Source organism: gamma proteobacterium SS-5 (genome assembly GCA_009497875.2).
GTDB classification, from domain to species: Bacteria; Pseudomonadota; Gammaproteobacteria; order Chromatiales; family Chromatiaceae; genus Magnetovirga; species Magnetovirga frankeli.
The window spans coordinates 2,416,604-2,473,968 of record CP032508.2; the positions used below are offsets into that span (position 1 = coordinate 2,416,604).

The 57,365-nt window shown below is 62.0% G+C and carries 55 protein-coding genes and 2 tRNA genes (1 of these 57 cut by a window edge); 25 read left to right on the forward strand and 32 right to left on the reverse strand.

The genetic code is table 11. From position 1 onward, the window contains the following. The 14 genes from ispF to hrpB form a co-directional block, all read right to left on the reverse strand. Positions 1–277: the 5' portion of a 2-C-methyl-D-erythritol 2,4-cyclodiphosphate synthase gene (gene ispF / locus D5125_16220; protein ID QFY90877.1), read on the reverse strand. It extends 215 nt beyond the left edge of the window; only the first 277 of its 492 coding nucleotides appear in the window; it begins with the start codon at positions 275–277; its stop codon lies beyond the left edge, outside the window. Next, a complete protein-coding gene (gene ispD, locus D5125_16225) occupies positions 268–978 on the reverse strand; it encodes a 2-C-methyl-D-erythritol 4-phosphate cytidylyltransferase (protein QFY91205.1) in 711 nt (236 codons plus the stop codon). The genes ispF and ispD overlap by 10 nt, the downstream gene beginning before the upstream one ends. Before the next feature lie 103 nt (positions 979–1,081). Next, positions 1,082–1,369, reverse strand: coding sequence for a cell division protein FtsB (ftsB, locus tag D5125_16230; GenBank protein QFY90878.1), 288 nt, complete (start codon positions 1,367–1,369; stop codon positions 1,082–1,084). Between the two features lie 328 nt (positions 1,370–1,697). Beyond that, on the reverse strand, positions 1,698–2,972 hold the full coding sequence (gene eno, locus D5125_16235) for a phosphopyruvate hydratase (GenBank protein ID QFY90879.1): 1,275 nt from the start codon (positions 2,970–2,972) through the stop codon (positions 1,698–1,700). A 338-nt stretch (positions 2,973–3,310) separates the two neighbouring features. After that, positions 3,311–4,147: a 3-deoxy-8-phosphooctulonate synthase gene (gene kdsA / locus D5125_16240; GenBank protein QFY90880.1), complete on the reverse strand. Its 837-nt coding sequence runs from the start codon at positions 4,145–4,147 to the stop codon at positions 3,311–3,313. A gap of 3 nt (positions 4,148–4,150) precedes the next feature. Continuing rightward, positions 4,151–5,785, reverse strand: coding sequence for a CTP synthase (locus tag D5125_16245; protein ID QFY90881.1), 1,635 nt, complete (start codon positions 5,783–5,785; stop codon positions 4,151–4,153). 412 nt (positions 5,786–6,197) lie between these two features. Further along, positions 6,198–7,682: a RimK family protein gene (locus tag D5125_16250; protein ID QFY90882.1), complete on the reverse strand. Its 1,485-nt coding sequence runs from the start codon at positions 7,680–7,682 to the stop codon at positions 6,198–6,200. Then, positions 7,675–8,823: a peptidase C39 family protein gene (locus tag D5125_16255; protein ID QFY90883.1), complete on the reverse strand. Its 1,149-nt coding sequence runs from the start codon at positions 8,821–8,823 to the stop codon at positions 7,675–7,677. Before D5125_16255 ends, D5125_16250 begins: the two co-directional genes overlap by 8 nt. A gap of 190 nt (positions 8,824–9,013) precedes the next feature. Then, a tRNA-Leu gene (locus D5125_16260) sits at positions 9,014–9,099 on the reverse strand. Between the two features lie 16 nt (positions 9,100–9,115). Continuing rightward, entirely contained in the window at positions 9,116–9,595 is a 480-nt protein-coding gene (gene secG, locus D5125_16265) for a preprotein translocase subunit SecG (GenBank protein QFY90884.1), read from the reverse strand. Between the two features lie 7 nt (positions 9,596–9,602). Further along, on the reverse strand, positions 9,603–10,352 hold the full coding sequence (locus D5125_16270) for a triose-phosphate isomerase (GenBank protein ID QFY90885.1): 750 nt from the start codon (positions 10,350–10,352) through the stop codon (positions 9,603–9,605). A 196-nt stretch (positions 10,353–10,548) separates the two neighbouring features. Then, positions 10,549–10,845, reverse strand: a complete 297-nt coding sequence (locus D5125_16275) for a hypothetical protein (GenBank protein QFY90886.1) — start codon at positions 10,843–10,845, stop codon at positions 10,549–10,551. Further along, a complete protein-coding gene (locus D5125_16280; GenBank protein QFY90887.1) occupies positions 10,845–11,453 on the reverse strand; it encodes a radical SAM protein in 609 nt (202 codons plus the stop codon). The genes D5125_16275 and D5125_16280 overlap by 1 nt, the downstream gene beginning before the upstream one ends. Positions 11,454–11,699: 246 nt before the next feature. Then, positions 11,700–14,240 (reverse strand): ATP-dependent helicase HrpB, encoded by a 2,541-nt coding sequence (hrpB, locus tag D5125_16285; protein QFY90888.1) that lies wholly within the window; start codon positions 14,238–14,240, stop codon positions 11,700–11,702. 376 nt (positions 14,241–14,616) lie between these two features. Between hrpB and D5125_16290 the strand changes: the two genes are divergently transcribed. Then, complete coding sequence (locus D5125_16290; GenBank protein ID QFY90889.1) at positions 14,617–15,891, forward strand: bifunctional O-acetylhomoserine aminocarboxypropyltransferase/cysteine synthase; 1,275 nt, start codon at positions 14,617–14,619, stop codon at positions 15,889–15,891. Positions 15,892–15,925: 34 nt separating this feature from the next. Beyond that, on the forward strand, positions 15,926–17,056 hold the full coding sequence (gene dapE / locus D5125_16295; protein ID QFY90890.1) for a succinyl-diaminopimelate desuccinylase: 1,131 nt from the start codon (positions 15,926–15,928) through the stop codon (positions 17,054–17,056). Between the two features lie 76 nt (positions 17,057–17,132). On the opposite strand, the gene D5125_16300 is transcribed toward dapE, so the two are convergent. Then, complete coding sequence (locus tag D5125_16300) at positions 17,133–17,327, reverse strand: hypothetical protein (GenBank protein QFY90891.1); 195 nt, start codon at positions 17,325–17,327, stop codon at positions 17,133–17,135. Between the two features lie 504 nt (positions 17,328–17,831). Between D5125_16300 and D5125_16305 the strand changes: the two genes are divergently transcribed. From D5125_16305 to soxX, 7 genes are all read left to right on the forward strand, one after another. After that, positions 17,832–18,872, forward strand: coding sequence for an AAA family ATPase (locus tag D5125_16305; GenBank protein ID QFY90892.1), 1,041 nt, complete (start codon positions 17,832–17,834; stop codon positions 18,870–18,872). A gap of 189 nt (positions 18,873–19,061) precedes the next feature. Further along, positions 19,062–20,375: a hypothetical protein gene (locus D5125_16310; GenBank protein QFY90893.1), complete on the forward strand. Its 1,314-nt coding sequence runs from the start codon at positions 19,062–19,064 to the stop codon at positions 20,373–20,375. Positions 20,376–20,538: 163 nt separating this feature from the next. Then, entirely contained in the window at positions 20,539–22,002 is a 1,464-nt protein-coding gene (locus D5125_16315) for a M48 family metallopeptidase (protein ID QFY90894.1), read from the forward strand. A 336-nt stretch (positions 22,003–22,338) separates the two neighbouring features. Next, positions 22,339–22,812 carry a thiosulfate oxidation carrier protein SoxY gene (gene soxY / locus D5125_16320; protein ID QFY90895.1) on the forward strand — a complete coding sequence of 158 codons (474 nt, stop codon included), beginning with the start codon at positions 22,339–22,341 and terminating at the stop codon, positions 22,810–22,812. A gap of 47 nt (positions 22,813–22,859) precedes the next feature. Then, positions 22,860–23,171: a thiosulfate oxidation carrier complex protein SoxZ gene (soxZ, locus tag D5125_16325; GenBank protein ID QFY90896.1), complete on the forward strand. Its 312-nt coding sequence runs from the start codon at positions 22,860–22,862 to the stop codon at positions 23,169–23,171. Positions 23,172–24,001: 830 nt separating this feature from the next. After that, the gene (gene soxA / locus D5125_16330; protein QFY90897.1) at positions 24,002–24,844 is read left to right on the forward strand and encodes a sulfur oxidation c-type cytochrome SoxA; all 843 of its coding nucleotides are present in this window, start codon (positions 24,002–24,004) and stop codon (positions 24,842–24,844) included. 27 nt (positions 24,845–24,871) lie between these two features. After that, positions 24,872–25,549: a sulfur oxidation c-type cytochrome SoxX gene (gene soxX, locus D5125_16335; protein ID QFY90898.1), complete on the forward strand. Its 678-nt coding sequence runs from the start codon at positions 24,872–24,874 to the stop codon at positions 25,547–25,549. A gap of 246 nt (positions 25,550–25,795) precedes the next feature. On the opposite strand, the gene D5125_16340 is transcribed toward soxX, so the two are convergent. The 3 genes from D5125_16340 to kaiC are packed head-to-tail and all read right to left on the reverse strand — an operon-like array spanning position 25,796 to position 30,089. Continuing rightward, entirely contained in the window at positions 25,796–28,174 is a 2,379-nt protein-coding gene (locus D5125_16340; GenBank protein ID QFY90899.1) for an EAL domain-containing protein, read from the reverse strand. Continuing rightward, entirely contained in the window at positions 28,162–28,446 is a 285-nt protein-coding gene (locus D5125_16345) for a circadian clock protein KaiB (protein ID QFY90900.1), read from the reverse strand. The genes D5125_16340 and D5125_16345 overlap by 13 nt, the downstream gene beginning before the upstream one ends. Further along, positions 28,443–30,089, reverse strand: coding sequence for a circadian clock protein KaiC (gene kaiC, locus D5125_16350; GenBank protein ID QFY90901.1), 1,647 nt, complete (start codon positions 30,087–30,089; stop codon positions 28,443–28,445). Before kaiC ends, D5125_16345 begins: the two co-directional genes overlap by 4 nt. Positions 30,090–30,523: 434 nt before the next feature. On the opposite strand from kaiC, the gene D5125_16355 reads away from it, so the two are divergent. Further along, positions 30,524–30,925, forward strand: a complete 402-nt coding sequence (locus D5125_16355) for a thermonuclease family protein (protein QFY90902.2) — start codon at positions 30,524–30,526, stop codon at positions 30,923–30,925. On the opposite strand, the gene D5125_16360 is transcribed toward D5125_16355, so the two are convergent. Further along, positions 30,908–31,150 (reverse strand): hypothetical protein, encoded by a 243-nt coding sequence (locus D5125_16360; protein ID QFY90903.1) that lies wholly within the window; start codon positions 31,148–31,150, stop codon positions 30,908–30,910. The genes D5125_16355 and D5125_16360 overlap by 18 nt on opposite strands. A 169-nt stretch (positions 31,151–31,319) precedes the next feature. On the opposite strand from D5125_16360, the gene D5125_16365 reads away from it, so the two are divergent. From D5125_16365 to D5125_16375, 3 genes are all read left to right on the forward strand, one after another. After that, positions 31,320–34,172 (forward strand): 2-oxoglutarate dehydrogenase E1 component, encoded by a 2,853-nt coding sequence (locus D5125_16365; GenBank protein QFY90904.1) that lies wholly within the window; start codon positions 31,320–31,322, stop codon positions 34,170–34,172. Continuing rightward, positions 34,169–35,431, forward strand: a complete 1,263-nt coding sequence (gene odhB, locus D5125_16370; GenBank protein ID QFY90905.1) for a 2-oxoglutarate dehydrogenase complex dihydrolipoyllysine-residue succinyltransferase — start codon at positions 34,169–34,171, stop codon at positions 35,429–35,431. The genes D5125_16365 and odhB overlap by 4 nt, the downstream gene beginning before the upstream one ends. A 256-nt stretch (positions 35,432–35,687) precedes the next feature. Continuing rightward, the gene (locus D5125_16375; GenBank protein ID QFY90906.1) at positions 35,688–37,199 is read left to right on the forward strand and encodes a fumarate hydratase; all 1,512 of its coding nucleotides are present in this window, start codon (positions 35,688–35,690) and stop codon (positions 37,197–37,199) included. On the opposite strand, the gene fur is transcribed toward D5125_16375, so the two are convergent. Continuing rightward, positions 37,196–37,621, reverse strand: coding sequence for a ferric iron uptake transcriptional regulator (gene fur, locus D5125_16380; protein ID QFY90907.1), 426 nt, complete (start codon positions 37,619–37,621; stop codon positions 37,196–37,198). The two genes, D5125_16375 and fur, sit on opposite strands and share 4 nt — an antisense overlap. A gap of 92 nt (positions 37,622–37,713) precedes the next feature. On the opposite strand from fur, the gene D5125_16385 reads away from it, so the two are divergent. The 3 genes from D5125_16385 to D5125_16395 all read left to right on the forward strand — a co-directional run bounded on the left by D5125_16385 (position 37,714) and on the right by D5125_16395 (position 39,477). Then, positions 37,714–38,289, forward strand: a complete 576-nt coding sequence (locus D5125_16385) for an outer membrane protein assembly factor BamE (protein QFY90908.1) — start codon at positions 37,714–37,716, stop codon at positions 38,287–38,289. A 357-nt stretch (positions 38,290–38,646) separates the two neighbouring features. Continuing rightward, entirely contained in the window at positions 38,647–39,078 is a 432-nt protein-coding gene (locus D5125_16390) for an Hsp20/alpha crystallin family protein (protein QFY90909.1), read from the forward strand. Between the two features lie 12 nt (positions 39,079–39,090). Beyond that, the gene (locus D5125_16395) at positions 39,091–39,477 is read left to right on the forward strand and encodes an Hsp20/alpha crystallin family protein (protein ID QFY90910.1); all 387 of its coding nucleotides are present in this window, start codon (positions 39,091–39,093) and stop codon (positions 39,475–39,477) included. 91 nt (positions 39,478–39,568) lie between these two features. Here the strand turns inward: D5125_16395 and D5125_16400 are convergent, their stop codons facing one another. The 9 genes from D5125_16400 to D5125_16440 all read right to left on the reverse strand — a co-directional run bounded on the left by D5125_16400 (position 39,569) and on the right by D5125_16440 (position 47,627). Further along, on the reverse strand, positions 39,569–40,303 hold the full coding sequence (locus tag D5125_16400) for a lytic transglycosylase domain-containing protein (GenBank protein ID QFY90911.1): 735 nt from the start codon (positions 40,301–40,303) through the stop codon (positions 39,569–39,571). A gap of 138 nt (positions 40,304–40,441) precedes the next feature. Continuing rightward, the gene (locus D5125_16405; protein ID QFY90912.1) at positions 40,442–40,927 is read right to left on the reverse strand and encodes a YchJ family protein; all 486 of its coding nucleotides are present in this window, start codon (positions 40,925–40,927) and stop codon (positions 40,442–40,444) included. A 393-nt stretch (positions 40,928–41,320) separates the two neighbouring features. Next, entirely contained in the window at positions 41,321–42,916 is a 1,596-nt protein-coding gene (locus tag D5125_16410; protein ID QFY90913.2) for an SEL1-like repeat protein, read from the reverse strand. Between the two features lie 149 nt (positions 42,917–43,065). Continuing rightward, a complete protein-coding gene (locus tag D5125_16415) occupies positions 43,066–43,419 on the reverse strand; it encodes a helix-turn-helix domain-containing protein (protein QFY90914.2) in 354 nt (117 codons plus the stop codon). A gap of 190 nt (positions 43,420–43,609) precedes the next feature. Then, on the reverse strand, positions 43,610–44,413 hold the full coding sequence (fetB, locus tag D5125_16420) for an iron export ABC transporter permease subunit FetB (protein QFY90915.1): 804 nt from the start codon (positions 44,411–44,413) through the stop codon (positions 43,610–43,612). 4 nt (positions 44,414–44,417) lie between these two features. After that, entirely contained in the window at positions 44,418–45,077 is a 660-nt protein-coding gene (locus D5125_16425) for an ATP-binding cassette domain-containing protein (protein ID QFY90916.1), read from the reverse strand. Then, on the reverse strand, positions 45,043–45,741 hold the full coding sequence (gene trmB / locus D5125_16430) for a tRNA (guanosine(46)-N7)-methyltransferase TrmB (protein ID QFY90917.1): 699 nt from the start codon (positions 45,739–45,741) through the stop codon (positions 45,043–45,045). The genes D5125_16425 and trmB overlap by 35 nt, the downstream gene beginning before the upstream one ends. Positions 45,742–45,852: 111 nt before the next feature. After that, a complete protein-coding gene (locus D5125_16435) occupies positions 45,853–46,647 on the reverse strand; it encodes a thiazole synthase (GenBank protein ID QFY90918.1) in 795 nt (264 codons plus the stop codon). A 368-nt stretch (positions 46,648–47,015) separates the two neighbouring features. Further along, positions 47,016–47,627 carry a hypothetical protein gene (locus D5125_16440; GenBank protein ID QFY90919.2) on the reverse strand — a complete coding sequence of 204 codons (612 nt, stop codon included), beginning with the start codon at positions 47,625–47,627 and terminating at the stop codon, positions 47,016–47,018. 401 nt (positions 47,628–48,028) lie between these two features. Here D5125_16440 and D5125_16445 point away from each other — a divergent pair, with 401 nt between their 5' ends. Beyond that, positions 48,029–48,658 (forward strand): MBL fold metallo-hydrolase, encoded by a 630-nt coding sequence (locus D5125_16445; GenBank protein ID QFY90920.1) that lies wholly within the window; start codon positions 48,029–48,031, stop codon positions 48,656–48,658. 213 nt (positions 48,659–48,871) lie between these two features. Here D5125_16445 and D5125_16450 read toward each other — a convergent pair. Next, positions 48,872–48,948, reverse strand: a tRNA-Val gene (locus D5125_16450). A gap of 75 nt (positions 48,949–49,023) precedes the next feature. On the opposite strand from D5125_16450, the gene D5125_16455 reads away from it, so the two are divergent. After that, positions 49,024–49,548: a thermonuclease family protein gene (locus tag D5125_16455; GenBank protein ID QFY90921.1), complete on the forward strand. Its 525-nt coding sequence runs from the start codon at positions 49,024–49,026 to the stop codon at positions 49,546–49,548. Between the two features lie 33 nt (positions 49,549–49,581). Here D5125_16455 and D5125_16460 read toward each other — a convergent pair whose 3' ends face one another. Both D5125_16460 and D5125_16465 read right to left on the reverse strand, forming a co-directional pair. Beyond that, entirely contained in the window at positions 49,582–51,237 is a 1,656-nt protein-coding gene (locus D5125_16460) for a methyl-accepting chemotaxis protein (protein ID QFY90922.1), read from the reverse strand. 191 nt (positions 51,238–51,428) lie between these two features. Continuing rightward, complete coding sequence (locus tag D5125_16465) at positions 51,429–51,914, reverse strand: nicotinamide-nucleotide amidohydrolase family protein (GenBank protein QFY90923.1); 486 nt, start codon at positions 51,912–51,914, stop codon at positions 51,429–51,431. Between the two features lie 134 nt (positions 51,915–52,048). On the opposite strand from D5125_16465, the gene D5125_16470 reads away from it, so the two are divergent. The 7 genes from D5125_16470 to D5125_16500 are packed head-to-tail and all read left to right on the forward strand — an operon-like array spanning position 52,049 to position 57,278. Next, the gene (locus tag D5125_16470) at positions 52,049–52,324 is read left to right on the forward strand and encodes a cupin domain-containing protein (GenBank protein ID QFY91206.1); all 276 of its coding nucleotides are present in this window, start codon (positions 52,049–52,051) and stop codon (positions 52,322–52,324) included. Positions 52,325–52,359: 35 nt separating this feature from the next. Continuing rightward, positions 52,360–53,091 (forward strand): hypothetical protein, encoded by a 732-nt coding sequence (locus D5125_16475; protein QFY90924.1) that lies wholly within the window; start codon positions 52,360–52,362, stop codon positions 53,089–53,091. Between the two features lie 31 nt (positions 53,092–53,122). Next, entirely contained in the window at positions 53,123–53,671 is a 549-nt protein-coding gene (locus D5125_16480) for a septation protein A (GenBank protein QFY90925.1), read from the forward strand. A gap of 2 nt (positions 53,672–53,673) precedes the next feature. Next, a complete protein-coding gene (locus tag D5125_16485; GenBank protein ID QFY90926.1) occupies positions 53,674–53,973 on the forward strand; it encodes a YciI family protein in 300 nt (99 codons plus the stop codon). Positions 53,974–53,981: 8 nt separating this feature from the next. Further along, entirely contained in the window at positions 53,982–54,764 is a 783-nt protein-coding gene (locus tag D5125_16490) for a peptidylprolyl isomerase (GenBank protein ID QFY90927.1), read from the forward strand. Positions 54,765–54,774: 10 nt separating this feature from the next. After that, the gene (gene queG, locus D5125_16495) at positions 54,775–55,833 is read left to right on the forward strand and encodes a tRNA epoxyqueuosine(34) reductase QueG (GenBank protein ID QFY90928.1); all 1,059 of its coding nucleotides are present in this window, start codon (positions 54,775–54,777) and stop codon (positions 55,831–55,833) included. A gap of 5 nt (positions 55,834–55,838) precedes the next feature. Then, complete coding sequence (locus tag D5125_16500; protein ID QFY90929.1) at positions 55,839–57,278, forward strand: HDOD domain-containing protein; 1,440 nt, start codon at positions 55,839–55,841, stop codon at positions 57,276–57,278. The last annotated feature ends 87 nt before the right edge of the window (positions 57,279–57,365 follow it).

The following is a 57,365-nucleotide window of genomic DNA, read 5'->3' on the forward strand; positions in this document are numbered from 1 at the left end:
TGTGCAGTCGCAGGCCTTGCTGTTGCAGTTGCGCCATCACATCGCGCAGCAACAGGCGGCTGTCGATATTCCTGAAGCGTGCATCGCTATCGGGGAAGTGGCGGCCTATATCCCCCAGACCGGCGGCACCGAGCAGGGCATCGCAGAGGGCATGCAGTAGTACATCACCATCGGAGTGGGCCTCCATGCCCTGCTCGTGGGGGATCTCCACCCCGCCGAGAATCAGCTTTCTACCGTTAGTAAATCGATGGGCGTCTATGCCCTGACCTATGCGCATCTCCCCTCCTCCTGCCGTTGCAGATAAAAGGCCGCCAGGGCCAGGTCTTCCGGGCGGGTGATCTTGAGGTTGTCGGCATGGCCTTCGATCAGCTGCGGCCGATAGCCCGCCAGCTCCATGGCCGAGGCCTCGTCGGTGACCAGCTGGCCCTGCTCCAGGGCCTGGCGCAAGGCCTGATACAGCGGGCCGAGCCGAAACATCTGCGGGGTAAAGGCGTGCCAGAGCCGGTTGCGCTCGACGGTTTGGCGGATTTGCCCCTGCTCATCGCTGCGCTTCATGGTATCGCGCACCGGCAGGCCTAAGAGGGCACCATCGGGACAAGTTGCAGCGGCTGCGATGAGCGCATCCAGGTCGGCTGGGCGCAGGCAGGGCCGTGCGGCATCGTGTACCAGCACCCAGGCATCGGTCTCGGCCTGCTGGCTCAGGGCCTGCAGGGCATTGAGCACCGAGTGGCAGCGCTCTGCCCCGCCATCCACCCGCTGCACACGGGAATCGGCGGCAAAGCGGCTGCCCGGCCACCATTCGTCATCGGCCGAGAGGGCCAGATACAGCCCCTGAATACGCGGGTGCTCTAGCAGGCGTTGCAGGCTCAGGTCCAGCACCGTGCTTCCAGCCAGGGGCAGGTATTGTTTGGGGATGGCAGCACCCATGCGTCGGCCAACACCGGCGGCGGGTACCAGGGCCCAGAATGTGTCGCTCACGCTGAGCCAACCGACAAGGCGCATTTAGCCACAGAGACACAGAGATCACAGAGTTTTTTCTCTATGTACTCTGTGTCTCTGTGGCTTAACTGCCGAATTAGGATCATTCTCGCGGCGCGGTCGGCTTGGCGAATTGGTAGAACACCTCGCCCTCGCGGATCATGCCCAGCTCCTGCCGGGCGCGTTCCTCGATGGCCTCGCTGCCTTGCTTGAGGTCGATGACATCGGCGGCCTGGCGCTCGTTGGCCGCCTGTTTCTGCGCCAACTCCTGGCGCAGCTCCTCATTGCCCCGATGCAGGGCCGCCACCTCGGCCAGGCTGCCCTCGCCCACCCAAAGCCGGTACTGTAGCCCGGCAAGCAACAAAAGCAACAGAAGGATCAGCCAGCGCATTGTGCTAGGGACGCAGAGGACGCGAAGGAGCGCAGAGATCGCAGAGATTTATGAACATAAACCTTGTGCCACTCTGCGTCCTTTGCGCTACTTTGCATTTTCTGTGTGTCATGGGTTAGTGTGAAACAACCTTAGTCATTGAGCACACTGGGAGCAGCGAGCGCTGGATCGGAGGTGCGAAAGGATAGTCAGCTGGCCTCCCAGGTTGTGCAAAGCAACCCCGGATTCCGTTGCACTCCATCCAGGCTACTTCTTCCTCATTCTTCTCTGCGTCCTTTGCGCTCCTTTGCGTGCTCTGCGTCCTCATCTGCATCGTGACTGGCATCCGCTAGACCGGAAAGGCAGCGCGGCCGGCGTAAACGGCGGTATCGCCGAGCTGGTCTTCGATGCGCATCAGCTGGTTGTACTTGGCCACGCGGTCGGAGCGGGACAGGGAGCCGGTCTTGATCTGGCCGGTGTTGGCCGCCACCACCAGGTCGGCGATGGTGGTGTCCTCGGTCTCGCCGGAGCGGTGGGAGACCACCGCGCTGTAGCCGGCCTTATGGGCCATGCGGATCGCCTCCAGGGTCTCGGTAAGGGTACCGATCTGGTTCACCTTGATCAGGATGGAGTTGGCTATGCCCTTGTCTATGCCTTCCTGCAGGATCTTGGTGTTGGTGACGAAGAGGTCATCGCCGACGATCTGCACCCGCTTGCCCAGACGCTCGGTCTGGCGCTTCCAGCCGTCCCAGTCGCCCTCGGCCAGGCCGTCCTCGATGCTGAGGATGGGGTACTGATCCACCCACTCCAGCAGCAGGTCGGTGAGGCCATCGGAATCCAGCTTGCGACCTTCGCCGACGAGGTTGTACATACCATCCTCGTAAAACTCGGAGGCAGCCACGTCCATGCCGAGGAAGATGTCACTGCCGGGCTTGAAGCCGGCCTTTTCGATGGCGGTCATGATCACGTCCAGGGCCTCGCGGTTGGAGCCCAGGTTGGGGGCGAAGCCGCCCTCATCACCCACCGCCGTGTTGAGGCCTTTGGCCTTGAGCACCGACTTGAGGGCGTGGAACACCTCGGCCCCGTAGCGCACCGCCTCGCGGATCGAGCCCGCGCCTACCGGCAGGATCATGAACTCCTGAAAATCGACGCTGTTATCGGCGTGAGCACCACCGTTGATGATGTTCATCATCGGTACCGGCAGGCGGTAGTTGCCATCGCCCAGGGATTCGTACAGGGGCATGCCCTTTTCCTGCGCTGCGGCGTGGGCTGCGGCCAGGGATGCGCCAAGCAGGGCATTGGCACCGAGACGGGCCTTGTTTTCCGTGCCGTCGAGGGCAAGCATCTTGCGATCCAGCGCCTCCTGATCCTGCGCCTCCATGCCCATCAGGGCATCGCGGATCTCACCGCAGACATGGCCAACGGCCTGGGTCACGCCCTTGCCCAGGTAACGGGATTTGTCGCCGTCACGCAGCTCCAGGGCCTCGCGCGAGCCGGTGGAGGCGCCAGAGGGCACGGCAGCCCGCCCCAGCGCGCCATCGGCGGTGATGACATCGGCCTCAATGGTGGGATTGCCACGGGAGTCAAGGATCTCACGGGCACGAACATCAACGATTTCAGACATGGTTGCTCCTGGGTTATCAGATTAAGGACGCAGAGAACGCTAAGAAGCGCAAAGACCGCAGAGAAGATTCAAGCCTAATCCGGCAAAGCCGGAAGCAAAAAAGGACGCAGAGACCGCAAAGAAGCACAGAGCACGCAGAGGCTACGATTTTTCTGCTTGCATGAACAACTTTAGCCTAGAGGTTACGACTGCTCGCTTGCTCCCTACCACCACGAATGATGGAAGTTTCGAGATTGCTTGGAATACTCCCGCGAAACATGCCTCCAGACAAATAGTCGGGGCTTTGCTGCATCATTCTTCTCTGCGATCTCCGCGCTCCTTTGCGCCCTCTGCGTCCCTTAAAGTAAAAAATGCTCAGCCAAGGGCTCGGCCTTGACGATTTGGTCCAGCCGGCTGAGTGTCTCAAGTAATTGTTGCATTTTGTCCAGCGGCCAGGAATTGGGTCCGTCGCTCAGGGCCTTGGCTGGGTCGGGGTGGGTTTCCATGAACAGCCCGGCGATGCCGACGGCGACGGCGGCGCGGGCCAGCACCGGCACATGCTCGCGCTGGCCGCCGGAGCAGCTGCCCTGCCCGCCCGGTAGCTGCACCGAGTGGGTGGCGTCAAACACCACCGGGCAGCCGGTATCGCGCATCACCGCCAGGGCGCGCATGTCAGAGACCAGGTTGTTGTAGCCGAAGGAGACACCGCGCTCGCACACCATGATCTGGCTGTTGCCGGTGGCCCGAGCCTTGTCCACCACGTTCTGCATATCCCAGGGGGCGAGGAACTGGCCCTTCTTGATGTTCACCGGCCGACCGGCGGCGACGACACGCTGGATAAAATTGGTCTGGCGGCAGAGAAAGGCCGGTGTCTGCAGCACATCCACCACCTCGGCTACCTCCTCGATGGGGGTATCCTCGTGCACGTCGGTGAGCACCGGCAGGCCCAGCTGGGTCTTGATCTTCTGCAGAATCTGCAGGCCCTGCTCCAGACCTGGGCCGCGATAACTGCTGGCCGATGAACGGTTGGCCTTGTCGAAGGACGACTTGAAGATGAAGGGAATGCCCAGCTCGCGGGTGATCTCCTGCAATCTACCGGCAGTGTCCAGGCTGAGCTGTTCGCTCTCGATGACGCAGGGCCCGGCGATGAGAAACAGGGGCCGCTCCAGGCCGACCTCAAATCCGCACAGTTGCATGGCTCAGTCCTTCCGGCTCTGTTGCTGCTGCAGCGCGGCCTGAACAAAGCCTGTAAACAGCGGATGGCCATCGCGCGGGGTGGAGGTGAATTCCGGGTGGAACTGACAGGCAACGAACCAGGGGTGATCGGCAATCTCGATCACCTCCACCAGCCGCCCATCCAGGGACAGACCGGCAAAGCGCAGGCCCTTGTCCTGCAGAACCTGGCGGTAGTTGTTGTTGAACTCGTAGCGATGGCGATGGCGCTCGAGGATGATCTCCTTGCCGTAGAGGGCGCGGGTGCGGCTGCCTTCCTCCAGGCGACATTCCTGGCCGCCCAGGCGCATGCTGCCACCCAGGTCCGAGCCCTGGTTGCGGGTCTGTAAGTGGCCATCGGCATCCAGCCATTCGGTGATCAGGGCGATCACCGGATGCGGCGTCTGGCGGTTGAATTCGGTGCTGTGGGCGCCTTCCAGGCCAGCCAGATGGCGGGCGAATTCGATCACCGCCACCTGCATCCCCAGGCAGATGCCCAGATAGGGGATGCGCTGCTCGCGGGCGAAGCGCACGGCGCTGATCTTGCCCTCCACGCCACGCTCACCGAATCCGCCGGGCACCAGGATGGCATCCACATCCGCCAGGCAAGCGGTGCCCTGGCGCTCGATCTCCTCGGAGTCGATATAGACGATCTCCACCCGGTTGCCGGTCTGCACCCCGGCGTGGATCAGGGCCTCGGAGAGGGATTTGTAGGCCTCGGTCAGACCCATGTACTTGCCCACCATGGCGATGCGCACCCGATGCTGGGGATGGCGCAGGCCATCGAGCACCCGCTGCCATTCGGACAGGTCGGCCTCGCCTACCTGTAGCTGGAACTGATCCACCACCAGCTGATCCAGCCCTTGGGCGTGCAGCAGCATGGGGATGGCGTAGATGTGTTCGGCGTCCACCGCCGAGATCACCGCACGCTCGTTGACATTGGTGAACAGGGCGATCTTGCGCCTTTCACTCTCCGGCAGGGACTGTTCGGCGCGACAGAGCAGGATATCCGGCTGGATGCCGATGGAGCGCAGCTCCTTTACCGAGTGCTGGGTGGGTTTGGTCTTGATCTCGCCAGCGGTGCGGATGTAAGGCACCAGGGTCAGGTGCATGAACAGAGCGTGTTGGTGGCCCAACTCCGCGCCCATCTGACGGATGGCCTCCAGAAAGGGCAGGGATTCGATGTCGCCGACGGTACCGCCGATCTCCACCATGCAGATGTCGGCATCACCCGCGCCCTTGCGGATGCTGTCCTTGATCTCATCGGTGATGTGCGGGATCACCTGTACCGTGCCGCCCAGATAATCGCCCCGGCGCTCCTTGCGGATCACGTTCTCGTAGATCTGGCCGGTGGTGAAGTTATTGTTTTTTGTCGTCGTGGTGCGCACGAAGCGCTCGTAGTGACCCAGATCCAGATCGGTCTCGGCACCATCCTCGGTGACGAACACCTCGCCGTGCTGGAAGGGGCTCATGGTGCCGGGATCGACATTGATGTAGGGGTCCAGCTTCATCAGGCTGATCTTCAGGCCACGGGATTCCAGCAGGGCGCCCAGGGAGGCCGAAGCAATCCCCTTGCCCAGGGATGAGACCACGCCACCAGTGATAAAAACATAAGCTGTCATATAAAGCGCCAGGCTATTTTGGTTGTAAGGGTTGGGATGGGCTCAAAGGCCTCTCATGGCATCCGCCCAAGCCGTTCGCTTCGACTTGGCTCAGCGAACGGCTTGGGCGGATGCCAGGTGTTCAAAAACCGCAGACCTTGAGAATTAACCGGACCAGGAAGGCCGGGCAAAGGTACCAGAACGGCGGCATTTGCTCAATTGGCCAGGCAAGAATCGCTAAGGCGGGCCCTGGCACGGGGCCGCACGGGCAAGGATTGGCCGACCAAAGGGTTCGAGCTTGATAGGCCCCATGGAGAGCGTCCCGCTGAGCCCCCTTCGACAAGCATCGGGACTTCGCTTCGACTTCGCTCAGCGAACCGCTTCAATCGACGTTATTGCCTTGAAAAACTGAGCAGTTACTAACGAATTAGAGCTAGCTGCGCGCACGCCTGGCCCGCAGCTTGACCTGCTCTACCTGCCCCAGGAAGTGGGCCATGATACGGTCATAGAGTTCAGCGCCCAAGGCCTTGTCTTCGACATCGGCATCGATGCTGGGGTTGTCGTTGACCTCAATCACCATCACCCCCTGCTCGGTCTCCTTGAGATCAACGCCGTAGAGCCCCTTGCCGATCAGATTGGCTGCCTTGAGGGCGGTCTGCACCACCCGCTGCGGCGCGTCCTCGATCAGCAAGGTGCGGAAATCGCCCGGTTCCTCCGGTCCATCATGGTCGTAGATCTGCCAGTGGCCCTTGGACATGAAATATTGGCAGGCAAACAGCGGCTTGCCACCGAGGATGCCCACCCGCCAGTCGAAGGGGGTGTAGGTGTAGGCCTGGGCCAGCATCAACTCGGAGGCCTTGAAGATCTTGCTCGCCACCTGCTCCAGTTGGGCGCGGCCCTCGACCTTATACACGCCGAGCGAAAAAGAACCGTCAGGAACCTTGAGCACCATCGGGTAATCGAGTTTCTGCTCCAACTCATCCAGGGCGTTCTCGCGTATCACCACGCTCTTCGGGGTCGGCACCCTGTGGCCGTTGAGCAGTTCGGCCAGGTAGATCTTGTTGGTGCAGCGCAGGATGGAATCAGGGTCATCGATAACCACCAGTCCCTCGGACGCGGCCTTGCGCGAAAAGCGGTAGGTATGGTGATCAATGGCGGTGGTCTCGCGGATCAGCAGGGCATCGAACTCGCCCAGCCGGCCGATCTCCCGTGGCGTGATCAGTTCGGCGTCGAAACCAAAACGCTTGGCGGCACGCATGAAGCGTTGCAGGGCCTTGGGGTCGGAGGGGGGCAGTTTCTCGCCGGGATTGTGCAATATGGCCAGGTCATACTTGGCCTGGCGTCTCTGTTTTGGGCCGCGCCAGCGTTTGCTCAGGTAGGCTTGCAGGGCATCGACGAACTCCTGCTCCTGCTCCTGATTCAGGTCGCGGATGCCCAGGGCGCGGATGTCGGTGATGCGCCAGTGGCCCTTTTTCTCAAAGGAGACCCTCATCAGCGGGGCGCGGAGGAATTCAAACAACTCCCTGGCCAACCCCTGCAGGTCCTTGAAGGCGGTGTTGCCGAACATCAGGCTGACGCTGAAGGAGCTGGTCTCATCCCCCTTGTAGCGTTTGCTGAGGATGCGCTGGACCCGTTGATCCAGGTCTTCGGTCTCCAGGCTGTAGAGGGATTTGCGACTCAGGTCACGCAGGGTGCGTACCGAGGGGATCACCTTGTGGCCACGGGCCTCGGCCAGCAGCGAGCAGTAATAGCCCTCGCCCAGATAACGCTGGGAACGGCACAGGTTGACCACCCGCAGGTTGCGCTTCTCCTGCCATTTTGGCGAGGTCAGATACTCCACCGCAGTGACTATGGGGCAGCCCTCGATCTGTCCCTTCCAGTGATGGGGCCTCTCTACCAGCAGGATATGCTCAGGCACGGTCGCTCTCTCCTGGGTTGCGATACAGTACCACCATCGCCTGCAGGCCGACCCGGCCGTAGCGGGCCATGCTCTCGAATTTCTCCCGCAGGATCGGCATGTGGATTGAGTCGGTGGGCGTCTCGCCCTCGTCGCGATCGACGAAGGGGTCATTGACATAGATGAAATTGTCGTCAAATCCGGTGACCACCACCCAGTGGGCCTGACGCTCATGGTAGATCTGCCAGGAGCTGATCAGCACCAAGGGGATGCCGCCCCTGGCCATGCAGGCCTCGATCTCGGCCATGCTGACCCCGGTACAGGTAATCGGCACCCGCAGCGATTGCAGCTGCTGATACATGTCTTCCTGCACCAGTCGAATCACCTCCTTCTTGTGCGTGCTGCGCACCGAATCGATCAGGTGGGTGCCCTCCCCGCTGACAAAGATATCGACCCCAAAGCCGCGCTGTACCGCAGCCAGGGCAAGGCCGTAGGGGCCGCAGCCACCGTGACCGGAGTGCATGAAGATGGTGGTGGCCTCGCGCCACAGACGCAGCTCAAGCTGCCTGCTCATCTCGATACTCTCAGGGCGTAGGCTCTTCATCGCCATCATCAGCGATGCCGCGCCACAGGTAAACTCCAGGCTCTGCTCATAGAAGGGCACCTGAGCCAGCTCCGGGTGGAGGTCTGCGGCCAGGGATTTCTCCAACCGCAGGGCATCCATGTGGTCGTCGTAGTAGCCGGGATATTCACCGATGCGCCTATAGCCCAGGCTGTGATAGAGCGCCAGGGCCGCCGCGTTGTCCTTTCGCACCTCCAGCCGCAGATAGGCGCGATGGTGCGCCCAGGCCTCTGTCTCGGCAGCCTTCAGCAAGCGCTTGCCCAGGCCCTTGCCACGGGCCGCTGGGGTCACCGCCATGGAGTAGAGACGGCCGACCGAGGTGGCGCGCGAAAAGAGCAGCACGGCATTGGCCACCAGCTCGGCCTCGCGCTCCAGTACCAGCACGGAGGCATTGGCCTTGGCAATCAGGTAACGAAACTGCCGCCGGGAGATGCGATCACCGTCAAAACAGGCCCGTTCCAGGGTCGCCAATGGGTCTATATCCGTAACCCGTGCATTGCGGATGCAGACGGGGTCGCTGCAGGTTTGAGTCAACGGCATATTCTCGGTCGCTAAAGCCGCCATTCTGCGACACCAAGAGGGGTTTTAGCAAAGCGCATGACCAAACTGATACCCTCAAGTGCGCCGTCAAAAATCCGGGATGAAAAGCGAATCGGTGGGGTGTTTGAGGCATAAAAAAGCCCCCAAGCCGTTCTTTTCAAAGGCTTAGGGGCTGTCTGAAACTGCTCAATGGTGCCGACGGGCGGAGTCGAACCGCCACGGACTGTGTCCACTACCCCCTCAAGATAGCGTGTCTACCAATTTCACCACGTCGGCATGGTCTTTCTGAGGTCTAATTTATCGCTTTTGGTGTTTCTGCGCCGGGGTCGTTCTCAGCCGGGTTTTCCGCCTGGCCATCGGCCCGCTGCTGTGTCTCTGGCTGCGCGGGTTGCGGCTCAGTTGCCTGCTCCCTTGCCTGTGGGGGCGGTGTCGGCATATCATCGGCCAGCGGGGTGCGGGCCTCCGGGGTCTGCGGCAGGTCAGACTCCGCCGCCGGGACCAGCTCTATGGCCGCGTCCTTCATTAGATCGACCTGGGGGCCTGCGTTCATGGAGAAGTAGCCCAGGGCGATACTGGTGACAAAGAACAGGGTGGCAAGTATGGCCGTGGTGCGGGAGAGGAAATTCCCCGCGCCCTGGGCACCAAATACCGAACCGGACGAGCCCCCGCCAAAGGCGGCACCGGCATCGGCCCCCTTGCCGTGCTGCATCAGGATCAGACCGACGACGCCAATGGCCAGGAATACGTGAACGACTGTCAGAATGGTTTGCATATCTGTCTCAGCCGGCCTGACAGATGCCGAGGAAGTCCTCTGCCTTGAGCGCGGCACCGCCGATCAGGCCGCCGTCGATGTCCGGCTTGGCCATGAGTTCCGCAGCATTGCCCGGCTTCATGCTGCCGCCGTAGAGGATACGCAGCTTGTCGCCAATCTCGCTGCTCTTGGCTGCAACGCGGCCACGGATAAAGGCGTGAACCTCTTGCGCCTGCTCGGGGCTGGCGGTCTTGCCGGTGCCTATGGCCCAGACGGGTTCGTAGGCGATGACGCCATCGGCCAGGGCCTCAACGCCGTATTTGTTGATCAGGGCGTCGATTTGGCGGGCGCAGACCTGCTCGGTGATACCGCCTTCGCGCTGTTCCAGGGTCTCGCCGATGCAGAAGATCGGCGTCAGGCCGGCCTTGCGTGCCACTTCGACCTTGTCCGCCACCAGTTCATCGCTTTCCTTGTGGTAGGTGCGGCGCTCGGAGTGGCCGACGATGACGTATTGACAGCCATAGTCCTGAAGCATGGAGCTGGCGATCTCACCAGTGTAGGCCCCGGAGGCGTGGATGGAGACATCCTGAGCACCCCAGCCGATTCCGCTGCCGTCAAGCTCGGCCTGCACCAGGGGGATGTAGATGGCCGGGGCGCAGACGGCCAGATCGGCATTGCTGACGGAGTCCAGGCCGGCCTTGATCCCCGCCAACAGCGTCTTGATGCTGTCGATGGACCCGTTCATCTTCCAGTTACCTGCTACCAGGGGCTTACGCATGGGTGACTCCAACGTCTGGGGTGCGAAAAAGAGCGCGTGAGTGTAGCCTTAGTGACAGATGAAATCAATGGCCTTGATCAGGACAGAGGACAGAGGACGGGGGACGGAAGACAGATTTTTGCGTCGCTGCGCGACAAATTAAGTAAAACTGGCGCGAGCGCCTCTGTCTTCTGTCCTCTGTCCTCTGTCCTCTGTATCAGGCCTGCCGTATACGCACCACGCGCATGACCTCGAACTCCAGGCCGGCGATCTGCTCCTGATCCGGGTAGTAGGTGAGGTTGACCTTGGCCCCGGCGAGGCTTTTGTAGGCCTTTTGCCGCTTGTATTTGAACGGGGCCTCGCAGCCTTCGATCATCAGGGTATTGAGGTACCAGTCGCCCTCCTCCCGTTGTACGTGGGAGCTGACCTTGCGGTTATCCGACTGCACCAGATGGGGGTGGCGTTGCAGCAGTTGGTCAAGCTGCTTGGCCCTTTGTTTGTCCTTGGCCGCCATCAGCCTACCCGATCCAGATAGCGGGTGCGGAATTTTACCCCCAGCTCGGCGGCGATCTGCTGGCAGGCGGCTATGTCCACCCCGTCCAGGCCGTCGATGGCGCTGGCCACCACCTCGGGGATGTACTCTGGTGCCAGGCGCAGGAATTCCAGCATATCGGCGTAGGAGCCAGCCAGCTCGGGCCGACAGTGCTGGTTGTACACCGCCTCATTCTGGGCGTTGAGGGAGACCGACAGCACATCGATCTTGCCCTGCATCTCCGGCAGCACGTTGCGCTTGTGGACCCGATTGGCCAGGCCGTCGGTATTCAGCCGCACCCGACCGCCCTGCTGCTTGACCCAATCGGCCACCTGCAGCAAGACCTTGAGGCGCAGGGTGGGTTCGCCGTAGCCGCAAAAGACGATCTCGCTATAGGCCTTGGGGTCACCGATGGCCGCTATCAGCTCCTCGGCGCTGGGCATGTGGTCCATGGCCAGCTCGTAGTCATGCACCTGGGTGCTGCCGTTGTGCTTGGGACAGAATGCACAGGCCAGGGTGCAGCGGTCGGTGATGTTCAGATAGAGGGCACCACGGATTGCGTAGGCAAGGATTTGTTGCGATTCGGTCATTCAGGCCCCAGTCTGGCGTGGTCAAAAAAGCGGTTTAGCCTAACCCGGCAAAGCCGGATCCAAAAAGGACGCAGAGCACGCGGAGAAGCGCAAAGTACGCAGAGGGTAAAATTTTTCTGCTCCCACAAACAACTATTTAGCTCTGCGATCTCTGCGTCCCGATGTTTTCAACATTTTGTTTGGCATTTCAGTGGTAAGAAACAAAATGCTGTTTTCAGGTTTCTACAAGCAGGCTGCCAGTGTACATCACTTGGGCCTGACTCGGGCCGTGGCGGTGGCATTGAAGGGGTCATCCGGCCAGTAGTGCTTGGGGTAACGGCCCTTGAGCTCCTTTTTTACCTCGGGGTAGGTGTTGCGCCAGAACCCGGCCAGGTCCTGGGTGACCTGGATCGGTCGTTGCGCCGGTGAGAGCAGGTGCAGGGTCACCGCCACCTGGCCGTTGCACAGTCTCGGGGTCTGCAGCAGGCCGAACAGCTCCTGCAGGCGCACCGCCAGCACCGGCGCGGTCCCCGGTTGATACGCCAGGCGCTTGCGGCTGCCGCTGGGCAGGCTCAGATGGCTCGGCGCCAGCTGTTCCAGCTGCTGCTGGCGCGACCAGTCCAGCCGCGCCAGCAGGATCGCGCAGAGGTCCAGCTTCTGCAGCTGATCCAGCCGGTGCAGTCCGTCCAGCCAGGGACCGAGCCAGGACTCCAGCCCAGCCAACAGGCCGCTGTCGGAGCAATCCGGCCAGCCGGCCTGGGGCTGCCAGTGGCGCAGGAACTCCAGCCGGGCGCGCAGCTGAAGCGCCGCCTCGCTCCAGGGCAGCAACGTCAGACCCCGGTCGCGGATGGCCTGCAGCAGGGCCTGGCGCAGGGTCTCGGGATCCGGCTTGGTCAGGGGCCGCTGCGCCAGCACCAGATTGGCGTAGCAGAGCTGGCGCTGGGCCTGCACCCGGTTCTGCGCCCAGCTGACCTGCTCGCGCCAGCTGAGCCGATCCGCCAGCACCTGCTCGATCAGCGGCAGATCCAGGGCCATGGCGGTGAATATTCGTCCGTCAGACTGGCTGTGGCCTTGGCCGGCATCCAGCTCGGTGATGATGAGATAAGGGCTGCCCCAAAGGCCATCGCCCTCTGGTAGGCGTGCGGCACCGGCAAAGGCCAGGCGATAGCGCCCTGCCCCGCCAAGTTCACCCGTGCGCTGGGCCAGGCGGTCGGGATAGGCCGCCAGCAACAGTGCGGCGGTATCGACCTCGCTGGCTGCGGCCTTGCCGTGCAGCCGAGAGCGCAACTGCCGCGCCAGCCGTTCTACCTGCTGGCAGGCAGCGCGATCCAGCCCATCCGCCGCCCTACCTGAGCGCCAGTCCTGCAACAACCGCAGGCGCTGGCGCAGGTCCGCTGGTCGTCCGCCTGGAGAAGATGCACTGCGGAGAATATCGCGCTCGCTGAGCAGGGCCGCCAGGTCCGCCGCCAGATCAGGCGCGCCCTGTTCTTCGCCAGACAAGAGCAGGCAGCCCAGGCGCGGATGCAGGCCAAGGCCGCTGACCCGCTCGCCCTTGGGGGTGATGCGTCCGGCCTCATTCAGCAAACCCAGCCGCTGCAGCAGGCAGCGCGCCTGGGCCAGAGCACCGGCTGGCGGTGGGTCGAGCCAGCGCAGCTCCTTCATCGCCGACAGGCCCCAGCGCGCCACCTCCAGCAGCAGCGGGGCGAGATCGGCCTGGCCGATCTCCGCCGGGGTACTGGGCGGGCGCTGGCGCTGGCTGGCCTCGGTCCACAGCCGATAGCAGAAACCCGGCCCCAGCCGCCCGGCGCGGCCCGCACGCTGATCCGCCGAGGCCTGGGAACAGGGCAGCGTAACCAGCCGACTGAGGCCGCTGTTGGCATCAAAGCGGGGCAGCCGGCTCAGGCCCAGATCGACCACGCAGCTGATGCCCTCGATGGTCAGGCTGGTCTCCGCCACGCTGGTGGCCAGGACGATGCGGCGGCGGCCCTGGGGGTCGGGGTTGAGCGCCTGATCCTGCTGTTCACGGCTGAGATCGGCGTACAGTGGCCAGATTTTGATCTCCGCCTGGCCGGTCTGGTCCAGCCGCTCGCGCAGGCTCTCGGCCAGGCGGCGAATCTCGCCGGTTCCCGGCAGGAACACCAGGATATCGCCAGACTGCTCCGCCAGGGCCTTGAGCACGCCGTTGAGCGCCTGCCCCTGGGGCGGCAGCTGGCTGTCCCGCGGCTGATACTGAATCTGCACCGGATAGCTGCGCCCCTCGCCCAGCAGCACCGGCGCGTTGTCGAGAAAGGCCGCCAGCCGCTCGGTCTCCAGAGTGGCGGACATGATCAGCAGACGCAGGTCCTCACGCAGGGCCGAGGCGGCATCCAGCGCCAGCGCCAGGGCCAGGTCGCCCTGCAGGTTGCGCTCGTGGAATTCATCGAAGATCAGCAGACCGACGCCCCTAAGCTCGGGGTCCTGCTGCAGGCGGCGGGTGAGAATGCCCTCGGTGAGTACCTCGATGCGGGTGCGCGGCGAGACCTGGCTGTCGTGACGGATGCGGTAGCCGACGGTCTCGCCCAGAGGCTCGCCGAGCAGATCGGCCATGCGCCGCGCCGCCAAGCGCGCCGCCAGCCGGCGCGGCTCCAGCATCAAAATAGTGCGCCCCGCTAGCCAGGGCTGATCCAGCAGCGCCAGGGGCACCAGGGTGGTCTTGCCCGAGCCGGTGGGGGCACTGAGCAGGGCACGGCTATGCTGCGCCAGACAGGTCTGGAGCCGGGGCAGGAGGGAATGGATGGGCAGCCTTGGCCCCTTACTCTGAAACAACATTGGGGTTCGTCTCATATGCTGGAAGCTCCGAGTGCTGGCTCGGCGGTAAAACGGGATAGGGGCAGCCCTGCCTAGCGGCAACCCCAAGGGCATGGCTGATCGCGCAGCAAGCGGCCCTCCCACCATGCCGTCCGGGCCGACCTACTCGACTGGCTGAGCTTTTTGGCTAATCAGGGAAGTTTTTGCCCGATTCCCGGTTCGGAACTGGGGCATGACCCTTGCCAAGATTGTTTCACAACAAGCAAAAACGGAAAACGGCGAATCAACCCCCTGCCCTCCATCCTCCGTCTTCTGTCCCCTGTCCTCTGTCTCGGTCTGCGGTTAAACTGCCCTTTCACAACAAAACCACTTGAGAGCCACCTGAGAGGAATACCCCATGAAATTCGAGACCCTGGCCCTGCACGCCGGTTACCGGCCCGAGCCCAGCACCAAGGCGGTGGCCGTACCCATCTACCAGACCACATCCTATGCCTTTGACAACACCCAGCACGGTGCCGACCTGTTCGACCTCAAGGTAGAGGGCAACATCTACAGCCGCATGATGAACCCCACCAACGCCGTGCTGGAGGCGCGGGTGGCGGCCCTGGAGGGCGGCGTGGGCGGCCTGGCGGTGGCCAGCGGCATGGCCGCCATCACCTACGCGGTGCAAACCCTGACCGAGGCCGGTGACAACATCGTCAGCACCAGCCGTCTGTACGGCGGTACCTATAACCTGTTCGCCCACACCCTGCCGCGCTTTGGCATCGAGGTGCGCTTTGCCCCCCATGATGACATCGAGGCCCTGTGCGACTTGATCGACGAGCGCACCAAGCTGGTGTTCTGTGAATCCATCGGCAACCCGGCCGGTAACCTGGTGGACCTGCAACCCCTGGCCGAGGCGGTCCACGCCAGGGGCGTACCCCTGGTGGTGGACAACACCGTGCCCAGCCCCTACCTGTGCCGCCCCTTCGAGCACGGCGCGGATATCGTCATCCACTCCCTGACCAAGTACATGGGCGGCCACGGCACCACACTGGGCGGCATCCTGGTGGATTCGGGCCGGTTTGACTGGAACGCCCAGCCGGAGCGCTTTGCCCTGCTCACCCGGCCCGACCCCTCCTACCACGGCGTGACCTACACCCAGAGCTTTGGCGCCGCCGCCTTCCTCGCCCGCGCCCGGGTGGTGCCGTTGCGCAACATGGGCGCGGCCCTATCCGCCATGGCCGCCTTTCAGCTGCTGCAGGGCATAGAGACCCTGTCGCTGCGCATGGACCGCCACTGCGAGAACGCCCAGCGCGTGGCCGAGCATCTGCGCGACCACCCCCAGGTGCGCTGGGTGAACTACGCCGGTCTGCCACAGAGCCCGGACCATGGCCTGGCGCAGAAATACTTCGGCGGCCGCGCCTCGGGCATCCTCAGCTTCGGCATTGAGGGCGGGCGCGAGGCCGGTGCCCGCTTCATCGACGCCCTGCAGCTGATCCTGCGGCTGGTGAATATCGGCGATGCCAAGTCCCTCGCCTGTCACCCGGCCACCACCACCCACCGCCAGCTGAACGAAGAGGAACTGCGCTCGGCCGGGGTCACCAGCGACATGGTGCGCCTGTCCATCGGCCTGGAACATGCCGACGACATCATCGCCGACATCGAGCAGGCCCTGGCGGCATCGGCCTGAGCCCGGATAGGCAGCTGACCTTAGGAAACAAATGATGAGCACAACCCTGGAGCTGGCCATGGACCTCATCGGTCGCGCATCCCTGACCCCGGAGGATGCCGGTTGCCAGCCGTTGCTGATGCAGCGCCTGCAAAGAGTGGGATTTCACAGCGAACCGCTGAGGTTTGGCCAGGTGGATAACCTCTGGGCCCGCCGTGGCCAGCAGGCCCCGCTGTTCTGCTTTGCCGGGCATACCGATGTGGTGCCCAGCGGGCCGCTGGAGGCCTGGCACAGCGACCCCTTTCGGCCGGAGATCCGCGACGGAATGCTCTATGGCCGGGGCGCGGCGGACATGAAAGGCTCCCTGGCGGCGATGATCACCGCCACCGAGCGTTTTGTCGCCGAGCAGCCGGGGCATCGCGGCTCCATCGCCTATCTGATCACCAGCGATGAGGAAGGCCCGGCCAAGGACGGCACGGCGCGGGTGGTGGAGACCCTGCAGGCGCGTGGCGAGAAGATCGACTGGTGTCTGGTGGGCGAACCCTCGTCCAGGGCCCGGCTGGGGGATACGGTGAAGAACGGCCGACGTGGCTCCCTCAACGGTTTTCTGACCATCCGGGGCAAACAGGGCCATGTGGCCTATCCCCATCTGGCAAACAATCCGCTCCACGCCTTTGCCCCGGCCCTGGCCGAGCTGGTGGCGCAGCGGTGGGATCAGGGCAACGCCTTCTTTCCACCCACCAGTTTTCAGATCGCCAATCTCAATGTCGGCACCGGCGCGGAGAACGTCATCCCCGGCGAACTCAAGGCCCAGTTCAACCTCCGCTTCTCCACCGAGCTGAGCGCAGACCAGATCAAGCAGCGCGTCTGCGCCATCCTCGATCGCCATGACCTGGATTACGCGCTGGACTGGCGTCTGTCCGGCCTGCCCTTTCTCACCCCGGCCGGTGAACTGGTGGCGGCGGCCAAGGCCGCCGTCAGTGAGGTAATGGGTACCGAGCCCGAGCTGTCCACCTCCGGCGGCACCTCGGATGGCCGCTTCATCGCCCCCACCGGTGCCCAGGTGCTGGAGCTGGGACCGCTCAACGCCAGCATCCACCAGGCCAACGAGTGCGTGGGGGCGGCGGATCTGGAGCAGTTGAGCGAGATCTACTACCGCATCCTGCTCAGGCTGCTGGGCTGCTAGGGGTCTGTCGGGTTCGGCTGCCTGCGGGCACAAAAAAAGGCGGCCAAGCCGCCTTTTTTGTACCCGGAAAGGAAGGTCAGGCCTTCCATTTATCCAGGTTGTCCAGGGTCTTTTCCTCCCCGTCTGCATAACCGGCCTCGTAGGCCTCAGTCACGCGCTGTTCTTCGCGCTGCGGGTTTTGCAGATAGCCTGCCTGCCAGCCTTGGATGTATTCATCATCGACACCCATCTGTTCCATTTTGGTAACGGCATCGTAGTAGGTCTGATCCATATCAGGTCTCCAGATTTATTCTTAAAAGAAGGTTTAACCAAAATAGCCCAGCGTGGATTGGGAGGAGTCCCGCCGTTTCACGACGCTTGGCGCTTTCTTATCCACCCCTGAGGGATACCCCATGAGGGCTAACGGGCCAATCGGGCTCGTAATAAATGAACGGCATTAGAATAACCGGAATTACTAATCTGCGCCAGCGAAAACTTGACCAAGCAGCCCGGAAACCAATCCCTGCCTTTCATGGGGGTTGAACTTTAGCCCGCTGGAGGCCAATCTTCAACCTGGAAACAGCATTTAGCCACAGATCCGCAGGGCACATAGAGTAAAATCAAGGGATTGAAGGGTAAACCTTCAATGCCTTCTGGGTAGGCGAACCAAAGACCCAAGGCCCTGACTCCAGACCTCGCCCTACTGCCCTGTACTGGAGTCGTCTGTATCTCCATGGCTTAACTGCCGATTCAGGTTCAACGGTTTCTCACCCCTGACTTCAACCAGAGGCTCGCCATGCGCCCACGCGACCTACTCCGCATCCTCGATTGCGAATTCCGCAGCACCGAACAGGGCCACCACACCCCCGTGATGCTCTGGGGTCCGCCCGGCGTGGGCAAATCCCAGATGGTTGCCGAGGTGGCTGCACGCCACGGCTGCCCGGTGATCGACATCCGCCTGTCGCAGATGGAGCCCTCGGACCTGCGTGGCATCCCCTTTCGCGTTGGCGAACACGTCGAATGGGCGATCCCCGCCATGCTCCCCGATGCCCAGCGCCATGCCGAGCGCGGCATCCTGTTTCTCGATGAGATCACCTCGGCACCGCCGAGCGTCTCCGCCGCCGCCTATCAACTGATCCTGGACCGCCGCCTGGGTGCCTATCAGGTGCCGCCGGGCTGGGCCATCTTCGCCGCCGGCAACCGCCAGGGCGATCGCGGCGTCACCTACACCATGCCCGCGCCTTTAGCTAACCGCTTCTCCCACTTCGAGGTGGAAACCCACCTGGATGACTGGGTCAGCTGGGCCTATGCCAACGGCATCGACGAGGGCATCATCGCCTTCCTGCGCTTTCGCCCGGAACTGCTGTTCGATTTCGACCCGGACCACAACCCGGTGGCCTTCCCCTCACCGCGCTCCTGGGAATTTGCCCATCGCGCGGTGCAGAAATTCCATGGCCAGGGGGCGCTGTTCCAAGGCGCGCTGCAGGCCTGCGTCGGCCCCGCTGCGGGGATCGAGGTACATGCCTTCATCAACAATCTGGATCGCATGCCCGACCTGGACGCCATCCTCCGCGGCGAGGACACCCCGGTGCCCAGCGAGATCGACCTGCAGTACGCCGTCGCCGCCGCCCTGGTGGGCCGCGCCATCCGCGCCCGCGACAGCGCCGAGGCGGCGCAGATCTACGGCCATATCCTCGACTACGCCCGCCGTTTTCCGCTGAAGGAAATGGGGGTGATGCTGGTCTCAGACATGCACCGCGCCATCGGCCAGCCGCTATTCGAAGTCCCCCAATTCGCCACCTGGGCCAACACCGTGGCCGAGGTGATGTTGTATTGACCCTTCAGGACGCAGAGAACGCAAAGAAGCGCAAAGCTCGCAGAGGTTGATGATGATTGGCGATTTTATCTACCCTTCGGCCAAGCTCTATGAGGTCGAAACCCACTCCCTGCATTTTCGACCGGACCAGGGAAGACTGTTTAACTCTCTGCGCTCTCCGCGCTTCTTTGCGAGCTCTGCGTCCGCTTTATGAACGACCCCATTGAAACCAAGCTGGCTGCGGCGCGTACCAAGCTGATTCTGGACAAGCCGTTTCTCGGTGCGCTGGTGCTGCGCTTGCCGCTGAAGGCGGCCAAGCCGGACTGGTGTCCGACCACCGCCACTGATGCCCGTCACTTTTACTACAACCCCGAATACATCGGCGCCCTGGGCATTTCCGAGACCCAGTTTATCCTCGCCCATGAGGCCCTGCACTGCGCCCTGTCGCACTTTACCCGCCGCGGCCATCGCCTGCAGCACCGCTGGGACCTGGCCTGCGATCTGGCGATCAACCCACTGCTACTGGACGATGGCCTGAAGCCGCCGCCCAACGCCATCTTCCTCGATGAATACCGCGACATGACCGCCGAGGAGATCTACCCCCTGCTCGACGAGCAGGACGACGAGATGGACACCCTAGACCAGCACCTCTACGACCCGGACAACCGCGAGGGCAGCCAGAAGCAAAACCGGCCACCACCCAAGTCTGACCAGGGTGAGAAAAGCCAGGGTGAACGTCCGGAGCGACCCGACCGGCAGGAGAACGACAGCTCGGGCAGCGGCCAGGCCGAACCGGATCGCGGCCAGGATGCAGGCCAGGATGAAACCAGCGACGGTGCAGGTGATAATGGTGGCGATAACGGTGCCGAGCCACCGCCGCCCCTGAGCCAACAGGAGCGCGACACCCTGCAGGTGCAGTGGCAACAGCGGCTGGCCGGTGCCGCCCAGCAGGCCCTGCAGGCGGGCAAACTCGGCGGCAAGCTGGCGCGCCTGATCGACCACCTGCTGCAGCCGCAACTGCCCTGGCGCAACCTGCTCGCCCACCACATCAGCAACCGCGCCCGCGACGACTTCAGCTACATGCGCCCCTCCCGCCGCGAGGGCAGCGCCATCCTCCCCAGTCTGCGTAGCGGCCAGATCGACCTGGTGGTGGCGGTGGACACCAGCGGCTCGGTCAAGGATGGCGAGATCGAGCGCTTTCTCGCCGAGATCCAGGCGATCAAGGGCCAGATTCGCGCCCGCATCTGCCTGCTCGCCTGTGATGCCGAGCTGGCCAAGGGCGCTCCCTGGATCTACGAGCCCTGGGAGGAATTCCGCCGCCCCCCCGAGGTCAAAGGCGGCGGCGGCACCGACTTCCGCCCGGTATTTCACTGGATCGACCGGCACCTGCCCAACCCCGAGCTGCTGGTCTATTTCACCGATGCCAAGGGCAGCTTCCCGGACAAGGCCCCCAGTTATCCGGTACTCTGGCTGATCAAGGGCAAAGAGAAGGTGCCATGGGGACAGCGTATTCAGCTAAATTGAACACACCCAGCGAAGCCAAAACCCAAAAGGACGCAGAGGACGCCAAGAAGCGCGGAGATCGCAGAGTTGAAAAAGAAATAGTCTGAGAAAAAGAGCAAACTTTGCATTCTCTGCGTCGAAAAATTTTCGACATTTTGTACAAAACTCTGGCAATAAACTAGTGATGACTATGTGGCACAACCTCGGCCCCCGTCTGCTGCTGAGCCTCCTGCTCCTGCTGCCGCAACCGGCCCTGAGCCTGGATCTGCGCCTGCCGGATATCGGCGACCCGGCTGATTCGGTCATGTCCCCCACCGCCGAAGGGCGGCTGGGGCGGGCCTTCATCAACAGCCTGCGCCAGCGCGAGCGCTTCATCGAACAGCCGGTGTTCAACGACTACATCAGTCAACTGGGCAAGAAGCTGGCGGCGCAGAGCGGGGCCTCGCCGGCGGATTTTCACTTTTATCTGATCGAGAGCGACGCAGTGAACGCCTTTGCCGGGCCGGATGGCCACATCGGCGTGTTCACCGGCCTGGTACTGACCACGGCCTCGGAGGACGAACTGGCCTCGGTACTGGCCCATGAAATCGCCCATGTCACCCAGAAACACCTGTTTCGCACCTTCCACCGCGCCCAGCAGATGAGCACCCCCGCCGCCGTGGCCCTGCTCGCCGCCGTGCTGATTGGCGTGGCCGGCGGCAGCGCCGATTTTGGCCGGGCGGCGATTACCGGCATCCAGGCCGGCATGTTGCAGGACCAGATCAACTACACCCGGCAGAACGAAGAAGAGGCCGACCGGGTCGGCATCGACCTGCTCGCCCAGGCCCAGTTCGACCCCCGCGCCATGCCCGCCTTCTTTGCCAAGATGGCCAAGGCCAATCAGGCCTACTCCACCCAGTTGCCCGAATTTCTGCGTACCCATCCGGTTACCCGCAACCGCATCGCCGATGCCCAGGGACGGGCCGAGCACTACCCCTACAAACAACGCAGCGAATCCATCCGCTACCACCTGCTGCGGGCCTGGCTCAAGGCGCGCAGCTTCAACCGGCCGAGCAAGGCGGTGGAGCACTTTGCCTCCACCCTGAAGACCGGCCGTTACCGCAACCGCGAGGCGGAGGAGTACGGCCATGCCCTGGCCCTGCTGCAAGCACGCGAGCCCGCCCGGGCCGCCGATATCCTGCAGCCCCTGTTGGCCGGGCGTGGTGACAGCATCGAATACCGCCTGGCCCTGGCCGAGGCCCAGCTCAAGCAGGGCCGTGGCAGCGCCGCCCTGGGGCTGATCAATAGCGGCCTGCACCGGCGGCCGCAGAACAGGCCGCTGCTGCAGGCCAAGGTCGATCTGCTGGAACAATCCCAGCAACACCGCCAGGCCGCCGACCTGCTGCGACAGCTTACCCAGCAGCACCCAGCCGATGCCGACCTGTTCCAGCGCCTGTCCCAGGCCGAGGCACGGCTGGGCAACAGCGCCGCCGCCCACAGCCAGATGGCCGAGCACTATTACCTCAAGGGAGAGCTGAAACTGGCCATCCACCAGCTTGAGCTGGCCTTGCGTCAGCGCCCAAGCGACTTTGCTGCGGCCAAGATGGCCGCGCGATTGAAACAAATCAAACAGGAACAGTCCGAGCTGAAACGGCAGAAAAAACGCTAGGCACTGGAAATGTCAAGTAAAACGGCATATCAGGCATTTCTAACATACTAATAAATAAAGCAATTAGTCTTTGCCTTGGGCGTTTGATGCAGTATCCTAGCTGCACCTGGCACCGATCCCGTGGGGATCGGACTGCCTGAGAAAAAAACCACCCTGAGGAGGATGATCATGCGCCCAGCGCATGCATAACATAAACTGCCCCGCCCAAGCGTGGGGCGGCTGAAGCCAGGACAACAGCCAAAGTCAACCGCAGATACCGATGCGCTCTCGGTGACCTGCTTGAGCATCATTATCATGATTAAACCCATGACTCAAATCCCATCTGGAGAAACAAGCATGAGCACAAACCTGAAACGCCGCGTTCTACTCAAGGGCAGCCTGGCTGCCGGTGCCCTGGGGGCCGCCGCAGGCGCTGGCCTGCTGGCCCCGCAGGCGGTTCTCGCCGCCTGGAACGCCGACGCCTTCAAGGCCAAGAACCAAGCCGATGCCATGAACGCCATGTTCGGCTCGGACGCCACCGAGGCCAGCGATGCCATCAATGTAAACGCCCCTGAGATTGCCGAAAACGGTGCCGTAGTACCGATCAAGATAGAAACCAGCCTCAAGGCCGAGAGCATCAGCATTGTTGCCCCCAACAACCCGGCCCCCATGACCAGCTCCTTCGTCATGGGCCAGGGTGCCGAGAGCTTTGCCTCCACCCGTATCAAGATGGGCAAGACCGGTGATGTCATCGCCGTGGTCAAGGCCGACGGCAAGCTGTACAGCGCCAAGAAGACGGTCAAGGTCACCGTTGGCGGCTGTGGCGGTTAAGCCCGGCCCTCGCCCCATCATCCGACGCATACAAGAGGAAATTTTCCATGGCTAACAGCATGAAGATCCGCGCCAAGTCCAAAAACGGCGTAGCCAACATCAAGGTACTCATCACCCACCCGATGGAAGGCGGTGGACGTAAGGACAGCAAGACCGGTGAACCCATCCCGGCCCACTTCATCCAGGAAGTGGTGTTCGATATCAATGGCAGCACCGCCATGACCGCCAACCTCAGCGGTGGCGTCTCCAAGAACCCCTACCTCAACGTCAAGGCAGCCGCTAACCCAGGCGACAAGCTCAAGGTGAGCTGGGTGGACAACAAGGGTGAAAGCGACAGCATTGAGGCCGATATAAAATAGGCGTGACTGCTGGCCCCCTCTCCCTGCAAAGGGAGAGGGGTTTTTTGTTGGTCGCTCGCTTCGATTGGTACAGGAAGCGGGATATCAGCAACTAGGAGCCTGTCGGGTTTAGGTGCCCGTAGCGAGCAAGGTGGGAGAGCGAGAACAAATTTTCACGATTTTGAGGCGCATAATGGACCTACGCAACGAAAAATCGGGGCCAATGTTTAAAACGATTCTGGGCCGTTCTTCCCACCGGCGCAGTAGGAGCATCCTAAATCCGACAGGCTCCTAGCCTCACCTCTCCCTAATCCAATGTCATCAACTTAGCGAGAAAACGCTGGCTAAGCGAGGCCGAAGCCTGCCGCCGCTCGCTTCGACTTCGCTCAGCGAGCGGCCTCAGCAGCCAGCGAATATCTTAAGTTGACGCCATTGCCCCCAAATCCCGGCTCATGGCAGGGCAGCACTTCGCTCAAGCAGCGGACATGATCCAATCTGGTCCTGTATATTAGTCTATTATTATGTTGTAACTATCTGATTATATTGGCTATTGATTCGCTAAATTGCAGACAAACTGATTGACATAGATCAACCCGATGGATACCTTCTCTCCCACTGGCTTGCCAACGACCTCTCGGCCCTGCTTGCGCCCAGGCGTATCTGTAACAAGGACGACTGGCCGTTGTCCACTCCATGACCTCTGTCGGTTCCGGCGCTTGTCGAACCTGGCAGTACTCAGACCGCGACTGACCCACTCACCCCTTGCCCAGCAAGGACAGTCGGCTTAATTGGCCTGAGTCTTCGGCGGCAGATAATTAGAAACCATCCTTTCCCACCAGGAGAAACCTCAGATGATACGAAAACTCTTCCCTGTCATCCCGCTAACACTGGCGTTGACCGCCACCTCGACCGCGCTCAGCGCCGATGACCCCAGCGAGGTGCTGCGTGAGCTGATTGACAAGACCAGTGCCCCCTATCTGATGCAGAGCGAACAGAACATCATGATGATGGAGGACAGCCCGGCCCTGTGGACCATAGAAGAGGGTGAGGCCCTGTACCGTTTTCCACGGGGCAACAACCTGGTCTCCCTGGAGACCTGCGACTTTGGCAAGGGGCCGGGTGTACTTGAGGGTGCCTATGTGGAACTGCCCCGCTACTTTGAAGATACCGGCAAGGTCATGGACCTGGAGACCCGTCTGGTGCACTGCATGAAGACCTTGCAGGGCTTTACCGATAAAGACAAGGAAATCAAAAAACGCCATGGCTCGAAAAGCGACCACATGAAATTGCAGACCTACATCGCCTCCAAATCCAACGGCATGCCCTGGAATCCGCCGCTGGACCACCCACTGGAGAAGGCCATGCGTGACGCCGGTGAGGTCATGTTCTACCGCCGCGCCGGCTCCCACGACTTCAACTGCGCCACCTGCCATGGTGAAAACTCCAAGCGCATCCGCGCCTCCGTCTTGCCCGATATCCACACCCCCGAGGAGTGGACCAAGGCCATCTCCTGGCCCGCCTTCCGCGTCGGCCATGACAACGTCCGCAGCTCCCAGCACCGCGCCCGTGGCTGTTACTGGCAGATGCGTCAGGCCGGTCTGGTGGCGGGCTCCGATGCCTCCATCGCCATCCTTTCCTTCTGGACCGATGCGGCCCGCGGCCAGCCGGCCATCATCCCCGACATGAAGCGCTGATTGCGGACACTACAGGAGAAAATCACGATGAAAAACCTATTAAACCCCATGGCGTCTGCCGCCCTCGCCGCCCTCTTGCTCATGGTCGGACCGCTCCATGCCGACAACACGGGCCAGCTGGACTACACCCAGATGACGCCGGAGGCGCTGGCCGAATACCTCATCTTCGAAGCCAAGGGCTTCAAGCTGGACATGGATGTGCAGGAAGGCGGCAAGGCCAAACAACGCATGGTGCAAGACGAGCTGCAGAAGGTCTGCACCCAGACCCACAACAAGCCAAGCCCAGAGCAGGCCGGCAAGATCCTCGCCGAGGCCCGCGCCTCGATCAAATACCCGGAGGGCGGCATCAAGCTGGGTGACTGGCGCAAGGGCCGTGAACTGGCCTGGTCCGGCTACGGTTTCCGCATTGGTCACAAGATCGACGACCACAGCAAGCGGGAACCCGGCGGTAACTGCTACAACTGTCACCAACTGGCCACTGACCGGGTTGGCGGCACCCTTGCCCCCAGCCTCACCAACTACGGTAAGACCCGGGGAAACAGCGAACAGACCCTGAGATTCGTCTATGACATGATCTACAACCCCCATGCCTACTTCCCCTGTACCCGGATGCCGCGCATGGGTGCCAAGGGCCTGCTCAGCAATGAGCAGATCAGCCACCTCATGGCCTACCTGCTGGACCCGGAATCGCCGGTCAACCATTAAGCCTTCAGCGGCCAGCGGCCAGCCTCCAGCAGTCAGCTGGCAGCTGGCCACCGATGGCTAAAGTTGGCCCCAGGCACCCTATAGACCCGATGGAGGAGGTAGAGCGAAGCCTGGAGCCAGAGCAGACGACTCCAGGGCCACCGACGATCCAGTCATCGGTTTGGCATGACCTACCTCCTCCGTCCATGTGGTCATCTGTGGCCAAATGCTCTTTTTAGGATGAACGCTTGACTGGCCTGCCCCGCCTCAGTCCTCGACCCTGTACAGCCCCATCATCAGGCGTAGTTGGGCCAGTAAGCCGCTGCTCAACTCAAGGTACTTGTCTTGCGCCAGACGTTGCTCTGAGGGGCCGCTGGCCGAGAGCCATTGCTCCGCCACCTGATGCAAGCTCAGGTGCATTTCATACACCAATCTGAGCGGATGCCCTGGCAAGAATGGGTAGCCCGGCTGCTGCCTCAGCCAGTGACCGAATCGGCAACCATCATGGGAGCGCTCTGGCGGCCGCTCTTTGACACCCGCCATGTAGCCACAGAGTGACTTATTCCAGACCTTGTGTTCGATGCAAGCGTACAGCAAGCTGGTCTTATCCTTGCTCAGTACAGGCGTGACCGACCAGGCCGGTTCCGGCCGCCACTGGCACAGCCATGCCTGCACCTGCTCCTGCGGCATGGGGCGGGCAATGCCATAGCCCTGGGCGCGTTGACAACCCAGCTGCAACAGCAACACCCCTTGTTCTGGATGCTCCATTCCCTCGGCAACCACCTCTAGGCGAAAGGCAGAGGCCAGCCCCATGATCCCCTCGATAATGGCAAAATCATCGGGCTGCTCGGTCATTTCCTGCACAAAAAGCCGGTCTATCTTGATCTGACTCACCGGCAGGCGCTTCAAATAGGCCAGGGAGGAATAGCCTGTGCCAAAATCATCCAGCGAAAAAACTATGCCCAGGCGATTGGCCTGGCGGATGATCTCGGAGATATGCGCCAGGTCATCCATGGCGCTAGTCTCCAGCACCTCCAGGGTCAGCAGACGCGGCGGAACCCCAGGCCAGTTGGCCAAATGGCCGCTCAGGGTGTCGATGAAATCATCCTGCAGCTGACGGGCCGAAATATTCACGCTGACCTCAAAATCCTGCCCCTGCTCGTGCCAGCGCTGAATCTGCCGCAGTGCTTGATCCAGCACCCAGTTGCCCAGGCGGAGCATCAAGTCATGCCTCTCGATGTAGGGCAGAAAGTCACCGGGCATCATCAGACCCTTGTCTGGATGCTGCCAGCGCACCAAGGCCTCGAAGCCGAACACCTGGCCCGTGCGCAGGTCCACCTTGGGCTGATAGAACAGCACAAATTCCTCCGCAGCCAGCCCTCGGGCTATGTCCCCATGCCACTGCTGAATGCCCTTGAGTTGAGAGTCCATTGCCACATCAAACAGGTGATAACGATTCCTGCCGTTGAGTTTTGCCTGATACATGGCCTGGTCGGCCTGGCGCAACAGCTGATCGGCATCAAACTGTTGATCGCTCTGCGGGTATAGGGTTACCCCCAGGCTGGCGGACACCTGTAGCTCATGTCCCTCATAGACAACGGGCAGGCTCGCCGCCTGCAGCAGCCGGTCGAACAGGGGCAATGCGTCCTGCAGATCAACCAGATCAACAATCACGGCCACAAACTCGTCACCACCAATGCGCGACAGGGTGTCTGCATCGCGCAGGGCCTGCCTCATGTTCCGCGCACAGCCCACCAGCAAGGCATCCCCGGCCGGATGACCAAGGGCATCGTTGATCTCCTTAAAACCGTCCAGGTCGATATAGGCCAGGGCCAGACTTTTGCCATTGCGCTCGGCATGCGCCATGCCCTGTTGCAACCGATCACTCAGCAGCACACGGTTGGGCAGCTTGGTCAGGCTGTCATGCTGGGCAATGAACTCCAGGTGCTGTTCATGCTGACGCAGATCGGTAATATCCTCGGTAAAGCCAATGAAAAACTGGATCTGTTCTCGCTCGTCACGAATGGAGGTGATGCTGATACGCTGTAAATAGACCTCGCCGGTCTTGCGCCGATTCCACATCTCACCCGACCAACTGCCCTTGCTCAGCAGTTCGCCCCAGAGACGCTGGTAAAAGTCATCGTCATGCAGGCCGGATTTGAGAATCTGCGGGGTCTTGCCAAGGGCCTCTTCCAAGGCATATCCCGTTACCCGGGTAAAGGCGCTATTCACATCCAGGATTCGGCCCTTGGGGTCGGTGATCAGAATGGCCTCATGGGCGGATGAGAACACATGGGAGGCCATGCGCAAACGCGCCTCATGCATCTTGCGCTCATGGATGTCGTGCAGGCTGACAACCCAAGCATCCTGATCCTGCCAGGAGCCCTGTTGCACCGTGGCCTCGGCCAGGCGCAGCCGACCGCCCGGCAGCATCAGCTCGATCTCTGAGGTACCGGTGGAGGCCGCTGGCAGTGAGAAGGGAAAACCGACCAGGCTCTCGGCCGGACGATCCAACAGATGGCCCGCAGCCGGATTGGCAAACAGGATAACGCCCTCGACATCCAGCACCAGCACGGCCTCGCCCAGGGCAGAGACCAGCCGCCCCCAGCTATCCACCGTGGTCGCCGCCTCGATCACGGATTGCACGGCGTCAAATCCAGCCCGACCAGCACCTCCGAGGTATTGGAAAGATCACCGATGATACGCCGCATGGGCTCGGGAAAGTGCCGAATCAGCACGGGTGTCGCCAGAATCTTTTCATCCTCGGCCAACTGCGGGTGTTTCAGCAGATCAATCACCTTGACCTCATAGGTGGCATCGAACAACGGCTCTGAACAGATCTCCTGCAAATTGCTCAAGGCCCGTTTCGACAGCGGGTTATCACCAATGATGTAAAGGCACAGCAGGTATTTTTTCATTCGGTGCGCATCCGCTTGAGTTGGCTTTGCCGTGTTTCCAGGGTTTCCAGCTGGCGCTGCAATTCGGTCATTTCCCGGCCCAATCGATCCCGTTCGGAGTCAAACTCGGTGAGCAACAGCTGTTGCTTGGCCGCCAGGGACTGTTCCAAGTCATCCAGTAAGCGACGAAGCCGCTCCAGCTCGTAGCCCCTGCGGGCGATCATCTCCTGATCCAGCTGCATCTGTCCGGCCTTGGCCGTGCCAACCAGCAACATGCCTTCACCCACATAGGGCTCCTCGATATGAATGCCTTGGCCTGTGATCAAAAACTCCTTGACCTGATTGGAGCTGGCGTTACCCCGGGACTTGACCACATTGATCAGCCGATTCAACTCGCCGTTGTTCTCTACCTGGCGCAGACGAATCCAGCTATCGGTCAGGCTGGAAATGGCCAACTCACTGTAATCCCTCGACCCATCAGGCAATAATTCGGTCACCAGCAGGGTAACGCCCATGCTCTTGATATGGGAGACAAAACGAATCAGCAGCATCTTCACCTGCTGGGCGCTGCCCATCTCCACCAGAGAAGAAATGGGGTCCAGCACCAGGATCTGCGGCCTGACCCGTTCCAGCAGATCGAGAATGCCGATCAGGTGTTCCTCCATGCCTTTCTCCACCGGCCGCACCGCATGCAGCTGGAGCTGTTGCGTAGCGATTGCGGCCGTCAGATCAAGCCCCACCGAGCCCAGATTGCGAATGAAATCCTGCTCCGACTCCTCAAAGGTCACATAGACGCCCCGCAACCCCTGATCGAGCGCGGCATGCATCAGGCTAGCCGCCAAAATGGACTTGCCGCTGCCGGAACGGCCACTGATCATCAGCACAGAGCCTTGCCAATAGCCCTCCCCGCCCAGCATTTGATCCAGTGTTTTCAGTCCGCTAGAGAGGCGTGATGCGCCCTCGTGGCCTTGCAGCCGGGAGGCCGTGATGGGCAGGATGGAGATGCCGCTTTTATGGAAGCTAAAGGGGTATTCATTGGTGCCATGGGATGAACCACGCAGCTTGACCACCCGCAGATAGCGGGTCATCAGGTGATCGGCTACCCGTTGCTGTAGATGAATAACGCAGTCCACCGCATACTCTTCAAGCACGTCCTTATGGCGTTCATCCGCCGACTTGGCCGCCGTAACCAGGGTAGTGACCCCTTGGGCGCGCAGCCAATCGAAGATCTTCAGCAACTCCCGGTCCGGCATCTTGATCGCCAGACCCAGCAGCAGGTTTTGCAGTGAGTCGATGACCAGAGAACGGGCACCACTGCGCTCAATGGCGTTGGCAATACGCAGCAGTATCGGAGCCAGATCAAAGGCACCAACGACGGTCTCATAGACGTCAGGCCGAAAATCCAGAATACTCAGACGCTCGCCCGGCTCCTGCACAAGAAAGCCCAGCTCCGTCATGTGCAGGCGCAACCGCTCGGGTGATTCATCACAGGTGACCAACACCACAGACTCGCCCATCAGCAGGCGCTGATTAACAAAGCTCAGCGAAAATAGCGTCTTGCCAGTGCCCGGGCTACCTTTCAGCAAGGTCGGAACGGCACCCGGATAACCCCCATCAAGGATCTGATCAAGGCCCTTGAGGCCGGTGGAAACCTTGTTTGTCATAGCCTTTGCTCGTTTTTGTGTAAAGGTCTCCGTTCATCTCCCGGCAACCCGTCGGGGTCAACCCGGATAGTCCATCCGTTGGCTTAGGTACCATAAATAATCCTTTGATTTATAGTACTTAGTCAACCAGTCATGTCGCCTGTGCCTAGGACTGGGAGCGGGGCAAAATTGTCCTGATTGGCTACAGTGTAGTTCAATATGGGTTAGCCTAGGGTTTCTTCCTTATCCGCAACCCGCCCCTCACCCAAGCCAGGAGAATAGCCCTGGGCAAAGGAACAAGCATGAGCATTAGATTCTGGCCTCTCGCGTCCACCGGCTACTGGGGACTCCCTCGGCGCCTAAAATCCAGGCCCAGGTTCGGGCACTTTTTACCGCTGTCCATTCTCCTGTACCTGATACTCGCATCCGCCTCCCCTGCCCTACAGGCCGCCGAATTGGCCGGGCGGGTGGTCAATGTCTTCAGTGGCGTGCAGATCGAACTGCTCAGCGAGCAGAATGCACGTTTTCCCATACGTCTGCAGGGGATAGAACTGATTGCTCAGCGGAGCGGTCCGAGGCGCGCCGTGCAGCGCCGCCTCAACGGCCTGATCGGCGGGCGATTTGTTCAGATCAACACGGCGGGTAATCGCCAGCAGGGCAGTCTACTGGGCTTTGTAAGTTGGGGTGGCAGCGAAATCAATCTCAGATTGGTGAAAGAGGGCCTGGCGCGGGTAGTGCCGGAGCAGCTGGATAAAGACCGTCTGGCGCTCTACCAACAGCATGAGCAGGCCGCCCGAGAGCGACGCCTTGGGCATTGGTTTGGGCAGCGGCCAAGCCGATCACCGCTCCCGCAGTGAGTCCATTTGCTGCTGGTGCTCCTGCAGACCAGCGGCAAGCTGGCGTTGCAGTATCCTGAAGGCCTTCAGCTGGGCACGCTGGTAGGGGGTGTCCGGGTCCGGGCCGATGAGGCTGATGCGGGCATCACAATAGGTCAGATCGGCCTCCAGTTCACTGAGGATAACCCCCAGACAGAGGGAGTCTGGGGTGATACTGCTGCCGGGATTGGTGCTGCTGTCGGCCACTTGAATTTCTCGCCATTTCTACAAGAACTGGCCCCGAACCTTATGCTACTCTTGGCCAGAATGAAAGCCCCCAACCGTCCCTGAACAACAACGCCCAGCGTGATAACAACATCGCCCACCACTGATCCCATCGCATTGCCGCCCGGCCTAGCGGGCAGAGAGGTGTGCCGTGCGTCTGATTGACCGCTTCAAGGCCAACTCGGCCCTGTTTGCCGGCAATGCCGCCTTCCTTGAGGACCTCTACGAGGACTTCCTGCGTGACCCCGAGACCGTGGCCCCGGAATGGCGCCAGCGCTTCGCCACCTGGCGCGATGCCGCCAACGACAGGCCAGACGCGGCCCACCGCCTGATCCAGGACAACTTCCGCCGTCTCGCCCAGGAAAGGCCCTGCCCCAAATCCAGCCCCCAGGCCCTGCCCCCGGCAGCGGCGGAGAAACAGGGTGCGGTGCTGCGCCTGATCAACGCCTACCGGGTGCGCGGCCATCAGAACGCCCGCCTGGACCCCCTCGCACTGCGCGAGATGGAGCAGGTCCCCGACCTGGAGCCCAGCTACCACAACCTCACCCCGGATGACATGGAGGCGGTATTCAACACCGGCTCCCTGGTGGCACCGGACCGCATGCCCCTGGCCGAGATCATCCGCTTTCTGGGTCAGGTCTATTGCGGCCCGGTGGGTTCGGAGTACATGCACATCACCGACACCCGTGAGAAACGCTGGATTCAGAAGCGCCTGGAGGGTTATCAAGCCCGGCCAGAGGTGGACGAGAACGACAAGCGCTGGCTGCTCACCCTGCTCACCGCCGCCGAGGGCATAGAGAAGTTCCTGCACAGCAAATACGTCGGCCAGAAGCGCTTCTCCCTGGAGGGCGGCGAGTCCCTCATCCCCCTGCTGGATGAATTGATCCAACGCATCGGGGCCAAGCGCATGGAAGAGGTCATCATCGGCATGGCCCACCGCGGGCGGTTGAATGTGCTGACCAATATCCTGGGCAAGCCACCGGAGGCCATCTTCGGCGAATTCGAGGGGCGCGGGCCAAGCAACAGCCAGATGACATCGGGAGATGTCAAATACCACATGGGCTTTTCCACCGATATCGACACCCCCGGCGGCCTGGTGCATGTGGCCCTGGGCTTCAACCCCTCTCACCTGGAGATCATCAACCCGGTGGTGGAGGGCTCGGTACGGGCGCGCCAGCACCGCCGGGGCGATCACGTCGGCGACCGGGTATTGCCGGTGCTGATCCACGGCGACTCCTCCTTCGCCGGCCAGGGGGTGGTGATGGAGACCCTGAATCTGTCCCAGGCGCGTGGCTTCACCACCGGCGGCACCCTGCATGTGGTGATCAACAACCAGATCGGCTTCACCACCAGCAACCCGCTGGATACCCGCTCCACCGCCTACTGCACCGACGTGGCCAAGATGGTCCAGGCCCCTATCTTCCACGTCAACGGCGACGACCCCGAGGCGGTGATCTTCGTCACCCGCCTGGCGCTGGATTTCCGTATGCAGTTCCACAAGGACGTCATCATCGACCTGGTCTGCTACCGCCGTCACGGTCACAACGAGGCCGACGAACCGGCGGTGACCCAGCCGGAGATGTACAAAAAGATCCGCCGCCGCACCCCGACCCGGGCCTTCTATGCCGAACAACTCATGAGCCAGGGGGTGATCAGCCAGGAGGAATCCCAGGCCATGGTGGAGGACTACCGCAGCTCCCTGGAGCAGGGCCGGGTAGTGGCCCGGCCGGTGCTGTGCGGCCTGCGCTCCCTGTACGGGGTGAACTGGAAGCCCTTCCACGGCACCCACTGGCAGACCTCGGCCAGCACCCGCGTGGCCCGCTCGCAACTGCGCGCCCTGGCGCTGAAGCTTTTGCGCCTGCCCGAGGGCTTCGAGCCACACAACCGGGTACAGCGTATCCTGGAGGATCGCCGCCGCATGGCCGAGGGCGACCTGCTCAGCGACTGGGGCTTCGGTGAGACCCTGGCCTACGCCAGCCTGATCCACGACGGCTACCCGGTGCGCCTGTCCGGCCAGGACAGTGGCCGTGGCACCTTCTTCCACCGTCATGCCGTGCTGCATAACCAGGCCGACGGCAGCAGCTTTGTCCCCCTGCAAAACCTGGCCGAGGGGCAGGTGGACTTTCTGGTCATAGACTCCCTGCTCTCCGAGGAGGCGGTGCTCGGCTTTGAATACGGCTACGCCACCGCCGAGCCCTATGGCCTGACCCTGTGGGAGGCCCAGTTCGGCGACTTTGCCAACGGTGCCCAGGTGGTCATAGACCAGTTCATCACCTCCGGCGGGGCCAAGTGGGGCCTGCACTGCGGCCTGGTCATGCTGCTCCCCCACGGCTACGAGGGTCAGGGGCCGGAGCACAGCTCGGCCAGGCTGGAGCGCTACCTGCAGCTCTGCGCCGAGGACAACATCCAGGTCTGCGTGCCCACCACCCCGGCGCAGGTGTTTCACATGCTGCGCCGACAGATGCTGCGACCCTACCGGCGGCCGCTGATCGTGATGACCCCCAAGAGCCTGCTGCGTCACAAGCTGGCCACCTCGGCCCTGGAGGAATACAGCGAGGGCGGCTTTCAGTGCGTCATCGACGAGATCGACGAGCTGGACCCGGCCGGGATCAAACGCCTGATCATCTGCAGCGGCAAGGTCTATTACGACCTGCTGGAGGCACGCCGCTCGCGGGGCATCAGCGACACCGCCATCATCCGCATCGAACAGCTCTACCCCTTCCCCCGCGAGCAGGCGCGTGAGATCATCGCCCGCTACAGCGCCGCCGACAGCGTCATCTGGTGCCAGGAAGAGCCGCAGAATCAGGGTGCCTGGGATCAGGTCAAGCATCGCCTGTTCTCCGTACTGGCCGGTGGCCAGCACCTCTACTACGTTGGCCGCCCCACCGCCGCCGCACCCTCCGTGGGCAGCCACAAGATACATGCCGAACAACAACAGCGGCTGGTGGAAGATGCCATCACCGGCCAGATCAATCCCGTCATGAACCGAAGGATTCTGCGATGAGCGTCGAAGTTCGCGTCCCAAGCCTGCCCGAGTCCGTCAGCGATGCCACCCTGCTGGGCTGGCGCAAGAAACCGGGCGACCCGGTCAGCCGGGACGAAAGCCTGCTCGACCTGGAGACCGACAAGGTGGTGCTGGAGGTCCCCGCCCCCTGTGATGGCGTGCTTGAGGCCCAACTGTTCCAGGAGGGCGATATCGTCAGCGCCGAGCAACTGCTTGCCACCATCGACCCCGATGGCCAGGCCGCCGCCCGGCCAGAGGCCGGCAGCGAGGCAAAGGCGACCCAGTCTCAGGTCAAGCCTGAGTCCCGATCCAGGCCCGAACCCGCCAAACCTGAACCGACCCACGCCGAGCCGCCCGTGCTCACCCCGGCGGTGCGCCGTCTGGTCAAGGAACTGGACCTGGATCCGGGCAAGATCCCCGGCAGCGGCAAGGACGGCCGCATCCTCAAATCCGATGTAATGAAATACCTGGACAACCTGGAGTCCGGCATCCAGCAGGACCTGGACAACCGCCCGCCGCCGAGCGAGGCCGTCCAGGCCCCCAGCGGCATCCAGGGCGAACGGCCGGAACAGCGGGTGCCCATGACCCGGCTACGCGCCCGCATTGCCGAACGCCTGCTGGAGGCCCAGCAAAATGCCGCCATCCTCACCACCTTCAACGAGGTCAACCTGCAACGGGTGAATGAACTCCGGCAGAAATACCGGGATGACTTCGAGCGGGGGCACGAGGTGCGCCTGGGCTTCATGTCCTTCTTCGTCAAGGCGGTGGTGGAGTCCCTGAAGCGCTTCCCCCTGGTCAACGCCAGCATCGACGGCAACGACATCATCTACCACGGCTACTACGACATCGGCATCGCCGTCGGCTCACCCCGTGGGCTGGTGGTGCCGATCCTGCGTGACGCCGATCAGATGAGCTTTAGCGAGATCGAAAAGGCGATCAAGGCCTTCGGCAAAAAGGCCCAGGACGGCAGCCTCAGCTACGAGGAACTCAGCGGCGGCACCTTCAGTATCTCCAACGGCGGGGTCTATGGCTCCATGCTGTCAACCCCGATCCTGAACCCGCCGCAGAGCGCCATCCTCGGCATGCACAACATCCAGCAGCGGCCCATCGCCGAAAACGGCCAGGTGGTGATCCGGCCCATGATGTACCTGGCCCTGTCCTACGACCACCGCATCATCGACGGCAAGGAGGCGGTCTCCTTCCTGGTCAGCATCAAGGAAAACCTGGAAGACCCGGCACGCCTGCTGTTGCAGATCTGAATACTGGACGCAAAGCTCGCAAAGTAGCGCGGAGAACGCAAAGGGCACTCGGGCAATAAGGGGCTCACCAACGACATGCACGTTTTCTGCAAGCCAAAGCAACTTGCCGAGAAATCGAAAGAATTGGAACTCGGCATAAAAACCGAAATGATCGAAAGCGTTTCAATTGATCGAAACGGGTTCAAGAACCTAACTTCTTAACTCTGCGCCCTTTGCGCTACTTGCGACCTCTGCGTCCTGAATATCAAAAACCACCATGACCACCATCCAGCAAGCCGATTTTATCCAAAGCATCGCCGATGCCCTGCAGTTCATCTCCTACTACCATCCCAAGGACTACATCCAGTCCCTGGCGGCGGCCTACGAGCGTGAGCAATCGCCGGCGGCCAAGGATGCGATGGCGCAGATTCTCTACAACTCGCGCCTCTGCGCCCAGGGTCACCGGCCCATCTGTCAGGACACCGGCTCGGTGGTGGTGTTTCTCAGAATAGGCATGGGGGTGCGCTGGGACGCCGAGTTGGACCTGGCGGGGATGATCAACGAAGGCGTGCGCCGCGCCTACACCGACCCGGACAACATCCTGCGCGCCTCCATGGTCAGCGACCCCCTGGGCAGCCGACGCAACACCGGCGATAACACCCCGGCGGTGGTCCACGTCGAACTGGTGGCCGGCGATAAGGTGGAGGTGCGCCTGGCGGCCAAGGGTGGCGGCTCGGAGAACAAGGCGCGGTTTACTGTGCTGAACCCCTCGGCGAGCCTGGTGGACTGGGTGCTGGAGACGGTGCCCAGCCTGGGTGCCGGCTGGTGTCCGCCGGGGATGCTCGGCATCGGCGTCGGCGGCAATGCGGAAAAGGCCATGCTGCTGGCCAAGGAGGCCCTGCTGGGGCCCATTGACATCCAGCAACTGCAGGCCCGCGGCCCGGTCAATCGCCTGGAAGAGCTGCGTCTGGAGCTGTACGCCAAGGTCAACGCCCTGGGCATAGGCGCTCAGGGCCTGGGCGGCCTGACCACGGTGCTGGATGTGAAGATCCGCGACTTCCCCACCCACGCCGCCTCCCTGCCGGTGGCGCTGATCCCCAACTGCGCCGCCACCCGGCATATCGAATTCGAGCTGGACGGCGCAGGCCCAGCACAGCTGAGCCCCCCCAGCCTGGACGACTGGCCGGACATCCGCTGGGCCCCCAGCCCCGAGGCCATCCGCGTCGATCTGGACCATCTCGGCCCTGATGACATCGCCGCCTGGCGGCCCGGCGATCGCCTGCTGCTCAGCGGCAAACTGCTCACCGGCCGGGATGCCGCGCACAAACGCATCCAGGATCTATTGGCGCACGGTGAACCCCTGCCCGAGGGGGTGGATTTCAGCAATCGCTTCATCTATTACGTCGGCCCGGTCGATCCGGTGGGCGACGAGGTGGTCGGCCCGGCCGGCCCGACCACGGCGACGCGGATGGACAGGTTCACCGAGATGATGCTTGGCCAGACCGGCCTGATCGGCATGATCGGCAAGGCCGAACGCGGCCCGGCGGCGATTGCCGCGATCAAGCAGCACGGAGCCGTCTATCTGATGGCGGTGGGGGGCGCGGCCTTTCTGGTCAGTCAGGCGATTCGCGGCTCGCGCCTGATCGCCTTTGAAGACTTAGGGATGGAGGCAATTCGGGAATTCGAGGTGGTGGACATGCCGGTGACCGTGGCGGTGGACAGCCGGGGGGAATCCATCCACCAAAGCGGCCCGGCGCAGTGGCGCATCCGGGTGGAGGACATGGGTTAATCCGGCCGGTTCGGGCAGTCCTTGCGCTGGCAGTGGCCGTAGAGGGTCAGGGCGTGGCGCTTGAGGCCGAAGCCCATGCCCTCGGCGATGTCGTGCTGGCGGCGCTCGATCACCTCGTCTTCAAACTCCTCCACCTGGCCACAGTCGATGCACAGGATGTGGTCGTGGTGATCGCCCCGATTGAGTTCAAAGATCGACTGCTGCCCCTCAAAGTGGTGCCGCACCACCAGCCCTGCCTCCTCGAACTGAGTCAGTACCCGGTAGATGGTGGCCAGGCCCAGGTCGTCGCCGGTATCCAGCAGCTTGCGGTACACATCCTCGGCGGAGTAGTGTTCATCGGCATGATTCTCCAGCAAATTGAGAATCTTCATGCGCGGTTGGGTGACCTTGAGGCCGGCCTTTTTGATCTGATCTTTTCTCACCTTACTGCTTCCTGGTGAAATCGATTGTACTTACGCCACAGAGGACAGGTTATCATTGGGCGGTGATTCTACGTGATTTCAAGAGGCGTTACATGCGATTGTTTCCTGTTCGTGATTTAGGTCTGGGCCTGGGCCTGAGCCTGTCGTTGTTCGGCTGCTCGGGCACGCCCAATCTGTCCGACCCAATCACCGACACCCTGGCGCAAACGCCCCTGATGTACAAGCCCGATATCCAGCAGGGCAATGTGGTCAGCCAGGATCAGGTCAACCGTCTGGAACCGGGCATGTCCAGGGAGCAGGTTCGCTACCTGCTGGGTACGCCCATGCTGCAAGACAGCTTCCGCAACAACCGCTGGGACTATGTCTATACCATGAAGCGCGGCGGCGGCAAACTGGAGCGCAAGCGGGTCACCCTGTTTTTCGATGATGGCCTGCTCAGCAAGGTGGAGGGGGATTATCGCCCCGACCCCAGCAATATCCAACCACCGCAAGAGACGGTGGTCAGCGTACCCGATCAAAAACCCAAGGGCTTCATCGACAACACCCTAAGCCGCATAGGCCTGGGGGATGACGCATCAGCCACCAAGGCCCCGCAGTCCCCTGCCAGCGAAGCGGCCCCCAAGCCAGCCCCGGAACAGCCAGAAGCCCAGGGCCAGGCGCAGCCCTGAGCCAATACACATGGCAAGCCCCTAGGAGCCTGTCGGATTTAGGATGCTCCTACTGCGCCAGTGGGAAGAACGGCCCAGAATTGTTTTGAACATTGGCCCCGATTTTTCGTTGCGTAGGGCAACTATGCGCCTCAAAATCGTGAAAATTTGTTCTCGCTCTCCCACCTTGCTCGCTACGGGCACCTAAACCCGACAAGCCCCTAGCAGTCTACAGCACAGATGGCTTGGCTGCGGGCATCGCCCGCCCTATGCTTCATAGCCTTTCTGGGTTTATCCTGCCGCCCCTTGAAAAAACCGCAAACAGGCCTATCTCAGGTAACAGGAACCCCCTAAACATCAACCTGAGGAGTCTGTGCCATGTATATCAACATGAATGATTTTGGTGCCAGTCTGTTCGATGAACTGCGCCGTCTGGAGCGGGAGATGAACACCTACGGCTGGCCCAGCCCGATACGATCCGCCCCGCGCGGCGAGTACCCGCCGATCAACATCGGCACCCATGCCAACCGCGTCGATGTCTATCTGTTTCTGCCCGGCGTGGATGCCAGCCAACTGGATATCAATATCCAGCAGAACATGCTGAGCATCAAGGGCGAGCGCCGTCTGATTGCCGAGGAAGGGGCCAGCTATTTCCGTCGTGAACGCTTTGACGGGGCCTTCCGCCGGGTGGTCAATCTACCCGAGGACGTGGACCCGGAACAGGTCGAGGCACTGTACAAGGACGGCGTGCTGCATATCGCCATCCAACGCAAGGAGGCCAGCAAACCCCGTCAGATCCAGGTCAAATAAGGAGACAATGCCATGAGTAATCAAGAAACCAACCCCGGCCAGGACAGCAAGGCCCGTGCCGATCAGGAAAGAACCCTACGCCCTGCGGTGGATATCTTTGAGGACGCCACCGGCATCACGGTCATGGCCGACATGCCCGGAGTGCCAAAGGAAAAGCTCGATATTCAGGTGGATAAAGACAGTCTCTCGATTGGTGGTGAGATCCTGCTGGAGATGCCCGCCGAGATGGAGCCGGTCCATGCCGATGTGCGCCTGACCCGCTATCAGCGCAGCTTTACCCTGAGCCGGGAACTGGACACCGATCAGGTAGAGGCCAACTTCAAGGATGGCGTGCTGATCCTGCGCATCCCCAAGGCCGAGGCCCATCAAACCCGCAAGATCCAGGTACGGGCGGCCTGAAACAGAGGACAGATGACTGAAACAGAGGACTGAAACAGAGGACAGAGGGCTGAGGGTTGAGCGCCCTCCCCTCTGGCCTCTATTCTCTGTCTCAGCGGCCTGCGGTTTGCCCCTCAATGGCCCGGCGAATACGGTTTTCCTGGTAGTACGCCAGCACTTTTTTCACGTAGTTCTGGGTTTCTTCGTAGGGCGGGATCTTGTTGCCGTGCTTGATTACGGCGTTCTCCCCTGCGTTGTAGCCGGCCAGGGCGAGATTGAGGTTGAATCCAAACATCTTCAGCAGATCACGCAGATAACGGGCACCGCCATCCACATTCTGCTTGGGGTCAAAGCTGTCTTGCACCCCATAGCGCTCCGCCGTGGCCGGGATCAGCTGCATCAGGCCCTGGGCCCCGGCATCGGACACCGCCCTGGGGTTGTAGCCGGATTCCGCCATCACCACCGCATGCAGCAACTCGGGCTGTAGCTTGACCCGCTTGGCCGCCTGATCGATCAGGTCGGCGTAACGCTGCCGATTCTCCTTGCTCTCCTGGGAACTCCAGCTCATCTCAAACACCGGTGGCTTGACCTGAGCTTGGGCCTGAGCCTGGGCCGGGACGGTGCGGACCATAGGTCCCCGCTCTGAGTGGACCACCACCTGAGGATCGATACGCGCCTTGTGCCAGACCAGTCTGAAGGAGGGGTCCTCCATCGGGGTGTCGGTAAAGTGTGGATGCCCCTGGCTGTCGCGGTATTTATACACATCCGCCGAGAGGGGCGCGGCAAGCGCAAAGAACACGACAGGCAGCGCCAAACCCGACCGCAACCAGTAACTATTTTCTCTCATGATCTTATACCCTTGACTAAATTTCAGAGAATACACCTAAGGTGAATTGAGGTCTTTCTAACGCCATTATAGTCAGATTGCAAGATTTTTTAATGTTATTTATAATTAATTCATGTAACTTATTGATTAGGATTGACATTATCCACAACACTTTTTGAATTTTTTGCCGCTGCCGCAGGGGCAGGGCTGGTTGCGGCCAACCTTGGCCGCGCCCCGCTCTGGGCTGCCCGCCTGGGGCATACTCGCCTCCAGGTAATGCCAATTGCCAGCATGGCGGACGAAATGGCCGATCTCGTGATGACGGCGCAGACCATTCTTGTCCCGATAGCGGGCGATGAACTCCACCTCGCCCCGCTCATCCCCCTCGCCCCCCTGTACCACGGACACCAGCTCAAGCCCCAGCCATTGGGACTGCTCGGCCCAACGCCGGGCGGCTATGGGGTCGTGGTCATCGCGCGAGTCCGGGTGCAGACTTTGGGTCAGGTAATCGATATCGGCCAGGGTATAGGCGCTGTAGCGCGAGCGCATCAGCGCCTCGGCGGTAGGCGCGACCCTTTCACCCCGAATCAGGGGGCCGCAGCACAGATCAAAAGCGGCACCAGAGCCACAGGGACAGTCGGACATGGTTTCTCCTTGGGTCGATAAAGCCAAATTCAGTCAAGCCACAGAGACAAAGGCGATCCCATGGAGGGCGGAACCCAAAGGGACGCAGAGGCCAACTCCCCCCCTTTACAAAGGGGGGGGGCAGGGGGATTTCTTCAACGCCAGCGTAATTACCACCGCCAAAATCCCCCTCAATCCCCCTTTTACAAAGGGGGAGGTCAACCTCAATCCCCCTTTACAAGGGGGGAGAGCAACTCTCTACCCACTAAGCTCCCTCGCTTAGGGGCAAAAAAACGGTCGCCAAGGGCTGAGGTGGTCTCGATAGCTATTCTACCTTAAGTAATTACTCAGTTTTCAATACCCGTTCTCTGTGTTCTTTCGGGCTTTCGTCGATCCCGCTCACTTCGGCCAGCCTCAGGGAGCGGTGTTGTCTTGTTCCGCCTCCAGCCAGGTGAGGGCCTCTTGCGCCGGGGCGTAGCCTGCGCTGCCCGCCTTGCGCAGCCAGTGCAGGGCCTTGGGCCGGTCGGGCTTGAGGCCACGACCGAGCAGGTGATGCAGGGCCAGGTTGTATTGCGCCGGGGCGCTGCCCAGCCTTGCGCCGCGCCGGGTCCAGGCCACTGCCTCGTTCAGGTCACGGGGTACGCCCAGCCCCTCGCGGTAGCCACGGGCCATGAAATAGGCGGCATCGGCATGATCCTGCAGGGCGGCGCGGCGAAACCAGTCCATCGCCATCACCTTGTCCTCCGCCTGACCGTGCTGGCCATGAAAATAGACCAGCCCGAGATGATGCTGGGCAATGGCCAGCCCCTGATGGGCCGCCTGGGTCAGCCAGGCCAGTGCCTCGGCCTCCGTGACCTGGCGCAGCTGGCCCATTTTCAGATAGGCATAGAGGCCAAACTGCCCCTCGGCCTGACCGGCCTGGGCCTGGGCCAGGAGTTCTGCCTCGCTGGGGTCGCGCAGAAAGAAGTCCGCCGCGGCCACCTGCTCGTCGGCGATCAACAGCAGGCGGTAGTTGCCGCTGGGAAACAGGGTGTTGTCCGGCCGGTGCAGGACAAAGGTCAGGCCTTTGGTGTCGGCCGGGTAGTCCTTCTCATCCACCACAAAGGGGCTTCCGCCGTGATCACCTTCCAGGTAGTACCACTCGGCACGCAACCGGGTCCCCGGCTCCAGACCCTGGATTTGGACCTGGGCATAGAGCTGGCGGATGTCCCGTGGCAGCGGCCCTGCCAGCGGATGCTGCAGGGCCTGATCCTGAAACAGCCGCAGCTGGGCAAGGGGCTCTGCCTGGGCCTCGGCGGCCTGGCCATCGCTCGGCTGAGGCACGGATTCAAGCGGCAGCAGGGGCTGGTGGGGGCCAGACTCGGCCTCTGGCTCGGATAAGGACTCGGGCTTGGTCTCAGGTTCGGGTTTGATTTTGGTCTCGAATTGGGCCTCGATCTCGCCTTGGGGCCCAGGGATCTGGAGCTCAGGGGCTTGGGGCTCAAAGGCATGGGTCTCGGGCGCGTCTGGCCGCAGCGAGCGCATCACCCTGCGCACCTGGGCCTCGGCCAGGGCATCATGACGGGGGAACATGCCCATGAGCACAAAGCTGCGGCTACCCTGGGAGAAATAGCCCACCCAGGTGCGGCTGGGGTCGCCGTCCAGCTCACCCAGATATTCCTGCAGATGCATTTTTATATCGGCCGGGATGATCTCGCTGGCATCCAGCCCGCTGGAGGGCTGTAGCTCCCGCAGATGCTCCAGACCGGCGCTGTTCCTGCGCCACAGCTCGGCCAGCTGCCGCCAGTTCAACCTCATGCCCAGCTCGCCACCCCAGAGCATGACCCCGGCCTGGGCTGCCGGGGCTTCCATCTCCAGGGTCAGCAGGCCTTGGTTCTGTTGTTGCTGGGCGCGCCATTGCGGGGGCTTGAGCAACCACAGCCCCTGCCCCTCCAGCGACAGCCACTGCCAATCGCCCTCGGCACACTGGGCCGTGGACAAAAACAGCAACAGCAGGATCAAAACAGGCAATTGAGCACCCCCAGCGGCAACGGCGGTCTGTCATCCTAACCCATGTCGAGTCCCAACAGGGACCGCTTCGCTTCATCCGGGCTACAGAGCTGCAACTTTATTGGCTTGTTGCGGTCTTTGCGATCCGTTTTGGGTTCCGGCTTGGCTGGTCAGGCAGACATCAGATTACGCATGCTGCGCAGCATCTTGATCACCTGCTTTTGCTCGGTCTTGGGCAGCTTCTGTAGCCAGATCACCACCTCACGCAATTCCCCGGACAGGGTCCGACCGGCAAATTCGGTGACCAGGCCATCCTCTTCGCTCCCGGCCTTGGCGTTTTTGGGTTCCGACGGCGGGGCAACACGGCCACGGCCAGTGGCCAGCCATTCAAAGGAGACCTCGGTAATGCGCGCCAGTTCGGCCATGTGGGAAACGCTGGGCAGGGAAACACCCTGCTCCCACTGCCCGCAAGCACCCCGGCTAACCTCCAGGCTTGCGGCAAGTTGTGACTGAGACAGCCCCATGCGCTTCCGTGCGAAGGTTATCCTATCGGAAAAGTTCTCCATTGGCAGACACCCTGAATTAAAGTTTGATTGTGGAATGACGATGGCAATAAGACCGGGTCAAAGGAGGAGCCTCGCCTGATCTCTGTATGGAATACTATCCCAGCAAGTCAATAGATAAAACTGCCAATAATTTGTAAAACGTCAAAATTCAGTCACTCGCCCGCTGCAACCGATCCAGCCTGAGGCGCTGGCGGTGATCAAAAAGTCTTACTGATCCTATGTATACCGCCGTAATGCTGCCAAGCCCGGTGCCAAAGGCGATCAACAACAGGATCAGAATTTGATACTTGGCCGCCTCCAACGGCGGGCTGCCGCCGAGGATCTGCCCGGTCATCATGCCCGGCAGACTGACCAGACCGGCCACCGACATGGTATTGATGATGGGGATCAGGCCAGAACGCAGGGCCTCGCGGCGGATGCTGCCGATGGCCTGGGCATAGTCCGCCCCCAGCAGCAATTGCGCCTCGATACGGCCGCGCTGATCCCAGGCGGCACGGGAGAGGTTATCCAGGCTCAGGGCGATGCCGGACATGGTGTTGCCGAGCAACATGCCCAGCAAGGGGATCAGGTACTGGGGGGCATACCAGGGCTCGACCTGGATGATCACCAGCAAGGCGATCAGGGTGACCGAGAACGAAGACACCAGCATGGAAAAGCTGCCTATACCAAAGGCCCAGGGGCCGACATAGCGGTGTTTTTGACGCGCCATGACCTCGTGCCCGGCCACCAGCAACATCACCAGGGTGACCATGCCAATCAGCAGGGGATTGTCCTGGCTGAACAGAAACTTCAGCACCATGCCGATCAACAGCAACTGCACCACACTACGGCTGGCGGCAACCACCAGGCGCCGCCCGACCCCAAGCTGTAGCCGATAGGACAACAGCGCCAACAGCAGCACCAGAATGGCGCTGATGGCCAGGTCCCAGGGGCTGAGTGTAATCAAATCCACGGCATCAACCCCCGCTGTCCGGTTCCGAATCCCCTGCCCCGCTCTTGATGCCGTCCGGCTCCAGGCGGAGTTGGCGATCGGCAATGCGCTGGCGTTGGGCGGCGTCGTGGGACACCCAGAGCACCGGGGCCTGATGCTCATCGGCATAGGCGCGGATCAGACGCTCCACGCGCAGGCCATTGTCTGCATCCAGATTGGCCGTGGGTTCGTCCAGCAGGAGCGCGGACGGACCCATGGCCAACAACCGCAGCAGGGCCAGGCGCTGACGCTCGCCGGTGGACAGACGGCTGATCTGCCAGCCCAGGGCCTCGGCGGGCAGATCCAGCGCCTTTAGGGGCAGATCGACAGCGGCAGGCAGATGCTCGGCGGCGGTGTTCCGCCACCAATGGCTCTCCGCCGGCAACAGCCCCAGCAGACGGCGCCAGGCCGGGGCCGGCATGGCCTCACGCCGCTGCCCGCCCAGGCGGACCTCGCCGCTATGGCAGTCCAAATCAACCATGGCGCGCAGCAGCAGGCTTTTACCGCAGCCTGAAGGACCGCTGAGCACCGTGATTTCACCGGCCCTGAGCGAAAAGCTCAGGGGCGGCAGATGCAGGATCCGCAGTTGCTCGATATGCAGGTCAGGCACGTCAAAGCCGCCGAAACAGCAGGTCCCAAACGCCATGGCCGAGGCGCTGGCCGCGCTGCTCGAAACGGGTCAGGGGCCGACCCTCAGGGCGTGGGGCAAAGCCGTCCGCAGCCTGGCAGTTGCTCAGTTGCGGACAGGCCTGCAGCAGATGCAGCATCTGCTCGGCATAGTCCTGCCAATCGGTGGCCAGGTGCAAGATACCGCCCGGCTTGAGGGCACGGGCGCACAGATCAAGAAAGGCAGGCTGCACGATACGCCGCTTGTGATGGCGCTTCTTGTGCCAAGGATCGGGGAAGAACAGCATGATGCCGTCCAGGCAGTTCGCAGGCAGATGATCCCGCAGCACCTCAACCGCATCCTGACGGATCAGACGCAGATTGTTCAACTGCAACTCCGCCGCCCGGATCAGCAGATGCCCCACCCCAGGGCTATGCACCTCTATGCCCAGGTAATTGCGCTCGGGGTGTCGCCGGGCCAGCTCGGCCAGGCCCTCGCCATTGCCAAAGCCAATCTCCAGAAACAGCGGCTGCTCGACGGCAAACAGCCGCGCCGGATCAAGCGGCTCAGCCGGACCCGGCACCAGGCCATAGATCGGCCAGAACTGGGCAAAGGCCCGTTCCTGGCTGCGCGTCATGCGCCCCTGCCGCAGCACATAGCTGCGAATCGGGGCATGGGGCCGGGATTGCTCGGCATCGGTCATCGGGGGCATTCCTGGGACATCAGGTCAGGGGCTCAAACAAGGCACCTTATGGGATGGCCGCTGTACGGCGCGACCGAACAGCGGCTGAACGGCCTCAGGCGCTGATCCTCATCACTGAAAAAACAGGCCATCCACCGGGCTGGAGGCCGAAGCATAACGCTTGGCGGGCATGCGTCCAGCGAGAAAGGCCTCGCGCCCGGCCTCGATCGCCTTGCGCATGGCCGAGGCCATCAGCACCGGCCTCTGCGCCGCGGCAATGGCGGTATTCATCAACACCCCATCACAGCCCAGCTCCATGGCCACGGCCGCATCCGAGGCCGTACCCACCCCGGCATCGACCAGGATCGGCACCTTGGCATTCTCCACAATAGTCATAATATTCAGCTTGTTGCGAATCCCAAGCCCAGAACCTATGGGCGCTGCCAGGGGCATCACCGCAATGCAGCCGATCTCCTCCAGATGCTTGGCCACTATGGGGTCGTCGTTGGTATAGACCATGACATCAAAGCCGTCTTTGACCAGCTCCTCAGCCGCGCTGATGGTCTGCATCACATCGGGAAACAGGGTCTTCTCATCCCCCAGCACCTCCAGCTTGACCAGCTTGTGGCCATCCAGCAGCTCACGGGCCAGGCGGCAGGTACGCACGGCGGTGTCCTTGTCAAAACAGCCTGCGGTATTGGGCAGGATGGTAAAGCGGTCCGGTGGCAGCACGTCCAGGATATTGGCCTCGCCGGGGTTCTGACCCATGTTGGTGCGGCGCACGGCGATGGTGACGATCTGCGCGCCGGAGGCATCGATGGCGGCACGGGTCTCCGCCATGTCTTTGTATTTACCGGTACCCACCAGCAAACGGGAGCTGTAGGTCTTGCCGGCGAGGGTGAAGCTGTCGGTCGGGGAATCGGTCATGTTCGGGCCTGTTGCTGATTGCTCGGGGTGACGAAAAGCCGTGATTCTACTACCCAAGGCCGCGTTCAACCACCACCCAACGGACATGGAGCGGACAGCGACACCCCTGAACATGAAACCTATCTTGGCCGCTTCGGGGCTCGGGGCTCGTGGGTTGCCACGGATGTTTTACCCTATATTCCTCAGTTAAGCCACTAGAAGGTGTTGAATGTTCGCTTTCCAACACATTGATTTTTCTCTGTGTGTTCTGTGGCTCTGTGGCTCTGTGGCCAAATGCTCTTTTCAGGTTTACAGTAATGAAAGTCGTCTCGACTCGGGTTCCATGCCTCGTCCTTCCTTCTCCATCGGGCCTACAGGGCATGGGTTCATCAATAACGCACCTCCAGCGCCTTGTAGCCATAAACCGCGCTGAGGTGGTGAAAAAAGGCATGTTGACCCTGATCGCGCCAGGTCTGACTGACCTGGGCATCCACCTCCTTATAGCCCTGATCCAGGGCATCCAGGTCACTGATCCAGGCCAGGGGGCCGACCTCCGCCGCAATCAACTCCAGCCAGGTACGGCTCACCCCCATGATGAAATGCGGCCAGGCCGCCTGTACCGCCGGGCTCCAATGGGGGTCACTGGTGGCCGAAAGCCGCTGGGCCTGCTTGCCAAATCCCGCATGTCGGACCTTTTTCAACCAGCCCCGCTGTTGCAACGCCCGCAGCAGTGGGTCCGCGCTCAGTGCTTGCTGAATGGATTGGGCCGTAGCCTTGTCTGCATAGAAAATAAAGCGCAACCGGTGCCCCGCCGCATCCCGCGCCGCGCGGCGATGAAAACGCCACAGCGGCAGCGCCTGCTGGTAACGGCGCAGCACCGGCAACAGCACCTCATGGGCCAGTAGGGCATCCCGGTGCCACAAAGGCGACCGCCCCTCGGGCCAGTCATGATAAAAATGCACCGCATACCACTGCCCTTCAACCTGGGCAGGTACGGCCAATGGCAAGGCCTCCGCGCCTTTTTTGGGGAAAGCCCCGCAGCCAGTCAACAGCAGAAAAAGTAAACCCAGTACCCAGATATTATTCATTTCGATCAACCCCCGTCACCGCCTGCAGGCCCTCCTAGCATTCGACCCCAGCAACCCACGAGGGGCCAAGGGTCGCTGGGCAAGGCATCAACCCATGATAGCCAGAAAATACCTGTTTAATGCCTGCTTACTGGCCGTATATGCGCCATTGCGTGGTTAATATATGGAGGAAATATACACCAGAGGCCCGCTGTTTTCGCCCCGATCAGGGTCGGTAACAACTCCGCTGGCAGCAGGATCATCTTTCAGGTTACCCTTTGTGCCCTCTGTGCCCCCTTTTGCTTCCCGCTTGGCCCCATCAGGAGCGCTTTGCCATGAATTACCGTGTTATCCCGGTCACCAGCTACGCCCAGAACGCCTCGCTGATCTCCTGCCCGAGCAGCAAACGGGCGGCGGTGATCGATCCCGGTGGCGATATCCAGCGCATCATCCGACTGGCCGAGCAGGATGGCCTGCATCTGGAGAAGATCCTCATCACCCACGGCCACTTTGACCACTGCGGCGCGGCCCTGGACCTGGCCGAGCAACTGGCCATACCCATCGAGGGGCCGCATCCGGATGATGAGTTTCTGCTGCGCAGCCTACCCGAGTGGGCAGCCATGGCCGGCTTTCCCCCGACGCGCAGCTTTAGCCCGCAGCGCTGGCTGATGCAGGGCGATCGGGTCAGTGTCGGCAACATCGAGTTGCAGGTACTCCACTGCCCTGGTCACACCCCGGGACACATAGTGTTCTACCAGCCGGACAGCGCCCTGGCCTTTGTTGGTGATGTGCTGTTTCAGGGTTCCATCGGCCGCACCGACTTCCCCAGAGGCAATCAGGCCGAGCTGCTGCGCTCCATCAAGCAGCGCCTGTTCCCCTTGGGCGACGAGGTTCGATTTGTCCCTGGCCACGGTGCGGAATCCAGCATTGGCGAAGAGCGCAGGCACAACCCCTTCCTGAATTAAACCCCATTGCAGCCCGACCGGATCCGGCTGCCCCGAGGAATTCGACTCTGTTGTATGTATCGAGGGCGAGCCCCTTCGACAAGCTCAGGCAGACGTCCGGGCAGCTGCCACTGCCCTGGACGGGCCGCGTCAATCCGTCAGGGATGGGCTCAGGGCGGGCGGAGTTCAGGCTTGGGGCAAACAAAAACCCGGCGCTGGGCCGGGTCCGGTATTTGGTAGGCACGACCAGATTTGAACTGGTGACCTCCACGATGTCAACGTGGCGCTCTAACCAACTGAGCTACGCGCCTAGGGGAAGCGGCGGATTATACCGGGCATGACAGGAGAGTCAACTCCCTCGGGGCAGGCTGCTGTACAATGTCGGCATGAATAAAGCCTATCCCTACCGGCTGGCCCTGATCACTGGCCTTGCCGCCCTGCTGCTTGGCCTGAGCGCTTGCAGCCCACCGGCCCCCTTGCAATCCTGTCGGCTGAAACGGGTGGCGGACGGTGACTCGGTGGACCTGGACTGCGCCGGCCAACAGGTCAAGGTGCGTCTTCACTGTATCGACGCCCCAGAGTTGGGGCAAAGGCCCTGGGGTGATCAAGCCAAGGCCTATCTGCAATCCCTGCTGCCAGCCAGGCTGCTGCTCAAACCGGTGGAGAAAGACCGCTACGGCCGCACCGTTGCCGAACTGTTCGAGGCCCAGGCCGATGGGGGGCAAGGCCAGAGCTTCAACCTGGCCATGGTGATGGCCGGCCAGGCGGCGGTGTACAAGCGCTATTGCCAACACCCGGAGTACAGCGCCAGTGAGCAACAGGCACGAGGCTACCGGGTTGGCATCTGGTCCCGGCCCGGCCTGCATCAACGCCCCTGGCAGTGGCGTCGGCGTCATCCCAGAAGGGGCTGAATCCCTGCCGACGCAAAGACCTCAAACACTGACTCAGACGCGGAAGCGGGCCACCATCTCCTGCAGGTGACTGGCCAGGCGGGCCAGCTCGCTGCTGGCGCTGGCGGTTTGCTCCGCGCCCTGGCTGGATTGATCGGCCACCTGGCTGATATTGACTATGTTGCGGTTGATCTCCTCGGCCACGGCGCTTTGTTCCTCCGCGGCCGAGGCGATCTGCATGTTCAGGTCGTTGATGCTGCCCACCGCCTGGCTGATGCTGTCCAGCGAGGTACCGGCCTGGGCCACCTGCTCCACCCCGGTATGGGTCTGGCTGCGACTGCTTTCCATCACCTTGACGGCGTTGCTGGCGGCGGTTTGCAGCTTCTCGATCATCGCCTGGATCTCGGAGGTGGACTCCTGGGTACGGCTGGCCAGGGTGCGTACCTCATCGGCCACCACGGCAAAGCCGCGCCCTTGTTCCCCGGCCCGGGCCGCCTCGATGGCGGCGTTTAGCGCCAGCAGGTTGGTCTGCTCGGCAATGCCACGGATCACGTCCAACACGGTGCTGATCTGTTCGCTGTCCTGCTGCAATTGCTGGATGGTGCCAGCGGCACGCTCCACCTCGCTGGCCAGCCCTTCGATCACGCTGATGGTGTGGCTGACCACCCCCTTGCCCTTGATTGTTTCCGCATCGGCATTGTGCGCCGCTTCCGCCGCGCTGGAGGTGGTGCGTGCCACCTCCTGTACCGTGGCGGCCATCTCGTTCATGGCGGTGGCGACCATATCGATCTCGTTGCGTTGGCGCTGTACCCCCTCGCTGTTTTGCTCGCTGGCGCGGGATGTCTGCTCGGCCGCTGCCGCCAGCTGCTCGGTGGCCGAGGCCAGCTCCCGCACCATGGCGCGGAAACGCTCTGCCATCAGATTGAAGGCCTTGGCCACCTGCCCCATCTCGTCCCTGCTCTGGTAATTGGCGCTGACGGTCAGGTCGCCCTCGGCCAGGCGGCTGCTCGATTGCATCAGTTCCCGCGTCGCATGGCCCAGGTTGCCGATGGTGCTCCAGGCCAGCAGGCCGCTGAGCAGCAGGGCCAGCAGCATGAGGCCGATGAACAGCATCTGCCGCTCGGCATAACTCTGCTCGGCCTGGTCGAACTCGGCCTTGGCCACCCGTAGTTGCAGGTGCAGCAGCTCATCGGCCAGGCCGCCGGCCTGCTCATACAGCGGGTTTACCTTGGTGAGTATCACCCGGTTGGCGGCGGCGTAGTCGCCCCTTTTGAGTTCGGCCAGGGTGGCGCGCAGGCCCTGGTTGACGAATGTCGCCCGTTTGGCGGCATAGTCATCGGCCAGGCGCTTCTCCTCTGGCGTCAGATAGGTGGTCAGGTAGGTCTTCCAGATGGCGGTGATCTTATCGATGTTCCGCTCTACCTGATCCAGATGCAGATCGATGGGGTGATTGTGCATGGTAGCAAACTCGGACTCGCTATCATGCTGCAGGGCCAGCAACAGCTGGGTGCGGTTCTCCTGCATCAGCAGCATGATTTCACTGATCTGCCCAGTGGGCACCAGGCGATCGGCATAGACGCTGCCCAGCGATTGATTCAGCCGCATCATGCTGTTCAGGCCGAGGATACCGATAACCATCATGGCACTGATGGTCAGACCGGCAAGCAGCAGGAGACGGCTCTTTACTCTCATGTTGGTCAGTATGTTCATGGCATCGTTATTCTTGAGGTTGGTAGGCGTGGTATGAGGGTTTCAGCCGGGCACATGGGGCTTGGCTGCTTTCTGTAACGGCCAACCGCAGCAAGCCTTGAGAATAATTCACTAAGCTGTCGTTTTTTTTAATTATTTTTCAGACAAAGGGGGAGCCGAAAAAGCAGCCGCTGACCGCTGGAGGCTGGCAACTAAAACAGCTGCCACACCCCCCGCAGGGCGGCCAGAACGGCCTGGCGGCGTACCTGGTCGCGCTCCCCGCTGAAGCGCTCCAGCCGGGTCAGCGGCGGCTGACCGCGCCGCCCCCAGCCGAGCCAGACGCTGCCCACCGGCTTTTCCAGGCTGCCCCCGGAGGGGCCGGCGATGCCGCTCACCGCCAAGGCCAGGTCGGCCCGGCTGTGGGCCAGGGCCCCGCTCACCATGGCGGCTACCGTCTCTCGACTGACCGCCCCCTGCGCCTGAATGATGACGGCGGGCACGCCGAGCATCTCCTGCTTGGCGGCATTGGAGTAGGTGACAAAGCCGCGCTCCAGGACGGCGCTGCTGCCGGGGATGTCGGTGATCAGCTTGGCGATCCAGCCGCCGCTGCAAGACTCGGCGCAGGCCAGGCTCAGGCCGCGCCGGATCAGCTCGGCGAGCAGCTTTTCTGCTTCGGCAGACAGGCAGGCATCATTCATGTCGCACTCCAGGTTGGGCGGCCCCGGCCAGACGGGGAAAAATCAGAGAAGATGACAAACGGGGCCGGGCTTGGCAAGCTAGCGCCCTTCCTGCCACCCTGCAAGCGATGCAGATTACCCTGAGCAATGCTGCCATGACCGAAATACTCTGTGAACACAAACCCTCCCCGGCCAAGCTGGAGGTGCTGGGGGTGTACGACTGGCCCATCTGGCGCAAGGAAGCCTCCTGTTTTCCCTGGCACTATGATCGGCAGGAAACCTGCTATTTGCTGCGCGGTCGGGTGCGGGTCACCCCGGATCAGGGTCAGCCGCAGGAGTTCAAGCGCGGCGATCTGATCATCTTCCCGCAGGGACTGTCCTGCACCTGGGAGATCCTGGAAGACGTGGAAAAGCACTACAATTTTGCCTGAGCCAGAGGCCCCGGCTTTCTGCTAGAATCTGCCCCATGGAATCACCGGCCGCCGACATCATCCGCATCATTGACGCCTTCTCTGAATGCGCCAAGGATTTCATTGCCTTTTGGGAGGACCAGGGCAAACCGGAACTGGACAGCACCAATGAGCCCGATGTCATCCTCGATGCCCTGCTCAACCTGTTGGATATGTTCTACGCCCATGAGATGCAAAACGGCAGCCTCAGTGAGGATGACCTCAGCGAACTGGGCAACTACGGCCTGACCATGCTCGAGGCCTTGACCCTGGATGCCCAGAGCGTCCACTACCCCCATTACCTGTATTTCGAGACCATCGCCTTCCCCCTGGCCCTGTGGCTGGCGCGCAACGGCGCCGAGCTGGACGTGCTCGGCCCGGTGGTCAACACCCTGGCGCGGATGGCCAATCAGCTGAACCAGCCGGATGAGCTGGAAAACCTGTTCAGCCAGAGCAGCGAGATCGCCGATGCCCTCAGCGTCGGCCTCACCCAGGATCTGGAGCAAAGCCTGCCGGGGGCACCCTGGTCGGTATTCCTGATCAATCGCGGCATCATCGCCACCCGCTCGCTCAACCCAGACTGCATCATCAGCGCCTACGAGTCCATCATCGAATACGTGCCCGAGTTGAGCCATGAATTCTTCGCCGAGGCCATGGAACAGATGGAGCTGCTCGACTACCCGCCCCAGGTGCGCATGATCGTTGAACGCTACCTTAACCAGACCAACGCCAACACCCTGTTGCACTGAAGCACTGCGATACAGGCCATCGAACCTACCCATGAAGCTGATTGCATCCTTCTTTCCCATCATCCTGTTCTTCATCGCCTACCAGAGCCACGGCATCTATGTCGCCACCGGCGTGGCCATGGCCGCCGCCCTGGCGCAGACCGGCTGGCACTGGCTGCGCCACCGTCAGCTGGAAAAGATGCATCTGCTTACCCTGGGCCTGTTGCTGCTATTCGGCGGCATGACCCTGGCCTTTCAGGACCCCACCTTCATCAAATGGAAGCCCACGGTAGTGAACTGGCTGTTTGGCCTGGCCTTCCTGCTCGCCCCGCTGTTCGGCGGCATCACCCTGACCGAGCGCCTGATGGGCCAGGCGGCGCAACTGCCCCAGCCGGTCTGGCAGCGGCTGAACCAGGCCTGGACCCTGTTCTTTTTCGCCGTGGGCGGGCTCAACCTCTGGGTCGCCTACCGGTTTGACGAACAGACCTGGGTCAACTTCAAGCTGTTCGGCCTGCTTGGCCTGACCTTTGCCTTCATCATCGCCCAATCCCTCTACATGGCGCGTCACATGCCGCCAGAGGCCAGCGCCGGAGAGCCCTGAACATGCTTTACTGTATCATCGGCGAAGATCGGCAAAACAGCCTGTCGGCGCGTCAATCGGCCCGCCCGGCCCACCTGGCCCGATTGCAGCAACTCAAGGACCAGGGACGCCTGTTGCTGGCCGGCCCCTTTCCCGCCATCGACGGCCCGGAGCCCGGTAGCGCGGGCTTCAGCGGCAGCCTGATAGTGGCCGAGTTCGATGATCTGGCCCAGGCCCGGGCCTGGGCCGATGCCGACCCCTACCTGGCCGCCGGGGTCTATGCCCAGGTACAGGTCAAACCCTTCAAACACGTACTACCCTGAGGAATATCATGCACAAGATACTGAGCGCCTGTCTTCTCATCGGCCTTGCCGCCAGCGCCACAGCCGCCGAGCAAACCCTGTTCAACGTCAACGGCGCACCCGTGACCCGCGCCATGTTACAACACATGGCCAAGGACATGATCAAGCCTGGTGTGGAACCCAACGAGCAGATCCAACAGATCCTGATCAGCGAGCTGGCCAACCGCATACTGCTCAGCCAGGCCGCCGTTACCGATGGCCTGGACCAGAGGCCCGAACACCGGGCTGGTCTGGAGGTCGAGCGCATCAGTTACCTGGCCAACGCCGTCCTGCAGGAGCAGATGCGTAAATTCAAGCCCAGCGATGCCGATTTGCAGGCCCTTTACAAAGAAAAGCACAGCCAGCCGCGCCAGGAGTTCAAGGCGCGTCACATCCTGCTGAAGGAGAAGGAACAGGCGCAAAAGCTGATCAAGGAACTCGATGCCGGGGCCGACTTTGCCGAACTGGCCAAGCAGCACTCCACCGGCCCGACCGGGGCCAAGGGCGGCGACCTGGGCTGGTTCAGTGCCGAGACCATGGTCAAGCCCTTCGCCGATGCCCTTGGCGGCATGGACAAGGGCAGTTACTCCAAGCAGCCGGTACAGACCCCCTTCGGCTGGCACCTGATCCTGCTGGAAGACAGTCGCGAACTGCCCGCCAAACCCCTGGATCAGGTCAAGGACGAACTGACCAACCAGCTGCGCCAGCAGGCCCTGAAGGACTACATGCTGCAATTGCGCGCCAAGGCCGTGATCGAACAGGCCAAGCCCTAACGATCATGGCATGACTGCTCCCGCCCCTGCCGAGCTGGTGCGGCAGATACGCCACTGGGGCCAGCAGCTGGGCCTGAGTCAGATCGGCATCGCGGACATCGACCTGAGCCAGGCCGAGCAGCGCCTGCAACGCTGGCTGGAACAGGGCTATCAGGGCGAGATGGACTACATGGCCCGCCACGGCAGCAAACGCAGCCGACCAGCGGAGCTGGAGCCCGACACCTGCAGCGTCATCTCGGCACGGTTGGACTACCTGCCCCCGGCCGCGCCCATGACCGGGGTCCTGGCCAACCCGGAACAGGCCTATGTCTCCCGCTACGCCCTCGGCCGCGACTACCACAAGCTGCTGCGCAAGCGCCTGGCCCTGCTCGCCGGGCGCATTGCCGAGCGGGTTGGCCCCTTTCGGCAGCGAGTCTTCGTCGATTCCGCGCCGGTGCTGGAAAAGCCCCTGGCAGAAAAGGCCGGGCTGGGCTGGATCGGCAAGCATAGCAACCTGATCAACCGCCGCGCCGGTTCCTGGTTCTTCCTCGGCGAGATCTACACCGACCTGGCCCTGCCCGCCGACAGCCCGGCGCAGAGCCACTGTGGCCGCTGCCGCGCCTGTCTGGATATCTGCCCCACCGCCGCCATAGTCGCGCCCTATGTGGTGGACGCCCGCCGCTGCATCTCCTATCTGACCATCGAGCTGAAAGGGCCGATCCCCCTGGAGCTGCGCCCCCGGCTGGGCAACCGCATCTACGGCTGTGACGACTGCCAGCTGGTCTGCCCCTGGAACCGCTTTGCCCGCCCCAGTGCCGAGGCCGACTTCCTGCCCCGTCAGGGCCTGGACAGCGCCCGGCTGTGCGCGCTGTTCGCCTGGGATGAGGCCGAATTTCTGCGTCGTTTCGAGGGCTCGCCCATCCGCCGCATCGGTCATCTGAGCTGGCTGAGAAATATCGCCACGGCCTTGGGCAATGGGCCCAATTCGGCTAAAGTAACCGACCTGTTAAAAAAGCGCCTGAACCACCCCGCCGAGCTGGTACGCGAGCACTCTAGCTGGGCTTTGAATCAACTCAATCGCAGAACCTGAACCCTATGCCGAAATCACTGGACCAATGGATTGCCCACATCAGCGACCAGGAAATGCCCATCTTCGGCAAGACGGTACAGGCCATAGTCAGCGTTGCTGAGGATGACCTCGCCTCCGCCTCCAAGCTGGCCAAGGTGGTGCTGCAGGACGCCTCCCTCACCGCCAAGGTGCTCAAGCTGGTCAACAGCATCTACTACAACCCGGCCCGCGCACCCATCAGCACCGTCAGCCGCGCCGTGGTGGTGATGGGCTTCAGCACCATCCGCAACATCTGCCTGTCCATCGGCCTGGTGGATTCGGTGGTCACGGGTCCGGCCAAGGACCAGCTCACCAAGGAACTGGCGCGGGCCATCCACTCGGCGGTACAGGCGCGGGAGATGGCCCTGTTGATGGACGACAAGGAGCCGGAGGAGGTCTTCGTCGCCAGCCTGCTGCACAACATCGGCGATCTGGCCTTCTGGTGCCACTCCGGCAAACAGGGCGAAAGCATCCTCAAGCTGCTGGAGCAGCCCGAGTATGACCCGGAACTGGCGCAGAAGGAGGTGCTGGGGTTCGAGCTGAACCAGCTCAGCCTGGGCCTGGTCAAGGAATGGGGTATCAATCAACTGCTGGAAGAGACCCTGGAGCACCCGGAAAAGGCGCAACGGCGAGGCAAGAGCGTGATCCTGGCCCATGAGCTGGCCCAGGCCTCGGAGCAACACGGCTGGAACTCCGATGAGGTAAAGAAAGTGGTCAAGCAGGCCGCCAAGATCACCCTGGAGAAGGAGGAGCACCTGCTGGCCGAGATGAAAAACAATGCCCGCGAGGCGGCCAGCATCGCCGGCATCTACGGCGCGGCCAACGCAGCCAAGGCCATCCCCCTGCCGGACAAGGAAAAGCTGGAAAAACCGGCGGAAGAGCCCAAGGTCAGCGATTTCCCCGAGCCCGATCCCCTGCTGCAACTGCGTATCCTGCGCGAGCTGTCACAGATTGCCGAAAAAAAGGCCGACTTCAACCTGATCGTGGAGATGGTGATGGAGGGGGTGCATCGCGGCGTGGGCTTCGACCGCACCCTGTTCTCCCTGGCCACCCCGGACCGCAACACCATCTATGGCAAATTCTCCCTGGGCCGCAGCAGCCTCAGTTTTACCGAATCCTTCCGCTTTAACCGCACTACGGACCCGAGCAATATCTTCTTCCGCATCCTGGATAAAAAGGCGGAACTCTGGGTGGACCTGGCCAAGAACCCGGCACTGAAGGCCATGTACACCCCCAAGGTACAGCAGGTCATAGGCCTCAAGCCCTTCTTTGCCAGCTGCATCATGGTCAACGGCAAGAGCATCGGCATCATCTACGCCGACCGCAGCCTCAGCGGCCGCAGCCTGGACGAGGAGGCCTTCAGCAGCTTCAAGCACTTCTCCTCGGAGACCGGTATGATCCTGGCCCAGCGCCTGGGGATCAAATAGCCATAGAGTGGTCCCGACAAACCGTCCGAAACCAAGTCCCGAGCAACCTGAATCCGCACCAACAAAAACCCCCTCACCCCAGCGGGG

Bases quoted from the DNA above. Each gene is read 5' to 3' on its own strand.
- ftsB (QFY90878.1), bottom strand. From the start codon at position 1,369: ATGCGCTGGCTGATCCTTCTGTTGCTTTTGTTGCTTGCCGGGCTACAG.
- eno (QFY90879.1), bottom strand. From the start codon at position 2,972: ATGTCTGAAATCGTTGATGTTCGTGCCCGTGAGATCCTTGACTCCCGT.
- kdsA (QFY90880.1), bottom strand. From the start codon at position 4,147: ATGCAACTGTGCGGATTTGAGGTCGGCCTGGAGCGGCCCCTGTTTCTC.
- D5125_16245 (QFY90881.1), bottom strand. From the start codon at position 5,785: ATGACAGCTTATGTTTTTATCACTGGTGGCGTGGTCTCATCCCTGGGC.
- D5125_16255 (QFY90883.1), bottom strand. From the start codon at position 8,823: ATGCCGTTGACTCAAACCTGCAGCGACCCCGTCTGCATCCGCAATGCA.
- secG (QFY90884.1), bottom strand. From the start codon at position 9,595: ATGCAAACCATTCTGACAGTCGTTCACGTATTCCTGGCCATTGGCGTC.
- D5125_16270 (QFY90885.1), bottom strand. From the start codon at position 10,352: ATGCGTAAGCCCCTGGTAGCAGGTAACTGGAAGATGAACGGGTCCATC.
- D5125_16275 (QFY90886.1), bottom strand. From the start codon at position 10,845: ATGGCGGCCAAGGACAAACAAAGGGCCAAGCAGCTTGACCAACTGCTG.
- D5125_16280 (QFY90887.1), bottom strand. From the start codon at position 11,453: ATGACCGAATCGCAACAAATCCTTGCCTACGCAATCCGTGGTGCCCTC.
- hrpB (QFY90888.1), bottom strand. From the start codon at position 14,240: ATGTTGTTTCAGAGTAAGGGGCCAAGGCTGCCCATCCATTCCCTCCTG.
- D5125_16290 (QFY90889.1), top strand. From the start codon at position 14,617: ATGAAATTCGAGACCCTGGCCCTGCACGCCGGTTACCGGCCCGAGCCC.
- dapE (QFY90890.1), top strand. From the start codon at position 15,926: ATGAGCACAACCCTGGAGCTGGCCATGGACCTCATCGGTCGCGCATCC.
- D5125_16300 (QFY90891.1), bottom strand. From the start codon at position 17,327: ATGGATCAGACCTACTACGATGCCGTTACCAAAATGGAACAGATGGGT.
- D5125_16305 (QFY90892.1), top strand. From the start codon at position 17,832: ATGCGCCCACGCGACCTACTCCGCATCCTCGATTGCGAATTCCGCAGC.
- D5125_16310 (QFY90893.1), top strand. From the start codon at position 19,062: ATGAACGACCCCATTGAAACCAAGCTGGCTGCGGCGCGTACCAAGCTG.
- D5125_16315 (QFY90894.1), top strand. From the start codon at position 20,539: ATGACTATGTGGCACAACCTCGGCCCCCGTCTGCTGCTGAGCCTCCTG.
- soxY (QFY90895.1), top strand. From the start codon at position 22,339: ATGAGCACAAACCTGAAACGCCGCGTTCTACTCAAGGGCAGCCTGGCT.
- soxZ (QFY90896.1), top strand. From the start codon at position 22,860: ATGGCTAACAGCATGAAGATCCGCGCCAAGTCCAAAAACGGCGTAGCC.
- soxA (QFY90897.1), top strand. From the start codon at position 24,002: ATGATACGAAAACTCTTCCCTGTCATCCCGCTAACACTGGCGTTGACC.
- soxX (QFY90898.1), top strand. From the start codon at position 24,872: ATGAAAAACCTATTAAACCCCATGGCGTCTGCCGCCCTCGCCGCCCTC.
- D5125_16345 (QFY90900.1), bottom strand. From the start codon at position 28,446: ATGAAAAAATACCTGCTGTGCCTTTACATCATTGGTGATAACCCGCTG.
- kaiC (QFY90901.1), bottom strand. From the start codon at position 30,089: ATGACAAACAAGGTTTCCACCGGCCTCAAGGGCCTTGATCAGATCCTT.
- odhB (QFY90905.1), top strand. From the start codon at position 34,169: ATGAGCGTCGAAGTTCGCGTCCCAAGCCTGCCCGAGTCCGTCAGCGAT.
- D5125_16375 (QFY90906.1), top strand. From the start codon at position 35,688: ATGACCACCATCCAGCAAGCCGATTTTATCCAAAGCATCGCCGATGCC.
- D5125_16385 (QFY90908.1), top strand. From the start codon at position 37,714: ATGCGATTGTTTCCTGTTCGTGATTTAGGTCTGGGCCTGGGCCTGAGC.
- D5125_16390 (QFY90909.1), top strand. From the start codon at position 38,647: ATGTATATCAACATGAATGATTTTGGTGCCAGTCTGTTCGATGAACTG.
- D5125_16395 (QFY90910.1), top strand. From the start codon at position 39,091: ATGAGTAATCAAGAAACCAACCCCGGCCAGGACAGCAAGGCCCGTGCC.
- D5125_16400 (QFY90911.1), bottom strand. From the start codon at position 40,303: ATGAGAGAAAATAGTTACTGGTTGCGGTCGGGTTTGGCGCTGCCTGTC.
- D5125_16405 (QFY90912.1), bottom strand. From the start codon at position 40,927: ATGTCCGACTGTCCCTGTGGCTCTGGTGCCGCTTTTGATCTGTGCTGC.
- D5125_16415 (QFY90914.2), bottom strand. From the start codon at position 43,419: ATGGGGCTGTCTCAGTCACAACTTGCCGCAAGCCTGGAGGTTAGCCGG.
- D5125_16425 (QFY90916.1), bottom strand. From the start codon at position 45,077: ATGGCGTTTGGGACCTGCTGTTTCGGCGGCTTTGACGTGCCTGACCTG.
- trmB (QFY90917.1), bottom strand. From the start codon at position 45,741: ATGACCGATGCCGAGCAATCCCGGCCCCATGCCCCGATTCGCAGCTAT.
- D5125_16435 (QFY90918.1), bottom strand. From the start codon at position 46,647: ATGACCGATTCCCCGACCGACAGCTTCACCCTCGCCGGCAAGACCTAC.
- D5125_16445 (QFY90920.1), top strand. From the start codon at position 48,029: ATGAATTACCGTGTTATCCCGGTCACCAGCTACGCCCAGAACGCCTCG.
- D5125_16455 (QFY90921.1), top strand. From the start codon at position 49,024: ATGAATAAAGCCTATCCCTACCGGCTGGCCCTGATCACTGGCCTTGCC.
- D5125_16460 (QFY90922.1), bottom strand. From the start codon at position 51,237: ATGAACATACTGACCAACATGAGAGTAAAGAGCCGTCTCCTGCTGCTT.
- D5125_16465 (QFY90923.1), bottom strand. From the start codon at position 51,914: ATGAATGATGCCTGCCTGTCTGCCGAAGCAGAAAAGCTGCTCGCCGAG.
- D5125_16470 (QFY91206.1), top strand. From the start codon at position 52,049: ATGACCGAAATACTCTGTGAACACAAACCCTCCCCGGCCAAGCTGGAG.
- D5125_16475 (QFY90924.1), top strand. From the start codon at position 52,360: ATGGAATCACCGGCCGCCGACATCATCCGCATCATTGACGCCTTCTCT.
- D5125_16480 (QFY90925.1), top strand. From the start codon at position 53,123: ATGAAGCTGATTGCATCCTTCTTTCCCATCATCCTGTTCTTCATCGCC.
- D5125_16485 (QFY90926.1), top strand. From the start codon at position 53,674: ATGCTTTACTGTATCATCGGCGAAGATCGGCAAAACAGCCTGTCGGCG.
- D5125_16490 (QFY90927.1), top strand. From the start codon at position 53,982: ATGCACAAGATACTGAGCGCCTGTCTTCTCATCGGCCTTGCCGCCAGC.
- queG (QFY90928.1), top strand. From the start codon at position 54,775: ATGACTGCTCCCGCCCCTGCCGAGCTGGTGCGGCAGATACGCCACTGG.
- D5125_16500 (QFY90929.1), top strand. From the start codon at position 55,839: ATGCCGAAATCACTGGACCAATGGATTGCCCACATCAGCGACCAGGAA.